Source organism: Botrimarina hoheduenensis (genome assembly GCF_007859815.1).
Lineage (GTDB): Bacteria > Planctomycetota > Planctomycetia > Pirellulales > Lacipirellulaceae > Botrimarina > Botrimarina hoheduenensis.
The window spans coordinates 1-57671 of the sequence record NZ_SJPH01000005.1; the positions used below are offsets into that span (position 1 = coordinate 1).

The 57671-nt window shown below is 62.2% G+C and carries 43 protein-coding genes, 1 tRNA gene, 2 rRNA genes and 1 pseudogene (1 of these 47 running past the window's edge); 24 read left to right on the forward strand and 23 right to left on the reverse strand.

The features are described 5' to 3' along the window. The first annotated feature begins 283 nt into the window (after nucleotides 1–283). On the forward strand, nucleotides 284–646 hold the full coding sequence (locus Pla111_RS12055; protein ID WP_146574704.1) for a hypothetical protein: 363 nt from the start codon (nucleotides 284–286) through the stop codon (nucleotides 644–646). Between the two features lie 84 nt (nucleotides 647–730). Here Pla111_RS12055 and Pla111_RS12060 read toward each other — a convergent pair whose 3' ends face one another. Further along, a complete protein-coding gene (locus tag Pla111_RS12060; RefSeq protein WP_146574705.1) occupies nucleotides 731–1024 on the reverse strand; it encodes a transposase in 294 nt (97 codons plus the stop codon). A gap of 161 nt (nucleotides 1025–1185) precedes the next feature. On the opposite strand from Pla111_RS12060, the pseudogene Pla111_RS17280 reads away from it, so the two are divergent. Beyond that, nucleotides 1186–1660 (forward strand): annotated as a pseudogene (locus Pla111_RS17280) (IS5 family transposase); the annotation flags it as partial. 231 nt (nucleotides 1661–1891) lie between these two features. Here Pla111_RS17280 and Pla111_RS12070 read toward each other — a convergent pair. Together Pla111_RS12070 and Pla111_RS17580 are read right to left on the reverse strand one after the other, a co-directional pair. Beyond that, nucleotides 1892–1964 (reverse strand) — tRNA-Phe (locus Pla111_RS12070). Further along, entirely contained in the window at nucleotides 1955–2077 is a 123-nt protein-coding gene (locus Pla111_RS17580; RefSeq protein WP_261342121.1) for a hypothetical protein, read from the reverse strand. The genes Pla111_RS12070 and Pla111_RS17580 overlap by 10 nt, the downstream gene beginning before the upstream one ends. Nucleotides 2078–2397: 320 nt before the next feature. Between Pla111_RS17580 and Pla111_RS12075 the strand changes: the two genes are divergently transcribed. Together Pla111_RS12075 and Pla111_RS12080 are read left to right on the forward strand one after the other, a co-directional pair. Continuing rightward, the gene (locus Pla111_RS12075) at nucleotides 2398–3720 is read left to right on the forward strand and encodes a purple acid phosphatase family protein (protein WP_197524990.1); all 1323 of its coding nucleotides are present in this window, start codon (nucleotides 2398–2400) and stop codon (nucleotides 3718–3720) included. A 158-nt stretch (nucleotides 3721–3878) separates the two neighbouring features. After that, entirely contained in the window at nucleotides 3879–4823 is a 945-nt protein-coding gene (locus Pla111_RS12080; RefSeq protein WP_146574707.1) for a LysR family transcriptional regulator, read from the forward strand. A gap of 152 nt (nucleotides 4824–4975) precedes the next feature. Here the strand turns inward: Pla111_RS12080 and Pla111_RS12085 are convergent, their stop codons facing one another. Further along, entirely contained in the window at nucleotides 4976–5866 is an 891-nt protein-coding gene (locus Pla111_RS12085) for a response regulator (protein WP_146574708.1), read from the reverse strand. 5 nt (nucleotides 5867–5871) lie between these two features. Next, complete coding sequence (locus Pla111_RS12090) at nucleotides 5872–6813, reverse strand: hypothetical protein (RefSeq protein WP_197524991.1); 942 nt, start codon at nucleotides 6811–6813, stop codon at nucleotides 5872–5874. Between the two features lie 611 nt (nucleotides 6814–7424). On the opposite strand from Pla111_RS12090, the gene Pla111_RS12095 reads away from it, so the two are divergent. The 5 genes from Pla111_RS12095 (at nucleotide 7425) to Pla111_RS12115 (ending at nucleotide 15135) form a co-directional block, all read left to right on the forward strand. After that, on the forward strand, nucleotides 7425–8906 hold the full coding sequence (locus Pla111_RS12095; RefSeq protein WP_146574710.1) for a GGDEF domain-containing protein: 1482 nt from the start codon (nucleotides 7425–7427) through the stop codon (nucleotides 8904–8906). A 974-nt stretch (nucleotides 8907–9880) separates the two neighbouring features. Continuing rightward, nucleotides 9881–12699 (forward strand): 23S ribosomal RNA (locus tag Pla111_RS12100). A gap of 149 nt (nucleotides 12700–12848) precedes the next feature. Continuing rightward, nucleotides 12849–12957, forward strand: a 5S ribosomal RNA gene (gene rrf, locus Pla111_RS12105). 185 nt (nucleotides 12958–13142) lie between these two features. Next, complete coding sequence (locus Pla111_RS12110; RefSeq protein WP_146574711.1) at nucleotides 13143–13991, forward strand: hypothetical protein; 849 nt, start codon at nucleotides 13143–13145, stop codon at nucleotides 13989–13991. A 148-nt stretch (nucleotides 13992–14139) separates the two neighbouring features. Next, nucleotides 14140–15135 carry a hypothetical protein gene (locus tag Pla111_RS12115; protein ID WP_146574712.1) on the forward strand — a complete coding sequence of 332 codons (996 nt, stop codon included), beginning with the start codon at nucleotides 14140–14142 and terminating at the stop codon, nucleotides 15133–15135. Nucleotides 15136–15189: 54 nt separating this feature from the next. Here Pla111_RS12115 and Pla111_RS12120 read toward each other — a convergent pair whose 3' ends face one another. From Pla111_RS12120 to Pla111_RS12130, 3 genes are all read right to left on the reverse strand, one after another. Further along, nucleotides 15190–15726 (reverse strand): hypothetical protein, encoded by a 537-nt coding sequence (locus Pla111_RS12120; RefSeq protein WP_231930997.1) that lies wholly within the window; start codon nucleotides 15724–15726, stop codon nucleotides 15190–15192. A gap of 317 nt (nucleotides 15727–16043) precedes the next feature. Then, complete coding sequence (locus Pla111_RS12125; protein ID WP_146574714.1) at nucleotides 16044–17027, reverse strand: alpha-L-glutamate ligase-like protein; 984 nt, start codon at nucleotides 17025–17027, stop codon at nucleotides 16044–16046. A gap of 21 nt (nucleotides 17028–17048) precedes the next feature. Next, the gene (locus Pla111_RS12130; protein WP_146574715.1) at nucleotides 17049–18506 is read right to left on the reverse strand and encodes a 7TM domain-containing protein; all 1458 of its coding nucleotides are present in this window, start codon (nucleotides 18504–18506) and stop codon (nucleotides 17049–17051) included. A gap of 357 nt (nucleotides 18507–18863) precedes the next feature. On the opposite strand from Pla111_RS12130, the gene Pla111_RS12135 reads away from it, so the two are divergent. Then, nucleotides 18864–19358 carry a putative ATP-dependent zinc protease gene (locus Pla111_RS12135; RefSeq protein WP_197524993.1) on the forward strand — a complete coding sequence of 165 codons (495 nt, stop codon included), beginning with the start codon at nucleotides 18864–18866 and terminating at the stop codon, nucleotides 19356–19358. A gap of 17 nt (nucleotides 19359–19375) precedes the next feature. Here the strand turns inward: Pla111_RS12135 and Pla111_RS12140 are convergent, their stop codons facing one another. The 5 genes from Pla111_RS12140 to Pla111_RS12160 form a co-directional block, all read right to left on the reverse strand. Next, on the reverse strand, nucleotides 19376–20728 hold the full coding sequence (locus tag Pla111_RS12140; RefSeq protein ID WP_146574717.1) for an alkaline phosphatase family protein: 1353 nt from the start codon (nucleotides 20726–20728) through the stop codon (nucleotides 19376–19378). After that, nucleotides 20725–21591, reverse strand: a complete 867-nt coding sequence (locus Pla111_RS12145) for a sugar phosphate isomerase/epimerase family protein (RefSeq protein ID WP_146574718.1) — start codon at nucleotides 21589–21591, stop codon at nucleotides 20725–20727. Before Pla111_RS12145 ends, Pla111_RS12140 begins: the two co-directional genes overlap by 4 nt. Nucleotides 21592–21623: 32 nt before the next feature. Continuing rightward, a complete protein-coding gene (locus Pla111_RS12150; RefSeq protein ID WP_146574719.1) occupies nucleotides 21624–22532 on the reverse strand; it encodes a UbiA family prenyltransferase in 909 nt (302 codons plus the stop codon). Next, entirely contained in the window at nucleotides 22529–23371 is an 843-nt protein-coding gene (locus tag Pla111_RS12155) for a sugar phosphate isomerase/epimerase family protein (RefSeq protein WP_146574720.1), read from the reverse strand. Before Pla111_RS12155 ends, Pla111_RS12150 begins: the two co-directional genes overlap by 4 nt. A gap of 96 nt (nucleotides 23372–23467) precedes the next feature. After that, nucleotides 23468–24709, reverse strand: a complete 1242-nt coding sequence (locus Pla111_RS12160) for a class I SAM-dependent methyltransferase (RefSeq protein ID WP_146574721.1) — start codon at nucleotides 24707–24709, stop codon at nucleotides 23468–23470. 208 nt (nucleotides 24710–24917) lie between these two features. Between Pla111_RS12160 and Pla111_RS12165 the strand changes: the two genes are divergently transcribed. The 4 genes from Pla111_RS12165 to Pla111_RS12180 all read left to right on the forward strand — a co-directional run bounded on the left by Pla111_RS12165 (nucleotide 24918) and on the right by Pla111_RS12180 (nucleotide 30684). Beyond that, complete coding sequence (locus Pla111_RS12165; RefSeq protein WP_146574722.1) at nucleotides 24918–25874, forward strand: DUF6690 family protein; 957 nt, start codon at nucleotides 24918–24920, stop codon at nucleotides 25872–25874. Between the two features lie 53 nt (nucleotides 25875–25927). Beyond that, nucleotides 25928–26854 carry a GNAT family N-acetyltransferase gene (locus Pla111_RS12170; RefSeq protein ID WP_146574723.1) on the forward strand — a complete coding sequence of 309 codons (927 nt, stop codon included), beginning with the start codon at nucleotides 25928–25930 and terminating at the stop codon, nucleotides 26852–26854. A gap of 357 nt (nucleotides 26855–27211) precedes the next feature. Then, nucleotides 27212–28579 (forward strand): DnaA ATPase domain-containing protein, encoded by a 1368-nt coding sequence (locus Pla111_RS12175; protein WP_146574724.1) that lies wholly within the window; start codon nucleotides 27212–27214, stop codon nucleotides 28577–28579. A gap of 293 nt (nucleotides 28580–28872) precedes the next feature. After that, nucleotides 28873–30684, forward strand: a complete 1812-nt coding sequence (locus Pla111_RS12180; protein WP_146574725.1) for a trypsin-like peptidase domain-containing protein — start codon at nucleotides 28873–28875, stop codon at nucleotides 30682–30684. On the opposite strand, the gene Pla111_RS12185 is transcribed toward Pla111_RS12180, so the two are convergent. The 3 genes from Pla111_RS12185 to Pla111_RS12195 all read right to left on the reverse strand — a co-directional run bounded on the left by Pla111_RS12185 (nucleotide 30623) and on the right by Pla111_RS12195 (nucleotide 33525). Next, nucleotides 30623–31519: a zinc-dependent metalloprotease family protein gene (locus Pla111_RS12185; protein ID WP_197524994.1), complete on the reverse strand. Its 897-nt coding sequence runs from the start codon at nucleotides 31517–31519 to the stop codon at nucleotides 30623–30625. The two genes, Pla111_RS12180 and Pla111_RS12185, sit on opposite strands and share 62 nt — an antisense overlap. A gap of 246 nt (nucleotides 31520–31765) precedes the next feature. Then, the gene (locus Pla111_RS12190; protein ID WP_197524995.1) at nucleotides 31766–32923 is read right to left on the reverse strand and encodes a S1C family serine protease; all 1158 of its coding nucleotides are present in this window, start codon (nucleotides 32921–32923) and stop codon (nucleotides 31766–31768) included. Nucleotides 32924–33081: 158 nt separating this feature from the next. Beyond that, on the reverse strand, nucleotides 33082–33525 hold the full coding sequence (locus Pla111_RS12195) for a TraR/DksA family transcriptional regulator (RefSeq protein WP_146574728.1): 444 nt from the start codon (nucleotides 33523–33525) through the stop codon (nucleotides 33082–33084). A 538-nt stretch (nucleotides 33526–34063) separates the two neighbouring features. Between Pla111_RS12195 and Pla111_RS12200 the strand changes: the two genes are divergently transcribed. Beyond that, nucleotides 34064–36721 (forward strand): FHA domain-containing protein, encoded by a 2658-nt coding sequence (locus tag Pla111_RS12200; protein ID WP_146574729.1) that lies wholly within the window; start codon nucleotides 34064–34066, stop codon nucleotides 36719–36721. 107 nt (nucleotides 36722–36828) lie between these two features. Here the strand turns inward: Pla111_RS12200 and queF are convergent, their stop codons facing one another. Then, the gene (queF, locus tag Pla111_RS12205) at nucleotides 36829–37194 is read right to left on the reverse strand and encodes a preQ(1) synthase (protein WP_391581025.1); all 366 of its coding nucleotides are present in this window, start codon (nucleotides 37192–37194) and stop codon (nucleotides 36829–36831) included. A 179-nt stretch (nucleotides 37195–37373) separates the two neighbouring features. On the opposite strand from queF, the gene queC reads away from it, so the two are divergent. Then, nucleotides 37374–38102 carry a 7-cyano-7-deazaguanine synthase QueC gene (queC, locus tag Pla111_RS12210; protein ID WP_146574731.1) on the forward strand — a complete coding sequence of 243 codons (729 nt, stop codon included), beginning with the start codon at nucleotides 37374–37376 and terminating at the stop codon, nucleotides 38100–38102. 36 nt (nucleotides 38103–38138) lie between these two features. Next, nucleotides 38139–38825 (forward strand): 7-carboxy-7-deazaguanine synthase QueE, encoded by a 687-nt coding sequence (locus tag Pla111_RS12215; protein ID WP_146574732.1) that lies wholly within the window; start codon nucleotides 38139–38141, stop codon nucleotides 38823–38825. 124 nt (nucleotides 38826–38949) lie between these two features. Here the strand turns inward: Pla111_RS12215 and Pla111_RS12220 are convergent, their stop codons facing one another. From Pla111_RS12220 to Pla111_RS12240, 5 genes are all read right to left on the reverse strand, one after another. Beyond that, a complete protein-coding gene (locus tag Pla111_RS12220) occupies nucleotides 38950–39258 on the reverse strand; it encodes a hypothetical protein (RefSeq protein ID WP_146574733.1) in 309 nt (102 codons plus the stop codon). Nucleotides 39259–39414: 156 nt separating this feature from the next. After that, nucleotides 39415–40401 carry an SUMF1/EgtB/PvdO family nonheme iron enzyme gene (locus Pla111_RS12225; protein WP_146574845.1) on the reverse strand — a complete coding sequence of 329 codons (987 nt, stop codon included), beginning with the start codon at nucleotides 40399–40401 and terminating at the stop codon, nucleotides 39415–39417. Nucleotides 40402–40741: 340 nt separating this feature from the next. Further along, a complete protein-coding gene (locus Pla111_RS12230; protein ID WP_146574734.1) occupies nucleotides 40742–41896 on the reverse strand; it encodes a hypothetical protein in 1155 nt (384 codons plus the stop codon). Between the two features lie 180 nt (nucleotides 41897–42076). Continuing rightward, nucleotides 42077–45403: an FtsX-like permease family protein gene (locus Pla111_RS12235; protein WP_146574735.1), complete on the reverse strand. Its 3327-nt coding sequence runs from the start codon at nucleotides 45401–45403 to the stop codon at nucleotides 42077–42079. 1255 nt (nucleotides 45404–46658) lie between these two features. After that, nucleotides 46659–48461, reverse strand: a complete 1803-nt coding sequence (locus Pla111_RS12240; protein WP_146574736.1) for an ATP-binding cassette domain-containing protein — start codon at nucleotides 48459–48461, stop codon at nucleotides 46659–46661. 334 nt (nucleotides 48462–48795) lie between these two features. On the opposite strand from Pla111_RS12240, the gene Pla111_RS12245 reads away from it, so the two are divergent. Continuing rightward, a complete protein-coding gene (locus Pla111_RS12245; protein ID WP_146574737.1) occupies nucleotides 48796–50310 on the forward strand; it encodes a hypothetical protein in 1515 nt (504 codons plus the stop codon). Nucleotides 50311–50448: 138 nt separating this feature from the next. On the opposite strand, the gene purD is transcribed toward Pla111_RS12245, so the two are convergent. Then, complete coding sequence (gene purD / locus Pla111_RS12250; RefSeq protein ID WP_146574738.1) at nucleotides 50449–51756, reverse strand: phosphoribosylamine--glycine ligase; 1308 nt, start codon at nucleotides 51754–51756, stop codon at nucleotides 50449–50451. A gap of 148 nt (nucleotides 51757–51904) precedes the next feature. On the opposite strand from purD, the gene Pla111_RS12255 reads away from it, so the two are divergent. The 6 genes from Pla111_RS12255 to Pla111_RS12280 all read left to right on the forward strand — a co-directional run. Next, nucleotides 51905–52714, forward strand: a complete 810-nt coding sequence (locus tag Pla111_RS12255) for a hypothetical protein (protein WP_146574739.1) — start codon at nucleotides 51905–51907, stop codon at nucleotides 52712–52714. A 209-nt stretch (nucleotides 52715–52923) separates the two neighbouring features. Further along, nucleotides 52924–54114: a cytochrome c gene (locus Pla111_RS12260; protein ID WP_146574740.1), complete on the forward strand. Its 1191-nt coding sequence runs from the start codon at nucleotides 52924–52926 to the stop codon at nucleotides 54112–54114. Continuing rightward, nucleotides 54111–55250, forward strand: coding sequence for a COX15/CtaA family protein (locus tag Pla111_RS12265; protein ID WP_146574741.1), 1140 nt, complete (start codon nucleotides 54111–54113; stop codon nucleotides 55248–55250). Before Pla111_RS12260 ends, Pla111_RS12265 begins: the two co-directional genes overlap by 4 nt. After that, nucleotides 55247–56176, forward strand: a complete 930-nt coding sequence (locus Pla111_RS12270) for a protoheme IX farnesyltransferase (RefSeq protein ID WP_146574742.1) — start codon at nucleotides 55247–55249, stop codon at nucleotides 56174–56176. The genes Pla111_RS12265 and Pla111_RS12270 overlap by 4 nt, the downstream gene beginning before the upstream one ends. A 118-nt stretch (nucleotides 56177–56294) precedes the next feature. Then, entirely contained in the window at nucleotides 56295–57218 is a 924-nt protein-coding gene (locus tag Pla111_RS12275) for an ABC transporter ATP-binding protein (protein ID WP_146574743.1), read from the forward strand. A 45-nt stretch (nucleotides 57219–57263) separates the two neighbouring features. Further along, nucleotides 57264–57671, forward strand: partial view of an ABC transporter permease gene (locus Pla111_RS12280; RefSeq protein WP_231931000.1) — the 5' portion only. It continues 354 nt past the right edge of the window; 408 of the gene's 762 nt are visible here — the first part of the coding sequence; its start codon is at nucleotides 57264–57266; its stop codon lies off the right edge, out of view.

Genomic DNA, 57671 nt, shown 5'->3' on the forward strand with positions numbered 1-57671 from the left:
GCTCCGGGCCCTGCTCAGCCTACGGCTTCGCAGGCCCCTCCGCTCCAGCTGCCCAACGGACTACCATCTAATCATCCCGATTCTCTCATAGCGACTGGCACATAGATCGGGGGAAGACCACTTGCTGGTTCTATCTCTGGAGCTGCTGGTGGATTAGCTGATGAGACATGTGATGCAGCGTTTTCTAACTTTGGTGGTTCAGATGATGGGTTTGATTGGGAAGGGGTTGCAGGTGGAGCAGTAGGCGGAGCTGTGGTCGGCGGAGCAGCTGGACAAGCCGGCGGTGCAATGGACGACGCAGTTGATTTCAGTTTCGGATTTAATGTTGGTATCTGGGGTGGACTTGGCAACAGTGCTGGTGGCGATGAGTGATAAGCACGATGTACCTCGGCTGTCTTCCCGACTCGTTGCTATTACCTGGATGGCTAGCTGTGGTTTCTTATTGGTTCTCGGTGCAGCGACGACTTTTCATTTGATCGTTGTTGGGGTTGAAGAGGTCACCGGCGTGGCATGGATTAATCGGTGGCGGCGTGTATTCCAGCTTCTTGCTTCAGGTCTAGCACTGCATTGGTTTATCTACGGATTGCTAAACGTTGCCGGGAAGAGTCTCCAAGACGAAGGCAACGGCAAGTCCAATTCTGCATGACCTGAGATAAGCCTCAGTCGTCGTTGGAGTACGTTTCAGGCTTTCCGGCCGGGTGCCAGTAGGAAGCCACGCGATAAGGTCAGCTTAGGGTGTATAATCACACGGATGTGGGCGGTACCCTTCCTTCAAGATCTCCATGTCGAGCGCCTGATTGGCCACCAGCCGCTTCAGCCTCGCGTTCTCCTTCTCCAGCGAACGCATCTGCTTCGCCAGGTCGGGGGCCATGCCCCCGTACTTCTGACGCCAGCGGTAGTAGGTCTGCTCGGTGATCCCGAGCGTCTTGCAGATCTCGGGGACCTTCGCCCCTTTACCAAGAGCCACGTCCGCCTGACGCAGCTTCTCGATGATCTGCTCCGTCGTGTGCCTTGTCCGCTTCATCGAAAGAATCCTCCAAAAACCGGGGACCGCCCGGCACGAGATTCTCTCACTCAGAGTGGCTCTGTTTCAGGGGGGAAGACCAGCAGGCCGACGGCACGTGGGAGCGGCTGCACGACAAGCTCCGCGACCGGGTGCGGAAGAAGGCGGGGCGGAAGCCCAAGCCGTCGGCCGCCGTGCTCGACAGCCAGACCGTCAAGACGACCGAACAGGGCGGGCCGCGAGGCTACGACCCCGGGAAAAAAAGCCGTCGGCCGCAAGCGGCACTTGGTCGTTGACACGCTGGGGCTGGTCTGGTCCCTGGTGGTCACGCCGGCCGACGTGCAGGACCGCGACGGGGCGAAGCTGGCCCTCACCGAGTTCCGCTCCGCGGTGAAGTTCCCGGACCTGATCTGGGCGGACACGGCGTACCGGTCGGTGGTCGGCTGGGCGTTGGTGAAGTGGCTGTGGGCGGTAGAGATCGTCACGCGGCCCCGCGGGCGGTTCGTGCTGCAGAAGAAGCGTTGGATCGTCGAGCGGACCTTCGGCTGGCTCAACCGCTCACGGCGACTGTCCAAGAGCTTCGAGCGAACGGTCGACTGCGACGAAGCCTTCCTCCGCGTCGCCATGATCCACCTGATGGTCAAACGACTCGCTTAAACGGGTTATTGAACAGGCTCTAAGCCGTTAGCCGGGTGATTCCCCCTTTAAAGCCTCTCTCGTCACAACTCGCCAAGACGTGGCTTCACGGACCGATGATCGGGGCACCAGATGCTGTGCCGGAGCAAGATACTGACGGCGAAGTCTGCCCGATTATCCGACCGACCCCACCAAACCAGACAGCGTAAATCTCTTGCTTAAAGCAACTTACGGATTCAACGCCAGAAGAAGTGGACAGGGGGGGGATCGAACCCCCGACACCAGGATTTTCAGTCCTGTGCTCTACCAACTGAGCTACCTGTCCGCCGAGTCCACGCCTTGGGCACCGCGGACCACCACCGCAATGACGACCGCCAGCGACTGAAGCGTAGGTAAGTGATCATAACCACCCCGGCGGTGCTGTAAACGGGCCGTCATCGGCGGATAGCCTTTCGGCGGTTTCGGCACCGTCGGTCGTGGCGAGGGAGACGATCGCAACGATTGAAGAGAACGAGACCGGCACATCGTTGACCGATGGGCCGAAGGCGGTTCGACTCCTGGAGCAGGGCGTTCGCTAGGCGCACGCCCCAATCAGCCCCATCAGCAATTTTCCGCCCCGTTTTTACGCCACCAGATCGAGGCTCCCGAGCGTGTTTCGCCCCCTGAATCTTACCGTTACGACGCGCCGCACAGCTCCTTCTTGTGCCCGCGGAATCGAATTGGTCCTCAAGTGCCTCATCCTGGTAGCTAGTCTTTGCGTGGTGCCTTCCGTGTCGGCTCACCAGGACCACGGCCAGGCCAGCCTCCGCGGACCGTACCCCGCCGCCAAGCAGTACGCCCCTACGCCCGTGCCGGACCGGTTGTGCCTGTCCTGGAGCAGCGATCCGGCGACCACCATGGACGTCTGCTATCGAACCGATGCCGGGGTGACCCAAACGCTGTGCGAGTGGGCGATCGGACGGGACTTGGTCGGCAACGCAAGCACCGGCGGAATCCAAGACGCAGCCCGCACGCAGGGCATTAACGAACCGTTTGTGACCAACGCGGGGCCTTGCCGGATGCACACGGTCCGGCTGCAAGGACTGACGCCTAAGACGCGTTACGCCTACCGGGTCGGCGATGGGGTCAATTGGTCCCCGTGGAACCATTTCAGCACCGCGAGCGATTCGGCCGAACCCTTTGAGTTCCTCTATTTCGGCGACGCGCAGAACGCGGTTCGCTCGCTCTGGGCACGGGTGCGGCGTGAGGCGCACAACGACGCCCCCCGAGCGGCCTTTGCCCTGCACGCCGGAGACCTGATCAATAACGCTAACGCCGATGGCGAGTGGGGCGAATGGCACGAAGCGGCCGGTTGGCTGAACGCGACCATTCCGACCGTCGCCACCCCCGGTAACCATGAATACGCCCTGGCGATCGGCCGCCGCAAGCTTTCCAAGCACTGGCGGCCATCATTCTCCCTGCCAACGAACGGTCCTGAGGGGCTCGAAGAAACCTGTTATTGGTTTGACTACCAGGGAACTCGTATCGTCTCGCTCAACACGAATGAACGGCTGAAAGAGCAGGCTGCTTGGCTGGACAACACTCTGACGGAGCTGCCCCCCGCCCGATGGACGATCGTCACGTTCCATCACCCGGTGTATTCGGCCGCCAAGGACCGCGACAACCCCGAGGTCCGAGCGCTGCTCAAGCCGCTTTTCGACAAGCATCGGATCGATATGGCGCTGCAGGGGCACGACCACGCGTATGCCCGCAGCGGGCTAGGCGGACCGGAAGCGGCCGCAACGGTCGGAACGCATAACGTCGCCCAGGGAGTCCGCGGCCAAAACGGGCGCACCGTCTACGTCGTAAGTGTTAGCGGTCCGAAAATGTACCCGCTTACGGAGACCTGGGACGCCAGTCGAGTGGCTTCGGGCACGCAGCTGTACCAAACGATCCGTATCGAACGGGACCAACTCCGCTATCGGGCCTATGAAGCCAGCGGCGAGCTTTACGACGCCTTCACGCTGCAAAAGTCGTCTCCCGGCGAGGTCCTCTTGAAGGAGGAAATCCCGGCAACTCCCGAGCGCCGCCGCAATCTATAGCATAAGGCTATAACACACGATAGCTATAATGCGACGCTCGCAGGAATTACTCTCCCGTACTGAAGAAACTAGGTTTTTTATCCGACTAAAGGTGTCCCGCCCTGTCATTCGATTGATATAAACTAATCGAAAGCATAACCAACGCGCGAGATACCTATATGCTGCGGCGACACCAAACCAAACTTGAGCGGCTCAACTTCCACCACCTGTTCTACTTCTGGGTGGTGGCCGAAGAGGGGAGCGTGACCGCTGCCAGCAAGCGACTCAACCTGGCTCAACCGAGCGTCAGCTCACAAGTGCGCAAGCTCGAAGAAGAGCTGGGCGGCGAGCTCTTCGAAAAAGCGGGCCGCGGCCGCGTTCTCTCGCAGCTGGGCCGCGAAGTGCATCTGCATGCGGAGCGGATTTTTGGCGAGGGCCAGCACCTTGTCGATTTCCTCAACGGAAAAGCGAGCAAGAAGCCGACACGGCTGGTGGTGGGCGTGCCGAACTCCATGCCGAAGCTGCTTGCTTATCGGCTGCTCAGGCCCGCTTACCAACTTGACCGGAGCGTCGAGCTGGTCTGCTTGGCGAGCCAATACGAAGACTTGCTCTCGGATCTCGCGCTCAACCGCTTCGACCTGGTTCTAGCGAGCGTGCCTATCGCTCCGCATGTAAAAGTGCGGGCCTTCAATCATCTTCTAGGCGATTCAGGGCTGGCCTTGTTCGGCACCAAGGCGCTAGCGGACCGGTACCGCGCGGGCTTCCCTCACTCTCTGAACGAAGCCCCCATGCTCTTGCCTGCCGCGGGGACTGAGTTGCGCAGAACCCTGGACTACTGGTTCCAGCAGCTCGGAATAGCGCCGTCGTGCGTTGGCGAGTTTAACGACAGCGGCCTGCTCAAAGAGTTTGGCGGTGCTGGCCAAGGGCTCTTCGCCATCCCCGCGGTGATCCAGGCCGAGGTTTGCCAACAGTACGGAGTTGAGGTCATTGGCGAGGCGTCCGAACTACGCGAGTCAGTTTACGCCATCACTCAACAGAAGCGGATCGTCCACCCGGGTGTACAAGCCATTGTGAAAGCCGCACGGGACACGTTCCTCGTGCAGACAACCGGGGAACTCTCTTAAGTGCCTGATCGGGTTGCATCGGCAACGACCCTTTGGCATGGGGCGGCAAGGCTCCATCACGCCGCCAAGAGCCGACCAAGCTGCCAAGAGCCGACCGACGCCCCCTCGGCCATGATCGATCAGCAACCATCGCGATCAGGCTCTACGCCCGATCAGTCGGCCATCACAAACATGCCACCGATGTCGTAGAAAGGGCTACACGCAGAGCAGCGCATAACTTTCGCGACCACGCGAAGCTGTTGCCGGGGCAGCAGCGTGGCGTTCCAGGTTAGCGCCAAGAAGGGAGAGTTTGTCGCCCGAGTGTGCAGCATTCGCAGACCACTCTCGGAGATGTCACGCATCGCGAGCTTGAAGGGCTCACAGATCGGCCGCCACAGCCTATCAACCGGCGTCGCCACCACGGTTGTGAAACAGGTCGCACGCGCCTTGCGGCGTTCGTTGTGCTGCGGCACAAAACCCGCCGATTCCTCACCCGCGGCCTCGCTCTCGGCGAGTCGGCGGATGAACTGCTGGATCGCTGGCGGAGGATCCGGGAGTTCGTCAAAGTCGCCGAACACGGTATCGAGTCGCTCGCCGTACAGTTCGGTCAATTCCTTGAGCGTCAGCTCAACCTGCTTCAAGAAGCTGACCTTCGTCGGTGCCGGCATCGCTTTGGCGGCCGAGCGGGTACGCGTGTTGTCGATCATTGCCACAACTTTTGCGGCGAGCACGTCGTAGCTAATGGGCTTCTGCAAGACGTCGTAGACGCCGCGGCCCATCAAGTCGCGGACAAGGCGGGCATCGGTTAAAGCGGTCAGCACCATAACCTGTGGCGGCCGGTGCAATGCCAGCACATCGCTGCACAGCGCATAGCCGTGCCGCTGTGGCATCCGCAGGTCGGTCAGTATCGCGTCGTATTCTCGCTGATCGATCAGCTCCATGGCGGTCACCCCATCGCCCGCCTGATCGCAGGCCAAACCGGCGGCCGACAGAGCACGAACCGTAAGACGACGAACTTCGGGCTCGTCATCGACCACCAAGACACTGTGAGGATGATTAACCATTGCGTTTAAACCTCCTCTGCCATGCTGAAGGGCAGGGCAGTTGTCGGTACCGCAACGCCGATGGAATTACGCTTGAGCGCCACTTTACTAAGGGGGAGCCAAACCCGATACGCGGTGCCCCCCTCTCGTTTCGCTAAGCGTTCTAAGGAGCCGCCGACGCGGTTCACAATGTTCTGGGCGATTGCCAAGGGCAATGCCGCCTTGGCAGACTCAATTTCAACCTGGCTGATACGCTCGTAGAGGGCGGATTCGTTCCTGATCGCCGCTTCCCCGGCGTGATCTTCAACCGCAAGCAAGATTCGCGCGTAGGCACCCATCGAGGGCGGGTTGCCCGCTGAACCGACTAAGTCACTGGCATTCGGCATCCGGTCGCACCGCAGAACGAACCGTCGGCCCTCGCCAAGGCTCTCGCGAAGGTGAACACACAGGTTCAGCAGCGCCATCCGGGCGGTAGCGTTCATGCCGATGATCGGCAGCGGCTGGGCGGCAATGGCCACCGACATCTCAATCTCTGGCTCAAAGATCGGCCGAACAAGCGCGCTCAGGTCGCTGACGATCTCGTTGAGATCCAGCAGTTCGTTCGGGTCATCTTCGGCTCGCGAGAAGCGCAGCAAACGTGTGGCGATATCGGCAGCGCGGTCGGTAGCGGCGAGCGCCTGGAACAGGTCGTCACCGAGCGGTGTGTCCGGGTCGACCCCTTGATAAGCAAACGATGTATAGCCGCGAACCACGTGCAAAACATTCTTTAGTTCATGGGCGATGCTGTCGGAGAGGCTGCCGATGGCTCGGCGGCAGTGCGTGTCATTCTTGCCACCGAGAGGGGGGCCCCCCTCGCCGAGCCGTACCCGCAGCACTCCCGAAACATGCGTGACCCGGCCCTGCGAGTCACCCGTCGCTTGAAAGTCGGCCTCGAGCGCGTCGCCGGTTGGTCCGTTATCCGTTAGCAAGGTGTTCGTTATTCCAACACCACCGCGAGCGACCAAAGCCCTGAGACTTTTCGAAGCGTTAGCTCCGAGTACGGCGAGAAATTCGCCTTCTGGGCGCGTCTTGGCCCCGGCAGCTCTCCCGAGCAATCGCCAAGTGGCATCTTCCGCCCAAACGGTTTGCTCAAGGGGCTGCCACTCAAACAGCGCGGCACCCGCCCCCTGCGATGCTCGACAGCGAGCCGCTGCTTCGCCGGCAGTTTTCTGCAATGAGGAGGTCATGGCAGGCCAGGGGTATCGCGAGGGGAATTATTAGGCGCGAGCCTTAGCGTCAGACAACCGGTGCTTGGCCGTCGTAATGAAACTAGTTTCCCAAAAGCGGCACGCGGGCGGCCGTACGGCAATCCGTCTAAGAACGGCCTTTATTAGCAGAGCCCGAGCAATCGGCTTCATCGGCCTCATTCGCACAACCTGCAGGCAGTCAACATCCGGAAGGATGCAGCACCGCGCTTATCCGCAGTACTTCTTTGACAGGCAGTAGGAGAAACCTACGTTTCGGGGCTCCAAGTATTGATTGACCGACTTCTGCCCCGGGGTCGGGTCCGCACCTGCTCCAAACGAACGCGATCGCAGCCATGGAACTCCTCGCCAACTCACACACTTCCCTCGCCCTTGTAAACCTGGTGTTCGCGGTGGTGGCGCTTGGAGTCGGCTTCGCAGCCGGCGCATGGGTTTTCGGCAAGCAAGGCAACCTGGCTAAGCCGGACGCCCCCACGGCAGAACCCGAGAATGACGCGGCCGAGAAGCAGCTCGAGCTCGAACGCACGATGCTCGCCAGCGATCGCCTGCGCGATCTGGCTCAAGGGGTCGCCAGCGACGTTGACGCCCACAGCATCAGCATCGGCAAGATCGAGGCGGCGATGAGTGCGGCACGCGACAGCGGCTCCGCTAGCGAGGCCGACGTGCTGCAAGCCATCGAGTCAATCTCCTTAGCCAACGGGGCTCTGCAACAAAAGCTTGCGGCTGCCGAGGCCCAGATCAAGACTCAGGCCGAACAGATCCGCACCCACGAATCGGAAGCCCGCACCGACTCGCTGACCAATCTGGCTAACCGACGGGCGTTCGACGACGAGCTAACACGGCGATTCTCCGAATGGCGTCGCAAGGGAACGTCGTTCTCGCTGCTAATCATGGACGTCGATCACTTCAAGAAGTTCAACGACACCCACGGGCATCAAGCGGGCGACGAAGTGCTCCGCAAGGTGGGTGCCGCGCTCCGCGAATGCTGCCGAGACATGGATATCCCTTGCCGCTACGGGGGCGAGGAATTTGCTGTCGTCATGCCCTCGACCACGGCGGCCGATGGAACCGTGTTGGCCGAACGCGTCCGAAACTACGTCGAGGCCATGCAAGTGCCGTTCGAGGGGAAGATGCTGCGCGTGACGATGAGCCTTGGACTGGCTCAGGCCAACGCAGCCGATGACCCAACCGGATTGATCCGCCGGGCCGACGCCGCGCTATATGCCGCCAAAGCCGCAGGCCGAAACAATACCCACCTACACGATGGTCAGGTCAGCGTGCCGCTCCAAGCGCTGCCGAAAAAGGCGGAGAATCCAGCCGAATTTGATCAAGATGCCACACCGACCGTGGTGCTCGACGCCCTGCCAAACCGTACGAAATTCCTGGAAGATCTGCGTCTGGAAGTGAAGAATGCTTGTGAAAACCGAGCGCCGCTGACGCTGCTGACCGCCGAACTTGAGGGATACTCGACGCTGGTCGAAGAGTTTGGACCGGCTGTCGCCAAGCTCACGCTCGACTCGGTCGCCCAGTTCCTTGACAGCGCGCTCCGCGAACGCGATCGACTCAGTCGGCTCAGCGAAGCTCAATTCGTTGTCCTCATGCCGCTCACAACGACTGAAGAGGCCCGCGCAATGGGAGACCGTATCGCCGCCGCGTTGGCAGAGTGCAGCGTGCCGCTGGGTGACCGATCGCTCCGCCTGATGACACGCACCGGCGTCACGAGCAAAACCCCCCACGATACGGCCGTTACGTTGATGCAACGCGCCGAAGAAAGTCTCGGCGTTGCTCTTAAGAAAAGATCGCTGGCTGAGGTTTGACCGGCCGCCGGATCGGCGTTTGGCAGGCCGCCCAGTAGTCGGCACAGCTGCCGCACAGCGCAGAACTTACCGATCTGGCAATCAGCAGATCGTTGCCGACCGGCTTACGCTCCCGATGTTTGCAAGGCAAAGGCCTCCAACAGTCGGCTGGGCCGTGACTTTCTCGTCGCGTGACCGAGGCTTCCGGTGTTAGCGAGCGAGGGATTTGGCTGCGAAAGGGCGCTACAAAATCAACTTCAGGGCGAGCACTTCGAACTGATTCTGAGAAATCGTTTGCTACCCCCTTGCCTCGATCTCAAGATCGCGTATCTTCCTGCCGAAGGTTGATGATCCCGGCTGCACTTGGGGCTTTGGCCTACTGAGTCCTCCACGGCTGAGTTCTTGACGGCAAGCTCCCTGAGAGCGGCGGCAAGTACTGAGCGTGGTGTTCGTCTCGCGTGGTGCCAACGAAGGCCAGCCGCGAGTAAAAAAAGATAAGAATTCCAGCCAGGAGGGTTTGACAGTCACTAGCAGCTCGGATAACCTTCTGAGCTCGACTGAGTTTGAGCGGTCGCACGAGGCGGCCACCATGCCGCTGGCTCTCTAAAGCCAGCCGCCAGCATGGCCCCCTCGTGTGTTCGCTCGGGCAACCGAGGCGGGCATCCAGCAGATTGAGGCTGGGTGCGATCTGCAAGGCAACTTGCAGATCGTGATCTTTGACAATTTGGTAAGAGCAAGAGTGGCATCTTTAGCAAGAGAGCGGCTCGCCGATGGTGTCTAGCCATCGAACGACCGCTCTACTGCAAAAACTCCAATTTTGCGTCTCCAGCAATCCAAGGTGGCAACACCGCGGATTAGGGGGACGCGACGAGTAGAAACGTTACTCGCCATCGGTCTTCGCCGGCCGATGGCAGTGTAGCTTGAAACACTCGGCCGCTTGCTGCTGATCGACCCCTTTCACGATGGGTCGTTGGGTAGGAGCGTTCGATTAATGTGGCCAAGCTATTAAGGGCGTATGGGGGATGTCTTGGCATTAGGTGGCAATGATGGGCGTGGAAGTCTGCGAAATGCCTGGGGGAGCTGACAAACGAGCGATGATCCCGGGATGCCCTAGCGAACGCGGTGAACTGAAACATCTAAGTAACCGCAGGAAGAGAAAGAAAAATCGATTTCCTCAGTAGCGGCGAGCGAACGGGAAATAGCCCAAACCGTCGAGGTTTCCTCGGCGGGGTTGTAGGGCCTCTCACATGGGAGTCACAAAGTCGACAGGAAGCTGAACCTTCTGGAAAGAAGGGCCATAGCGGGTGACAGCCCCGTAAGCGAATCCTGGCGGCCTCCCGAGGGGTACCTGAGTAGGTCGGGTCACGTGGAACCCCGACTGAATCTACGGGGACCATCCCGTAAGGCTAAACACAACCTAATGACCGATAGTGAACTCAGTATGGCGACTGAAAGATGAGAAGAACCCCTGTTAGGGGAGGTATGTGAACCTGAAACCATACGCCTACAAGCGGTCGGAGCACTATTTTAATGTGTGACGGCGTGCCTTTTGCATAATGATCCGGCGAGTTGCGGTTAGCGGCTTGGTTAAGGCCTTACGGGCCGAAGCCTTAGGGAAACCGAGTCTTAATAGGGCGATTTGTCGCTGGCTGCAGACGCGAACCTGGGTGAACTACCCATGAGCAGGTTGAAGCGCGGGTTGTACCGCGTGGAGGACCGAACCCACTTGGGTTGAAAACCGAGGGGATGACTTGTGGGGAGGAGTGAAAGTCTAATCAAACCCAGAGATAGCTCGTTCTCTCCGAAATAGCTTTAGGGCTAGCGTCGGGTAACTATTTAACGGGGGTAGAGATACTGATTTGGTTTGGGGCCCTTCGCGGGGTACCCTGCTGAACCAAACTCCGAATACCGTTAAAACTATCCCGGCAGTCAGTCCGCGGGGGATAAGCTCCGCGGTCAAGAGGGAAACAACCCAGACTATCTGCTAAGGTCCCCAAGTCGTGCTCAGTCACTAAGGAAGTTGAACTGCTGTGACAACCAGGATGTTGGCTTAGAAGCAGCCATCATTTAAAAAGTGCGTAACAGCTTACTGGTCGAGCAGTTCTGCGCCGATAATGAACGGGAGTAAGCACGACACCGAAGCAATAGAATTGCCGATTTTGTCGGCATTTGGTAGGAGAGCGCCGTTGGTCAGATACAAGCCGTACCGTAAGGAGCGGTGTCGGGGCCAACGGGTGATTATGCCGGAATGAGTAACGATAAAGCAGGTGAGAATCCTGCTCGCCGAAAGCCTAAGGTTTCCTGGGGTAGGTAATTCCGCCCAGGGTGAGCCGGTGCCTAAGTCGAGGCCGAAAGGCGTAGACGATGGACAGCAGGTTAATATTCCTGCGCCGGTTGTGTGGACCGAAAGAGGGACGGCGTCCGAATGATGAGGGCACAGGTAGAAACGTGCCTTGCCGCAAGGCTAACCCCGCTTACGTTGGGTATGTCTTCTGAAGGACGTCCAAGAAAAGCTCCGTAGGGTTGAAGCAGACCGACCGTACTAAAACTGACACAGGTAGGCGAGACGAGTAGTCTAAGGCGCTCGGGAGAACACTGGTTAAGGAACTCTGCAAAATGGCCCCGTAAGTTCGCGATAAGGGGCGCCCGTTTCGGCGGGCCACAGCAAATCGGTTCCACCGACTGTTTATCAAAAACACAGGTCTCTGCTAACACGTAAGTGGATGTATAGAGACTGACGCCTGCCCGGTGCTGGTAGGTTAAGGTAAGAGGTTAGTTCGTTAGAGCGAAGCTTTTGACCGAAGCCCCAGTAAACGGCGGCCGTAACTATGACGGTCCTAAGGTAGCGAAATTCCTTGTCGGGTAAGTTCCGACCTGCATGAAAGGCGTAACGAGTGGAACACTGTCTCAACCAGTGACCCGGTGAAATTGTAGTCGTGGTGAAGATGCCACGTTCCCGCAGCTAGACGGAAAGACCCCGTGAACCTTTACTGTAGGCTGATATTGGGCTGTGGTATGTACTGTGTAGGATAGGTGGGAGGCTTTGAGCCCCCGGCGCCAGCCGGGGGGGAGCCGTTGGTGAAATACCACCCTTTGCATGCTTTAGTTCTAACGTCGATTCTCGTGAAACCGAGCGACGGACAGTGTCAGTTGGGCAGTTTGACTGGGGCGGTCTCCTCCTAAAGAGTAACGGAGGAGCCCAATAGGTACCCTCAGCCTGGTTGGCAATCAGGCATCGAGCGTAAAGGTAGAAGGGTGCTAAACTGCGAGACTTATCAGTCGAGCAGGTACGAAAGTAGGGCTTAGTGATCCGGTGGTCCCGTATGGAAGGGCCATCGCTCAACAGATAAAAGGTACTCCGGGGATAACAGGCTTATCGCTCCCGAGCGTCCATAGCGGCGGAGCGGTTTGGCACCTCGATGTCGGCTCATCACATCCTGGGGGTGAAGAAGCTCCCAAGGGTTTGGCTGTTCGCCAATGAAAGTGGTACGTGAGCTGGGTTCAGACCGTCGTGAGACAGGTCGGTCCCTATCTACTGTGGGCGTACGAAACTTGCGGAGGTTCTTCTTTAGTACGAGAGGATTTAGAAGGACGTCCCTCTGGTGTTCCTGTTGTCGCGCTAGCGGCACGGCAGGATAGCTAAGGACGGAACGGATAAACGCTGAAGGCATCTAAGCGTGAAGCCCGCTCCAAGATGAGGTTTCGTAGGTCAAAGACCGAAAGTCCCCTGGAAGACGACCAGGTTGATAGGCCGGATGTGTAAGCACGGTAACGTGTTCAGCTAACCGGTACTAACGGACGAATGTTTGGCCACATTAATCAAACGCTTCTGCTTCGCTTCTCAACAAGCGAACGAAGTTGGAGGGCATGCCTCAGGGCATCGCCTGTCACTCTTGCTCAAGCCAAATTATCGGTGAGTTCTCTCACCGCAGGCGTGGACAGCTTTACCGCTGCCCACGGCTTTCTGGCGACCATATCCGATTGGAAACACCTGTTCCCATTCCGAACACAGTAGTTAAGCGATCGGAGCCGATGATAGTGCCTACCAGTGCGAAAGTAGGTATCGCCAGTTTTTTAACCCCGTTGCGACGCAAGTCGCAGCGGGGTTTTTTTGTTGACCCGCGTGCTTTTTGTCGCTAAAACTTGAGCGGGGGCGTGTGCTGCGATAAGGATGCCAAAATGCAAACCTACTCATCTTTCGCCAAGTTAGCCACCGTAGTGTGCTGCCTGTCTGCGGCATCGCAATCTACGGCTGCCATGGTCTTTTTTTATGACCCAGCAACCGGCAACGTTTCGTTAGATACCTCAAACACACGCAGCGGATACGCTTACAGTTGGCACCTCGATTTGCCTCCCAACTCACCGTACGGACTGCTTGAGGAAAACGTGGTTTGGCTGACTTCAAGTCAGTTAAAAACTCAATTGCAAAGACAGGTGGGAGAAGCGTCGCTTACCAGCCCTTTTTCCGGCTACTTTACCGTAGGCAATTTGCTCGTACCCGGTATCGATGAGGCCATCTGGAATACCCTCTTTACTTCGATTGGCTCTAGTGGATACGTCGATCTAATTGGCCAGGGGGCGTCTGCGCCTGCGGAGTTTGTTTACGGTCAGCCCGATCGCCCCTTCGACAACCGCTGGGACATCATCGATCCGGACACGCTTGCCTGGGCGACACAAGCAACACTCCGCTATCACGCCGCCACCGGTGAACTCGTCATCGACACCACCGGGCCCCAGAGCGGCCACATTGCCACCTTTACCCTCGAATCGGACGGAGCTTTTTTGGCAGAGGCGTTCAATCGCTTCATCGAGGTCCCGCTGACGATCGCGAACGACAGCACGCTGTTCATCGCCGCCGATGCGATCGAACCCGGCCTGCACAGCCTCGGTCGCGTGATCGAGGCCGGTCTCTCACTGGCTGAGGTCGAAGCTCTCTTAACCGAGGCCAGCTTTATCGGCCGCGCGGGATTCGGTGGCGGCTCATTCGACCTGGAGACCGACGGCGTGGCGTTCGCTATCTCCTACATCGCCATCCCCGAGCCCGCCACGGCGATACTCTGTCTCGCCAGTGCAGGTTGCCTCGCCGGTAGACGATGGGTCGCCTGAGCGTTTTTCTTGCCCGCGAAGCTCGGTCGCGGTGATTAATCTGGACAGCGTGTGCCCTACAAGGCACGCTAGCCGCATCTTGGCGACCCGCCCGAAGAGGGGGAACGCTTCATGCGGCTCTTTCCAGGCGATCCTGTAGCATCTTGCGATGTCGATCCAGCTGACGTGCCCCAACTGCGAAGCGATCCTGCGACTCGCCGATGCCATGGCGGGCCGCATGGGAGCCTGCCGTGAGTGCGGTGGTGAGATCAGCGTACCGCAGGATCTCGAGTCGTTCCGACCACTTCAGGAACGGCCCCTTGGGAAAGCAACGCTCGACGATATCGTGAAAGAACTTGCCCGGCGGGGCGAGACCGCGGTGCTCACGGTACTGGGGGATCGAAAAAAAACGCGAGATCAACGGACAGATTCGACGATTTTGAGCCAGTCAGAGTCCGACACGCAGATCGGTCTTGGTCCCGGCGTGCGGCAATACACCACCGAAGAGATACCGCCGACACGTCTTGAGCAGCTCTTTACCGGCCTCGCTCGCTTGGCCCAGATGCGCATCGAGGCCGAGCGGCTAGCCCAATCAAAGGATGCAATCGATCCCGCTGAGGGGGCCGGTTCCTTCGACTCAAAGTCGAACTTTGAGTTCAAAGGGGATCCGCTCGGAATGTCGCTGGCCGATTTCCGTTTGCGACACGAGCGGCAGGTCGAGGGGAGGCGGCGCAGGATGCCGTGGTGCTCTGACGAATCGCCGGGGGTGAACAACCCCGAGCTGCATAGCGAGGCATGGCACGCGGCGGCCGGTATCGTCCATGCGCGCATCGAGCTGCCCTTCGAGAACAACTCGCCAACCGTCGGCGGCGTGCGCACAAGTCTCGTGCTCTATCAATTTGTTGATGAGCGATTATTCCAGGTCACCGCTTTCTTGCCGCCTGAAGGGCTTAATCAAGTGGTGCAGGCTTTGAACATCAAATACGGCGAGCCGCAGAGCGTGAACCACGAACCCCGACAGATGCTCTGGTGGAAGCTGAACTCGTCGATCGAGGTCTCAGCCGGACGCCTCCACCCGCGTGAAGACGCCATCGTTCGCTACTTCCACGACGAACTACTTGCCGAAGCAAGCCGTCGTCGGCCGAGCGGATCCGCCGATCTCTGAAAGCGTCGGGTTCGTTACGCCTAGGCTGACCGAGTGCTGCCGCTGGGGTAAGCGTTACGGGGCAAACTCGCCCACGAAACCCGCTTTGTGGAAGGTTGCCTCGGTTAGTGGGTCAATGAACTTGACGATCGCGATTTCAGCGAACGGGATGATCAAGAAACGGGCACCAAGCGTGTCTGGATTCGAGCGTTGTAAAAGCACCGTTTCGCCACGGGTCATAAACCCTTTAAACGGTGTCTGCTCGTCGAGGCTGTTGACCAGCACGCCTCGCCGTGGGATCTCCTTTGGCCAAGCGGTAAACACAGTTTTCCAGGTCTCGGCAGCTCCGTTCGCCGGCGATGAAATGGCAGGGACGGTCGCGGGCGCTGGCGAAGTCTTCGCCAAGTTTCCGGCCGGGGGGGCCGGGCTCATCTGACGCACCGGAGGGGCCCCCGGCGGGATCGCCGCAGGAGATAACGCGGCGGCAGCCGGCCGCTGCGCAACCGGTGTGGCAGTGGGGAAAGGCTTAGTTGCCGGGACTGGCTGCCGGATTGCGGCGGCGGCAGCCGGTGAGTTGGCAATCGCTGGAGCCGTGATGGGAGCCGTCGGCACCGTAGCCGGGGGAAGGGCAGGGGGAGCGGAGGGTTCGGGCACGATTTCCGTTCCAAATTAAGGGGCTAAACGCTTGGCAATCTGCCGATCGAGCGTCCCACAGGTACTAGCTCGTCGATGGATGCGCGAGGCGTGCGGTAGGAGCAACAACGGGCAGCCCGATTCGGCTTCACTTGGTCCGGGCTTCCGCTGGTTGCCCTCGGGCCATGGCGGCGGAAGGGGCAATGTGACCGGCACACTGTGAGAATAGCTTGCAGAACGGGGGCGGAGATCGCCTGTCCGTTCAAATAATGCGAGCTCCCAGGGCCTGATTAGCCCTACAGCCCTTCACGACGGCGCGCGTGACGGCGTGCCTCATCGGTGATCTCAGCGATCAGGGCGAGGCGGCCCTTGCCGTGGAGCTCGTCCGGTGTCGCGGCGGCGACACGCTCGAGTGCCGGACGGATACCGCGTCGATGAGCAACCTGGATCGCCAGTCCGGGGCGTGCGTTCGCTTCGAGAACGACGGGCCCCTTCTCGGCGTCAACAACGAAGTCGACGCCGATGTAGCCCAGTTCGAGGGCCTCAGCTAAGCGCATCGATGCGTCAAGCAGTTGGTCCCAACTGGGGATTTCGATGCCCGAGATCGAGACTTCGGTATCCGGATGGACATCGACCATGCGTCCTTTGCTGACGCCACCAAAGGTTCGTCCGGTGGTCATATCAACGGCGGCGGCGATCGCGCCTTGGTGGAGATTCGCGCGTCCGCCCGATGCCGTTGTCGGGAGCCTTACCATCGCCATCACGGGAACGCAGCGGTACAAGATGACACGGATGTCGGGCGTTCCTTCGATGGCAACGCTCTGCAAGACCGGGTGCGTAACGATCCGGTGTTCGACAATGGCTGCGTCCATGCCGCCGCCCAACGAGTACAGGCCCGATAGTACGGCTGACAGGTGATAGCGCAGATCGGAGACCGTCACACGACGTCCGCCGGGCGTGATGTAGAGGTTACCCACGCTCTCGCCGATTACCAGTACCCCGCGTCCTGCGGCACCGCGAGCCGGCTTAACGACAAAGTCATTACGCCCCCGAATGGCCTCGGGGAACCGTTTGACGTCGCCGTGCGAGGTGAGAACGTTATACGTTTCGGGAACGGGAATGCCGTTCGCCTCGCAGATGGTTTTGGTAATGAGTTTGTTGTCAACGCGCGGGTACAACCCGCGCGGGTTGCTGTCGATGATATACGACAGATTGCGTCGGTTGATTCCCAGGATGCCGCTGGCGCGGAGGTCGCTGGGGCTGGCAAAAAAGCGTTGCATGGGCTTTGGTCGGTGATCGGACTAGTTCGTACTCGGATCTACCAGATCCCGGAATCGCCAGAGCTCGACAAGGCGATAGCCGGTGTAGCGACCGATCGCGATAAAAGCGGCGATGGTCAGCAGATGGATCTCGGGATAGACCAGCAGCGTGCGTCCAACCGCCTCCCAGCCCAACAGCAAGAAGCAACAAGTCGCCACGACGACGGTCCCCAGCGCCAGCTTACCGGCATTCGTGACACCGTCTTCCTCGATGGTCACATAGATGCGTTCAATCAAGGTCGTCACGATCACGAGCGGCAGTAGCACCGCGTTTGCGCTAGGCGTTAGCTCCAGATAATCGAGCGCTGAAACGCCAAAGACCACGCACAGGATGATGGTGGTCAGGATAATGCTCAGCCGAGGAACCATCAGCAAGCGCAACCGCTCGATCAACGTGCGACCGATGAATCCCGCAGATAGGACGACTGCTAGAACGACGAGGCCGCTTATCCAATCGGCGTAAACGAAGCTGGCGGCGAACAGCGCGGGAGCGAACGTACCAAAGGTCGGCACACCAATCACGTTGCGGAATAGCGCCGTAACGAGCGCGCCCATCGGCAGAAGCAGAAGAAGCTTTAGGACCTCATGCATCTCGACAGGCATCCGCGTCAGATCGAACACCTGCAGGGGGTTCTTCATGTCCGCCCGCAGCGCGTCGGCGGCCGGTGCACGCCGCACAATTGCGTACCGCGTTTTCAGATTCGTTACCGCGTTTGGCAAGCTCGTGCGAACGATCCGACGACCGTCCCGCCGCGTGACGACGTGATCGACAGGCATCACACGAGAGTAACCGTACTCGGGATCAAACGGAGTCCAGGTGTTTTGGCGAAACACTTCAACCCAAACGCGTTGCTCGACTTCCTCTGAGTTGCGCAATTCGAATCCGGCAACCAGCCGTGCGGGCATTCCTGCGGCCCGGCACAGCGTCGCGAAGGTCTGTGCGCGATCGGTTGGAGACGCCACCATGCTGTCGAGCACGCCCAAGACGCCATCGCTCTGCGAACCGGGAGCAGGTTGCTTGATCTGCACCGCGCAGTACTCAAAGAGCCATTCGAGCAGCTCTTCTTGGGTGGTCCACTTGCCCTCCGCTTCGGCCAGCACACGTGAGACGCTCCGGTTGTTGACCGGCAACGAATCGGGTTCGTGGCGTAGGTAGCGGGCGCGCTCGTTCGCGCTGAGGTGTGTCGGTTTTCCGTCGGCGCTCGGGCTTCCCGAGCGCACACGGAGGTCGAATTCGGCCATGACCCGATAGTCGCCCTCACGCTTGACGGTAATGACCCGCTCGCGTGTCCCGCTAGGAGTAAGCTTGACCATCCGGCTGGCGATCGCCGGATCGCCATCGTCGAAAAAGTCGGGCTCGCCATCCAACGAGATATTGTCATCCACGTTTGGCAGAGCGAGCCTCAGCTCCGAGCCAGGAGTTGGGGCGGTAAAGGACACACGATAAGTGAGCCTCCAGAGTCCGTCCTCCAAAGAGCGTCGCGCAGCATCCCGCTGGGCGCTGCGCACCCAGAGGCTAAGGAGACCCACCACCAAAAAGGCGATGATAGTAATACGGCTAAGAGAACGGGCTTTCACCTGGGGTGCGTCTTTTCGCTTAAAGTATTATTCGGGTTGCACTTACGACGCTGCCGAATTCCAACGTAACGAAATCCTCCGAACGCTGCTCATCTTATTCTGAGATACTATAGTGCATGATTCGGGGCCTGAACTCCCGATTCTTCCCAATCCGCCTCACCATCACTTCCCGACATGCTTTGCCCCCCTTTCCGCTGGACCCAACCCCTCTTGGGATTGGTGCTGATCGTCACCTGCCTCGGTGTTCAGGCCTCTACAGAACCCGTTAAAACCAGCGCAGAGCTCGCCACCGAAAATCGCCATTTAATCGGCGCGACGGCTTGGGTCACCATCGGCCCCGTCCAGGCCAAGCTCCTGGCCCGGGTGGATACGGGTGCCGAGTCGTGCTCGCTGCATGCCGAAGAGATCGTCGTTCCCAAAGGCAAAGAGAAAATGACGGCCAACGTCGGCAAGGCGATTCGCTTTCGGGTGATCGACAACGACGGCGAAACGCACTGGATTGAATCCACGATCCACTCGACCGTTGTTGTAAAAACCTCGGAAGAGCGCGAACGACGCTACAAGGTGTGGGTCGACATGGCTTGCGTGGGCATCGACAAACGTGTCTGCGTCACGCTCAATGACCGGTCGCATATGGAGTTTCCCGTGCTGGTCGGGCGTAATTACCTGAAAGACGATTTCCTGGTGGACGTCAATCAAGCGGCCAAAGAGTAGGTGTCCGACAGCGGTTTTCACACACCGAACTGACGCAGCACGGTCTCACAGACGTCGATGTCTGCCATCGGCTGTTCGACCAAAACACCTCGTGCGCTCGAAAGCAACACACCGCGCTGGGACGGGCTCCGCACCGGTGCCCCGTGCGACCCACGCACTCGTGAAGCATCGAGCGGCGTACCACCGATGCCCGCTGCGTGGGCGGCCGGATCGAGGAACATCTCAGCCGGGTCGTAGCCCGGCTTGCGATGGATATCAACCGTGCGGGCAAACTTTGGTGCGAGATCGTCCTCTTGCCACCAGTAGTAGGCGAACCAAGCCTCGGCGTCGCTGACCGCCAGCAGGTCGGCAGAGCGGCCTTCATACCACAGCCCGTGTCGCTGCTGGATATCGGCGTCCCAGACCTCTGCCACGCCGGGGGCTTTCGCCAGCACATCGGCAACGCGGCCGATAACGGCGGGATCGTGATCCCGAACAAAAGCGTGTGCCGTCTGGTGGTCCGCCAGCACCCAGGCGCGGCTCTCGGCGAAATCAATCAGCTCTCTTCCGTCCGCGTCGCGCGTAACGTCAAGCAGCCCGGCCTGACGCAGCAGACGGTTCGGATAGACCACCCGATCGACGGCAGTAATGGCGTATTCCGATGCCACGAGCCAGAGTGCCGCGTCACCCCGATAGTCCGGAAGTTCGCCCAGACTCCCAATGAGGCGACCAAGCTGCGCGTCTAACTCGCGACAGGCTTCAACTGCTTCTGGAGAATCGGGACCGTGTTTCTGGGCCCGGTAATCCAGATGAGGCAGATAGATGTAGAGCAGGTGGGGTGCCTCACGGCGTGCGATCTCAATTGCCGAGGTGATAATCCAGGCCGTTCCCTCCACGCCAGCCAGCGGTCCCCAGAACCGGTGCAGGGGAAAGTGCCCCAGGTTGTTGACCAGTTCGCCATAGAGCCGCTCGGGACGCGTGTAGCACCACAGCGACTCGGCACCGTCCGGGTGGTGGATCGGAGCCGGTGTGCAAATGTAGTCGGCTCCGGCACCTTTGATCAGCAGCGGAAACCACGCGGCCGAGGTGAGGGTGGGATCGTGTTCGTGCAACCGATCCCACAGCTGAGGTGCCATCACCTTATCGTTCCCTGCGGTCCACATCTCGACACGCTGCTCTTCACGCCAATAGAAACCGTTGCCGATCACACCGTGCACACCCGCGAGCTCGCCGGTGGTCATATTGGCCTGGACGGCACAGGTAACGCCCGGAGCACTTGCGGAAAGCGGGGCCAAATCGCCGGCAGAAGTGAGCCCGCGCAGGCAGGGCATCACGACTAGGTCGCTCTCACGAAGCCCGGGGATCGACAACAAGACAACACGATCGTTCATCGAGAAAGGCTTTCCGGGGAGCTAACGAGCGGCAGGAGAAAATCGATCGAGGCTTTTGCGGCTTCCGGCGCGCGATGGCTATCGCGGCTGAGCTCAACCAGTAGCGGACCGCGGTAGCCCCCTTGGTTCAACGCCCCGATGACGGGCAGAAAATCGATCTCGCCACGGCCGAACATCAAGTGCTCATGCGCCGCCGAACACATGTCTTCAATGTGTACGTTCACGAGCTGGTCACTCACCTCAAGAATGCGATCCGCGAGGGGGAGTTCGCCGTTGCAGTGCAGATGGCCCACATCAAGGGTTAGCCCGAACGCTTCGATCGGTGCGCCCGCGGCCTGGAGTCGCTCGAAAAGCTGTTCGTAGTCGGCGATTGTCGCGATCACCATCCCGGGTTCGGGTTCGAAACCAACCCTAACGCCAGCGTCTGCAGCAGCAGCGAGCGTAGCGGGCAGGGTCTGCACGATCCGCTCGAACGCCTCTTCTCGCGAGGCATCGTCATGCAGCACTCCCGACCAGATCGAGACCACTCGCGCACCGATAAGTGATGCCATCTTGATGGCGTGATGATAAAAGGCGGTTCGCCGTCGTCGCTGCGCGGGGTCGGCCGTCACCAGCGTCGGCTCATGCTTGGCGCGGGGGTCGAGCAAAAACCTCGCCCCGGTTTCGACCACGAGCGCGAGGTCGTGCCGCACTCTCAGTTCAGAGATGTGCTCCACTTGCGCGGCAAGCCCACTCATGTTCGGTGCCAAGCAGCCGTGGTCGATGGTCAGCCCCACGGCACGGTATCGTAGCGACGCGAGCAACTCGATCGCGTCCTCGACGCGGTGGTGAGCAAATCCGTTGGTGTTGTATCCCAAGAGCATGGCATCATCAGAGCCGCATCGGCGGCGGGGGATCAAGTCGGGGGGATCCCGCGGGCCATCAACTGTGCGACGGGCAACAGTGCCAAAATGGCCAGCGCCGCCATTGGACCGGCATAAAACAGAGTGATTGTGGCGTCGATAACGACCAGCCCCTGGATCGCGATTCCTACGGCTCGACCAATTCGCGACGGAGTCGGCTGGAGCAGCGCCGCCGCCATTCCCCGCAACGCAAACAACAGCGCGACGATCCAAAACAACGCCTGGGAATCGGCACCGGACACGAACGAGTCGGTGCCGCGACGGTTACACACGGCGAGCCACAACACGCCTGCCGCGGAGAGCAGTGCGCCCAGCGTTAGCTGCGTACGGCGTCCTCCGATCGCTTCATCCCTGGCAAAAACCGTTAGCCCAACGATATAAGCAAAGATGCCCGGCAGTAGGTTGAGGGCGACCGCTAACGAGACGCCGCCGGCCATTCCCAGCATCGCGTTGAGAACGCGGCACCCCCCCATCAGAAGCGGCCCTACCACGGTTCGCTTGAGCGAAGTGTTGTAGCCGCAGATCATCAGGGCCAGAGCCCCAGCGGTGACAAGCACTGCCGGGCTGCCGAGGTCCAGGGCGGCCAGAGCCGTGAAAAGAAAGCCGCCCAGGCCGAGCGCTGCCGCTAGCCGATAGGCCGTTTGGCGTGTGAGCCTTCCTTCTGCGATCGGGCGGACGCGTTCGAGGCGTGTGTCTTGCTCTGCATCGACCGCGTCGTTGAGCGCCATCCCGGCGTGGTAGAAACACAGAGACGCGAGCGCAAGAAACGTCAGCAGCCATGAGGGCGCTAGAGAACCGGTCGCCACGGCATAGCCCATCCCTACATCGGCTAGTGCGGTGGGGGCGTTGGAGAGCCTTAGCAATCGAGCGTAGTCTCGCCCTGTGGGGTGCGCGGCCGTCATACCAACACGAGCGGTGCAAGGAACTCGTATGCCTCACGTGCTGCCTGCTCAGGATCATCGGCATAAGGGTACAGTTCTACGGTCAACCAGCCGTCGTAGCCGGTCTGGCGGATCACACCGAGCGTGGCATGCCAGTCGATCGCGCCACGGCCTGGAACCAGGTGCTGATGCACGCGGGTGACCGCGATATCTTCTAAGTGATAGTGGGCCGTATGGCCGGCCATCCGCGCGACATGGGCTTGGGGGTCTTCTCCGACGCAGTAGGCGTGCCCAATATCGAAGTTGAGACGGACCACGGGAGAGTCGAGCCTGTCGATCACTTCCAGGTACTGATCGAAGCGTTCAACCAGCAACTCCGGCTCGGGCTCAATCAGTAAACCGACCCCCACTTCTTCGGCAATCTCCAGGCAGGGCGTCAGTTCTTGGACAAACAGCTCCAGAGCCTCGTCGCGTGACTGCCCCGCAAAGTGGGGTCCGCCGGGCTCGGTGGTGATGTGAGGGGCCCCGATCTCTGCCGCGAGCCGCAAGGCACGTTTGGTGTGCTCACGGCGAATCGCCCGGTAGTGCGGATCGGGATCGGTCCAGCTCGGATGCCAGTACGGCTGCCGCGGATCCGCCACGGCGTTCATCATAAAGGCGTTGATGTTCGAGATCGCCAAGTCGGTTTCCGCCAGCGCGTCGCGAATCGCCTGCTTTTGCTCATCGAGCAGACCGGCCGGCCAAGCGTGAGGCACGTCGGCCATCAGCTCCACGCCTGTGTATCCCAATGAGGCGATGCTCTTGAGCGCGCGATCCAAAGGCCACTTCAGATAGGCATTCGTGCTGAAGGCGAGTCGCATGGCGAAACACGTAAGGGGCTATAACTTCGGCCAGGGGCCGGGATACCGCAGCGGAGTACTACCGTAGCAACTCCTGCGAGTCTGGCGACAGCCGCCCTATGAAGCTACCCGCTCCGCGGCGATCACCAAGGGTTTACCCTGTCGGCGGCTGGCTTGCCCCTGGCCCGGAGCGATCAGCAACGTGAGCGCGGCATCTCCACGTGGTTTAAGCTCTTTGCGGAGCGCTGCCGGATCGATCGGCACCCCACGGCATTTAATCTCTAGCCGCCCGACGTCTCGCTGCTTGAGCCACTGAGCTAGCCGGCTGCGCTGTAACGGCAGAATCTCCAGCACACGAAACGCGCTCAGCAGAGGATCGGCGACTCGTGCCGGCCCGGTCAGATAGGCTACCTGCGCGAAGGCCGCCAAACCGTGCTTCGCGGCGAGCGCTCCGGTAAGTCCGGCGGCGAGTATCGCGGGATCGGGCTCGTACACCCATTCGGCCACCCGTTTGACCTGTTCCAGAGGAACCCGCGGATTGCCCACAAAGGTCGGTACGAGACCCCCGCTAGTCGTCCCCACCGCCGAAACGTCTGGCAATGATTGGCTCGGTACGCATGTCGCGCGGCGTTGTCCAGGCGTCTGCGCGAGCCTCCCGCCCCAAACCACCAGCTGCCGGCACTCTCCGCCGCGGCTGATCCATTCCAGCTCGGCCTCGGCTTCCCAAGCCTCGGGGGTTTCAGCGGCCGGAGCAAGCTTCAGGGCAAAGTCGCCGCGTGCCTTGATCCAGGTCTCGAGTTCCTCAAGCGCGGGCTGGCTCTGGCTGAGCTGAACCGTACGGCGGCCGGCAAGACGGCGATCGGGGTCCGCATGCCAAGCGTCGCAGGCAGCAACATCGGCTCGGTCGGCGCTACGGGTTCTTAATTCGGCTACCCCGCCCGAGACGAGAACATTGTGGGCTGCAAAGACGGCGAGTGTCTGGTCACGCTCGATGGCCAGGGGAGGCACCCCGGCGCGACGCGCCAACGCCATTAGGTCGCCGCCCACTCCGCAGCCGATATCCAGCACGGGGCCAAACTTCGCGAAGCGCGCCGCTTTGTACGCGGCAATCCACTGATCTGTTGCTTGCTCAAGCCCACGCCTGGTGAGCAACAAACGCTCTCCGCGGGCGAATTTCGCGCGTGACCTGGAGCGTGCCTCAGCGATTTCAAGCAGCAGTGCCACACGCGAAGGGGGAAGGGCACCACGCAGCTTCGCTACCAACCGAGGCGTCGGCGGCGCGCCGCCCACCTCTTCCAACCAAGACGCGGCTTCGGGTCCTGCCAACCATTCGGCCTCGCACGGATCGGTCCCTGACATAAGCGTTGCGGGTTGTTGCGCGAACCGATTCTAACGGTTACAGCGGTCCGAGCCGCCTGGTCTGACATCGTTCCGAGCCGAGGGGGGGTCGAACCGCGTTCGGCACGCCAGTCACCCCCCCAAGCCGTCCGATCTTATCCGAAGGCGGGGTGTTGTTCCGCCCCACACGTACCACGAAATCCGTTTCACGGCCCTCAGCGACTTAGCCATGGCACGCCCGTATGCTCTTGCCGGACTGCTCGGAGCAGCTGTGGGTGGTCCCTATCTGATTTCGAACGCTCCCGAGGGATGGCCCACGGCCACTACCAACGCCTCTCAGGTCGCCGTTGAGGCTCCCCCGACAATCGACCCCCGCCTGCTGGCTCGCCCCGAGATCGAAGGCCCCCACGGGCCCGGCTCGCAGATTTACCGCCGGCCAGCACCGCTAGAAGGGCGTGTTCACCGCTCGCTCGATGAGATTCTCCGCTGGGAAATCAACAAGGATTGGGTCTTCGCCACCTGGGACCGAAAATCGACCGGACTAGCCGATCCTGAGCTGTTCGGCGTGCGGGTGCCGGTTGTCACGGGGCACGCGATGACCGACGTCGCGGGAGCGCTGTCCTACTATTTCGATGCCGCAGGGCAACTCCAACGGATCCGGCTTGTCGGCACAACGGCCGACACAACGCAACTCGCACAGATTGTTTCGAGCCGCTTCGCAATGCAGCGGCGCGTTAGCCTGTCGCCGGGCGAGCAGCTCTTCCAAGCGAACGAAGAAAACCGGGTACGCAGCGAGCTCCGCACCCGGCCCGAGGCCGTGATGTGGGGCACCTCACCGCACAACAGCTTCCGCGTCGAGCTGGAGGTGAATCGCCCCGGTTCTCGCCACTGGATCAAGCCGCCCGCCTTGTCCTTGGCTTCTCGGGGAGGGGCCACGACGGGAGCCGAAAACATCAGTACGAAGCCCAGCGCAACAGAACCGACCCCCGTTTTCCCTGCCCGTTCTGTGGTACCCGACGAAGAGAAAGTGGCTGCGGTGACCACGGCGCAGGGAACGCCCCCGCCCCCAAGCAGCCCGTCCGCTTCGCCGGACACGGCCCCCAAGACCGCGGCATCAGCCCCTCCGCCGGACTCGGATACGGCTCCGCTGGACAGCTATCGGCGACGTTTTCGCTGGCCTGACTGACCCCCTCCCGCACCGCGCTTCGCGACGAGGAGCGGGTTGGTTAGCTTAGCACCATGGCGTCTCCCGATTTTGACTTCGACACCGCCACACATGCCGAGCGGCATGCGGCGCTCGCGCTGGTGCTGTGCGAGGTAGCACCGGCAGCGCGAGGCTCGCTGGTCGAAGCGGTCGCTGCGCAGCCGATCGAAAAATTGGGGGCGCTCGAAGGTCTCATCGTCGCGCGACGCCAAGGAAAAGTCGTAGCCGCCGCTTGGGCGCAGCCCCAGGTTGGCAACGCCGTGACCATGTGGCTGCCTGAAGCGATTGATCAGCACGCCGAGAATGCGGGCCCCGGGCTGTTACAGGCGGCCGTAGCAAGAGCAGATTCGGCTGGAGTCGCGACCTGCCAAGCGGTTGTTGAGAACGCAAACGACCCACGCATCGCCGCACTAGAGAGCGCCGGCTTTGAAGCAATCGCGGAGCTGACTTATCTGAGTCGCACCATCACCACGCCGCCGGCACGGAACGTGGCACCCGGCATGAGCTTCGCCGTGGTCGATAAAAGCGGCCTTCTCAACCTAGTGCCCCTCATTCGCGCAACCTACCAAGGCAGCCTTGATTGTCCGGAGCTCGGCGAACGCCGCAGTATCGCTGACACGCTCCAGGGTTATGCGGCGATCGGCACATCCGGGACGAAGGGCTGGCGGACCGTGGCGCTGGACTCCCTGGTTGAAGGCGTGCTGTTCGTCGCGCTGCATCATGACAACGAGCAGGCGGAGCTTGTCTATATGGGACTGACGCCCAAGGCCCGGAGAAGGGGATGGGGACGGCCGATCGTTGAAGAAGCCCTACATATCGCGGCCGGATGGGGCGCTGAACGCCTCATCACCGCGGCCGACGTACGGAACACTCCGGCTTTGCGCGTTTACGAGCAAGCGGGCTTCGAGCCCTGGTGTCAGCGGCACGCGTACCTGCGTTTTCGACCCCAGCCAGCTGTTTGAAAGCAGCCCCCCGTGCGTTGGTCGATGTGTTGATAACTGTTGAATCGCGCTTTTATGTCGGGCTTTGCAGGTCGTCCGGCGCGACACCTAGGCGGATTTCCCCGCCGACCAAAAAGAGCCGTTTGACACCCGTGCTAGCACTCGTAGAATCGGCCTCCCACGGCAACAGCAGGCACCGCGATCTCCTCGGGGTACCACTTTGACTCATTGCCGAGCACGATAGGATGCGTCGTGGCGTTCCGCAGGGAACAGCCACTCGATCGCCACCGCAGGCACGCCCATGACGGGCCGACGCGTGGTTTTGTTGGTCGATAACGCCTCTGAATCACGTGCGTTCGACCGACACAGGACGTGAGCATGGAAGCAACCCCTCCCGCCGGCGTATTTCGGCAGCAACTCTGTCAAGCGGTGGGTGAAGAGCGCTACAGCGTGTGGTTCGACGACGCGGTCGAGGTCCACGCTGAAGGCACGCAACTCCGTTTAACCGCTCCCACAGTTTTCCATCGCGAGCGCTTACGAACTCAGTTTCGCGAAGCCATCTCCGCAGCGGCCGCAAAGGCCTGTGGCACGGCTTGCAAGGTTGAGTATCTGGTCGCGGCGGAAGTGGAGGGGGCGCAGGTCGTTGACAAGCCACGCTCACGATCCAAGCGGACGATACGCGAAGCCTCGGCTAAGCCGCGTGTGACACCGGTGGCGGTCGATCCCTTGGCCGGTTGGGTCGAGACCCCCTCCGCCGCCGAAGCCGTTACGGCCTGTCGGGGGGTCGTCAGCGGCCGTCTGACGGCGAGCCCGCTGCTGCTGTGGGGTGCCCCCGGAGTTGGCAAGACGCACTTGCTCCGCGCAGTGGCCGACGGTGTTCGGCAGCGAGATCGTTCGCGGCGTGTCTTGATCGTGACGGCCGAACAATTTGTGGTGGGATTTGTCGCCGCGCTACGCGGGAGCGGACTGCCCAACTTCCGCGCGAAGCACCGCGAGATTGACTTGCTGCTGCTGGACAATGCACACCAACTCGTTGGCAAAGAACGGACGACCGAAGAATTTCTGCACACGATCGATGCCTTGGTCGCCCGTGGCGGCCAAGTCGTGATGACCAGCGACCGCAGCCCGTCTGAGCTGGCTCAGCTGGGACCGGAACTCGCCTCACGCCTCGCCGGGGGCGTCACCGCCCCGCTGCGTATGCCCGACTCCGCCGGACGTGTCGGCCTCGTCCAGCAAGCGGCAGCAGAGCGCGGGATCGAACTCTCGCCGCTCGCCTGCCAGACTCTAGCGGCAACGCTCCAGGGAGGCGCCCGCGAGGTTGCCGGTGCCATGAACCGCATTGCGTTATTGCATGAAACCTTTCAGTCACCGCTCGACGACGATCTGATGCGGCGCGTCGCCCGCGAGATCAATCAACTCTCGGCTCCACGAGTCGGCATTGATCAGATTGAGATGGCGGTGTGCGAGGTATTCGGCGTGGGCACCAAAGAACTCCGCTCTGACAAGCGGACCAAAGCGGTCTCAGAACCCCGTATGCTGGCCATGTGGCTGGCCCGAAAGCTCACCGGCAGCGCCTGGAGCGAGATCGGCGATCACTTCGGCCGGCGCAGCCACTCAACGGTCATCGCCGCTCATCATCGTGTCGAGCGTCTGCTGGCTTCCGATAATCCGCCCCGTCTGGCCGGCCAAGCGGGAGATCTGCACGAAGCCATCCGCCGCGTGGAATCGACGCTCCGGCTAGCCTGAGCCATCCCACATCCAGCTGCTCAGCGAGCGGCCTCGTCTGACGGAGGGGCAGCGCTTCGTTACCTTCGTAGCGATCATCCGCCAAAAAATTACTGTATCTACCGCATCTTTGGGCTGAACTGGCCGGGGTAATTTGACCCCGCGCGGGACCGCTGGCTAAGCTAGCCGCAGCAAGCTGCCGAAGGAATTTGCGCCCTTGTCACCTCGATCCCCCGTGGGCATCGGCTCCGACAAGTCAGACCTCGGCGTAACCCTCGACGGAACACCGCCTGTCAGCTCGGAACGTGATTTCGATGCGAAGTATTCTGTGCGCTACCTCGCAGTGCCTAGCTTCTCGGGCGATCGGCTCAAACAAGCGGTGCAGCTTACTTGCTCCTGCGGTCCGAACAGCATTCGCTGCGGTCATCAGTTTCTTACTGTTACTCAGCACACTTGCCGGGGAGGCAGCGGAGCTCAGATTCTGGACCTCGCACGATCGCAAGCACACGACCGTTGCCGAGTTTGTGAAACTCGAGCAAGACGTTGTGATCCTCAAGAAGGCGTCGGGCAAAACAATCCGGGTACCGCTCAGCAGCCTGTGCAACGAAGACCAGCGCTACGTTCGTGCAGCAGCGACGGGCGATCCCCCGCTCGTGCGGCCGTTCGACGCCGATCCCGCTGAAGACCTCCCCGAGGATGGCAAGAAAATCGCCTTGGTCGCAACAGCGCGCGAGGTCGAAGCCCAGGCTCAGGCAACGTCAACCGCGTCAGAGGGTTTGCTGGTCTACCAGTTTCATCTCTCGGGAAACAAACTCCCCCCCAGCGAGCGAGTCCAGGTCCGCGCGCGGCTGCCCGAATGGCAACGCATGGCCTCAAAGAAACTGGTACGCATTGGTAACAAATGGATGACCGAAGCCGAGGCCGAAGCGACCCGTGAGTTAGCCGTCGATAAGATCAAAGAAGGCGTCGAGATGCTTCGCCTGGGCAACGGCCCCCTAGCGGAGCGCGCTCTGAACGAAGCCAGCCGGATCGACCCCGATAGCGGCGCTGCCGAATTCTTGAAGGGTTTGGTGTATGGACTTATCGTCGATGACGATTTGCAAGCATCCCGCTGCTTTGCCGAGTGCGTCAAACGCGAGCCCGGCAACGTTGCTGCCCTTAACAACTTGGCGATCAGCCAAGTCTTTTCCCGCAAGTTCGACGACGCGGTCGATAACTGGGTTCTGGCGGCAGACCTCTCACCGGATACCGAAGAGATCGCTCACAATCTCGGCTGCTTGATCGCGGTCTCAGGTCGTCGGGGGGTGAGAGTTTCGTCTCGGCAGATAAACAAAGCCACTTCGACCTACCGGTACCTGATCACCGAGCACGAACACGATCGCCCGACAGCGTTCGAAATGCACTATCTGCCCCCCAGCGGGCGGAACTATCTGGGCTTTCGCCGCGCAGACGGCGAGCAAAACGGCGATCTGATCGCGGTAGCATCGGGCAGCGGCTTTGTGATCGCCCCTGGCCTGATCGTAACGAACGATCACGTGGTCAAGGATTCGGACAGCCTGTTGGTGCTCGATCCGCTGAACAGCAAGAACCGTCTGATGGCGACCACCCTCGCCAGAGACACGGCACTGGACCTCGCGCTAGTGCGTTGTGAGGATCTGAACGCGCCGGCCGCACCGATTTCAACCCTGCTGCCTCGCCGCGGGTCGGACGTGATGGTGCTTGGGTTCCCTTTGGGCTTGCAGTTGGGATCGGCCCTCAAAGCGACGCGGGGCAGCATGGTGGCGCTGCCCGACGCCTCAAACGACGGACTCTGCCTGTACGACGCCCTGACCAACCCCGGCAACAGCGGCGGGCCCCTGTGCGACCAATCTGGGCGCGTCGTTGGTGTGGTGCGAATCATCACGGGCGACGCCGGTGGCGTTTATGGCGGAGCCATCCCGATGGCCGCGGCGTGGTCGTTCCTCCGGCAGCACGCCCCCGACCTCGACACCAATCCCGAGCCCGGCGAGATACTCAGTTGGCCCGATGTCGATGCGCGGATGGCCCCCTCGACGGTCTTGATCCTCAACCGACAGCGTCAGCAGCGGCGGGGTGCCGGCGAATTCCAGCGCGGCTTTGGCGGCTAATGCCTACCAAGGCCATCACACAAGCGAGTGCACACGCTGCGGGCTCCGGCACCGCGGTAGAACGCACGTCACCATAGTTGGAAGCCCATTCGTCGTACGAACCGATCTCCGCCGGCGTGCCTAGCCCATCTCGCCAGACCGTGTAGTCGGCGACGCCCACCAAGTTGTCGCCGTTGTAATCCCCCGGCAGCGGCGGGGGCAGGTTGAAGACGAACCGGCTCGACAGCGCCGTCGCGATTTGCGAACTCGACAGTTGTTCCGTCGAGCCACCGGGGCTCATCAGGTTGGCCAAACTGTTAGCGGTATGCTGGAGGCCCAAGTTGTGGCCAATCTCGTGCGCCATCACCGATGCGATGACGTCACGGCCGTTGTTGTAAGTGAGCAGTGTGTCTCCTGCGTAGCCCGTGATGCCATTGCCACCGAGGCTCGCGAGCCCGGCCGAACTTAGGTTCCCGAGCGGTGCAAAACCGGGCACAACATCGACCATGATCATGTTGAGGGTGTTCGCGTTGGTAGAAGTCAGTCCCGCGGCTGCGGCACCATTGCGGATCAGATTGAAGTCCGACTGCGGACGCGTTCCTGAACCGTTATTGCCACGCAGCGCGAACGCGCTGTTGTAGATCGGAGTTTCGGTATCGAACTCGATATCGATACCCGCCTGGGCCCAGATCCTGTCGATCTGATCTTCGATGTAGGCCTTCGTGGAGCCGCTACCAAAAGCGTTCGCCACATTCGTCCCGTTGTCTTCCGCTGCGCGGATCAACCGGACCCGAACGACCTTGGTGATTGGCAGAGCCGAATTCACAATCACCGCCGCCGTAGCGCATGAAGTCATTGCTACGGCTAAAAAACAAAACGCTGTGCACCGCGACATGAAGAGCATTGCTGACCTCTTCCGGGGGAAGAATGAAACCCGGTCGGACGGGGTTCCGGACCCGTCCGCGATCAACTTTGGTAACACACTCGCCCGATCACGATCAAGCGAAAGTCAGCAAGCCGAACCGATTCTTTTTGGCGAATGACGGTTAGCCGCGTGAAAAAGCGTGGGGAGCACAGGCTCTGCTATCGACCTGCGAACGATTCAGCGCTCGCCATCGACGGCTTGACGTCCGACATCAACATAGGTCCTTAGCACGTCGCCCCCGCGAAACAGTTCGAGTTCAACGCGACGACCGGCGCTCGTCAGCTTTACGAGCGTAATGAGATGGTCGCTGTTCTCGATGGGAACGCCGTCAAAACGCAGAATGACGTCGTTGGGAAGCAACGCAGCGGTCGCCGCCGGCGAGCCCGGCTCAACCCCCTTAACCTTCGCACCAGAGAAACGCGCCAGACCGATCTCGCGGGCTATGGCTTCATTAAATTGCCCATCGAGCTGAACGCCCAGGAACCCCCGGGAGACCTCGCCACCGGTGATCAGTTGTCGTGCAACACTCACGGCGATATTGATCGGGATCGAGAAGCCGATGCCCTCGTTGCCACCGCTGCTGCTCGCGATGGCAGTGTTCAGACCGATCACCTGCCCGCGCAAGTTTACAAGCGGCCCCCCCGAGTTGCCGGGGTTGATCGCCGCGTCGGTCTGGAGGAAGTTCTGCCACGGAACCTCGCTGCGACCCAGATCCAGGTTGTGACGGCCCTTCGCGCTGAGGATGCCGCGTGTGACGCTCTGACTCAAGCCAAAGGGGCTGCCAAATGCGAGAACATGCTCACCGATCTCGAGCGTATCGCTATCGCCCAACAGAGCAGGGGGGGCATCGGGTGAGTTGATCGCCATGACCGCGATATCGGTCTCACGGTCCGACCAGATACGCGTCGGATTGATTGTCTGCCCACCGTCGAACTGGATCCGGATCCGCGGTGCCGAGGAGTTACGGATCACATGGTGGTTGGTCAGCACAAAGGCCTCGCCACCGAAGCGGACCACAATGCCCGACCCAGCCTCCTGCTCTTGGCGAAAAGGCTGATCTTGTGCGGGGCTAGCTTCAATATGGACGACGCTCGGCGCTACAAGCCTTGCGACACGCTTAATGACGCCGAGTTGCGGCTCGAGCGCCTCAACATCGCGGGCCAGCTCTTGAAACTCGACTGCTCGTTCGGCGTCGCGACGCCGTGCGGCTTCGTCGGCCGACTCGGTCGGCACCTGCCGCAGCGTCGTATAGGGCACCTTCGTGCCGTTACTGAACAGACTTTGCGAGCTCGCAATCGTCCCCCCCAACAGCGCGCACTGTAAACAGACGAGCAACGTCAGGCGTTCAAATCGAGGGACAAACCTGCGCATCGCAAGACAGATAGCGTGTGGAGCGGGATTGGTGCCACGGTTGCCTAACGGTAGCCGCGGGGCGTCATGTCGACGCCAATAGTCTAGCCGCTTCCCGGTGCCCGGCAGACTTTATCCCCCGGTTACTGAAGCTCCAAGTCGGAAACACGGATCTCGGTTTCGGAATAACCGGTATCGACCACCCGGCCCCAATCTTCTCCGCCCGACTCTTCGATCGTGCCGTTCTCAACACCTTGCTGGCACTCGATGCACATGGTGGCATACGGCAGGGCTTTGATCCGCAGCAGCGGAATCTTGCCCTCGCAAAGCTCGCAATGGCCGTAAACGCCATCACGAATGCGCTCGATCGCTTTTTCGATGCTGGCCAGCTCGCGTGACTCAACCTCGGCCAAACGCGAGCTGATTTCGCCGTGAGCGGAGTCAAGTGCGCAGTCGAGAATGTCGCTGCCCCCTTGCTCACGCAGCTGTTCGAGCAAACTGAGGTCTCCCGCCAGCGCTCGCCTGAGGGCGTCACGACGACGAACAAGCAGTTCTTTGATCTGAATAATCGAGTCTTTGCGTGCCATGAGAAGAGTGCCTCGATAGGGCCGGCTCGTAGGGTCGTCGCACGCCGTGCAAACCCCCTTATCGAAACCGACCGGTGTCTGTTCCTGGTGAGCGGGCCGAACCTCGGCGACGAAATTCGTCGGTCCGAACTCGGGCCTCCCCGCTTGGCACCCCCCCCGTCTGTGGGGCAGGGGATAGCGCCTTATCGCAAACATAGTACGCGGGAGGCGGTCAGGAGGTCGGTGAATTCCTGTCAGGTTTGCTACAGAACGCCCATCCGCCCGCCGAGGAGCCGGGGACAAGCCCGCAAATCGTTTTACAACAACGGTTTACGCCGCACGGCGACGGGCCTTAACCGCCTAATCGGCGCATCCGGAACCGAACTTCCGACCACCCGAACAGAGTCACGCGTTGCTTTTTGCCCCCCTGCTGTCCGCAAGCTACATGACGGTGGACCGTTTTTCGTTGGGTGGGCGTCTTCCGCGAGGATGCCCTACCGAACACCTAGAGCGGCCCCCATCACATCACGCGGCCCCTGCTACCTAACGACGCGACCGAATGAGCATTGCCCTGACCGATCTCGCCGACCCGCTGACTGCTCTCGAGCCGATCGGTTACGTCCTGCGCGACGCCAACCAACTCGGCTTGGCTGAGGGTGCGACCATTGGCGCAACGCCGCTCACGATCGGTGCCGGACCGCGTTGTACGCTGCGTTTGCCTGGTGCGGGACTGCGGCCGTTGCATTGCGTGGTTTCGCTCGAGTCGGGCCGGCTGATGGCACGCCGCTGGGCCAGCAACACCTGGCTCAACGACGAAGAATTCAACGAAGCGGAACTGACCAGCGGCGACCGTCTCCGAATCGGCTCGAACGTCTTCGAGATCGCACGGATCGACGCGCCGGCGAGCGACTTTGCCGCGCGGATCGAAACGCCACCCAGCAGCAGCGACGTGGCCGAACCGAGCCAGATAAATCTTTCTTCCGCTGCGGAGGCTATCCGGACAAAGAGCCCCGAACCAAAAACAGTAGAAGAAAGCGCCTTCGGAAAAGCGCCGGATTCACCGGCTGGCCCCGTCGAGCCGGCCGCGGACGAAGCCGACTCGGCTTGGGATCTAGCTAGCGGCATACCCTCGGCGACTTCTCCGGAGAACAATGAAGACACCGAACAGGATCCGGCCATTCCGGCTCGGCTGCTGCAGCCCTGGTCTCCTAAGCCAAAAGCAATAACGCCCCCCGCTGAAGAGCCCCAGATCGATGCCGATCCGGCTGCCGACTCGTCCGACTCATGGGGCGATCCGCTCGCCGATGCCTCGAGCTGGCTTGCGACCGACAGTCCCGTAGCCGATGACACGACAGACAGCGAAACGGCGGACAACGACACCGATCTGGTTGCCGTAACCGCCGACGCCCCTGAAAGGGACCCGTGGGCCGTGGTTGAGCGCGTGGCTCCGATCAGCTCCGCCATCGAAGCCGCTGAAGTCCTCGCCGAGAATAATTCATCGGACGAAATCGATGTTTTCTCGGCAAAGGCAACGGAAGAATCCGAGACCGAGGAGTTCAACGCCGCTCCTTCCGCCGAAGCAGCGAACGATGCTGAACCACCGAGCGACGAGCCCGTTAACCGTCTGGCCGATCCCGCGACAGACCTCGAAGCGCGCTCCTCTGAATTGCTCGCACGGCGATTAGAGACAACGCGGGGCCGTGCGCGCACTTTACTGGCAACCTTGCGGCGTGAACGCATCACCCTTCTCGACCATGAGAACCAGCGGGCAGCGCTCGCGACCGAACTCGAGCGTCTTGAGCTAGCGCTCACGGCGGCGGATACCCGCGCTGAAGAGGAAGCCGCAGGTCGTTGGGCCGCTGAAACGCACGCCAACGAGTTGGCGGAGCGTGTCACTGAGCTTGAAGCCGCAATCCTTCAGCTTGAACAAACGACGGCGGTTTGCGAACCGCCGTCAGAGCAAGCGGTTAGCGAGGCACCCGCAGAAGCGCCCTGGCTGACAGGTCTTCCCGCAGCTGACGAACGGGTTGATGCCCAAGTGGATACCGCGGAGGAACCGGTATCCCCGGCCGATCCGTGCGTCGCTCAAGAGGAGGAACCTGCCCAAGCCGCCCCCGATTTCGATCCGGATTACACCTCCGACGAGAGCTCCGATTCGCAGGAGCTATGGGCGGTTGAAAAACTCTCCGGCGATGAACCGGGGGAGTCCGTTCGATCCGAGCAACTCTCGGCAAACCACGAAGCGGTTGAGGATCGGCACGAGTTGCCGACAGCTGAGCCCGCTTACGACGAGTCGATGAGCACCGATGACAACGAGGGAGAGAGTTCGGAATCCCTTCGTTCGTCTGCCAGCACTTCGCTTTGGGCCGATGACGAACAGCCGACCCCCGCGAGCGAGGGCCTTTGGTCAGACGTGTCGCCCCAGGAAGAGAACGCTGCTGTAGAGCAGCAAATCGAACCGCCGCTGAGCGACTTGAGGGAAGAATTCAACCAGACCGACGAGCGAGCAGAAGCGGCCCTAAAGCTAGCGGCCGAAGCTCTGAGCGCGGATCCGTTTGCCGCACGTGTGTCCGAAGACGAGTCATCCGAGGCGGTTCGGCAGGAGTCGTTCTACGAGAAGTACTCCCACCTGCTGCCCGCTGACGATAGTGCCTCGCCTGAGGTAGCGGCACCGGTGGCGGCACCGGCTCGGATTGCCCCCCCCTCTGAGCCGACTCCGGTCAACGCGTCAGCGAACTCTGCCGATGACGAGTCGGTCGAAGATTACATGCAGCGCATGATGCAGCGCTTGCGTGGATCCGACGACGCTCCTGTCGCCAAGCCCAAACCCACCTTTTCGACCTCGCAGCAAGCCGAAGAGGAAACTGTCGCGCCGGCGACACCCAAAGAAGACATCAAGCCGATTGCTAACCTCGAAGAGTTGCGCGGGGGTTTAGCCCCGGAGCATGCGACCGACATGGGTGCCCTTCGTCAGCTGGCGAATCAGTCGGCCCGTCAGGCAATCGATGTCGCGAAGACGAACAAGAACAAAGAAAACGCCACCGTCAGACTGATGATCGCCACGGTCTGCCTGGGTGGCGGCGCGATGGCCTGTTTGGCAGCCCCCGATGCTCTGGATTTGCTCTCGCTGACCGGGTACAGCGCAATCCTTGCCGGCGCGTTCTTCGGATACCGAACCCTTAGCGGGATCAAGTCACCCAAATCGTCGCGTTCGTAAGGATTCGCTCCGCGCCGAGAACCAGTACCGAGCCGCCGCGGCGCTTTGGCATCCGATGCGCCGTTCGTTAGAAGTGGCTGGATTGGCTGCCCGGGGCAGCCGATTCGTCACATCGCGGCGTTGTACATCGCGGTCACCGTCTCGGTGATCCCTCCGCGCGCGTTGAAGGAGATCTCGACACGCATCCACTGGGGAGAGACGACCGCCGCAAGGTCGTCGAGGATCGTGTTGGTCACGTGCTCGTAAAAAATCCCCTCGGTGCGGTAAGCCTGGAGATAATACTTCAGGCTCTTCAGCTCGACGCACTTGCCCTTGGGCGTGTAGGTGATTTTCACCACGCCGAAGTCCGGCTGCCCCGTTTTTGGGCACAGCGAGGTGAACTCGGGTTGGACGATCTCGATCTTGTATTCCCGCTGCGGGAACTCGTTCGGAAAGGTTTCAAGCAGGTCGCGTGAGACAGCCATCGGAGCCAAGAGTCTTGCGGGGAAATGTCAGGGGGGTGGTTGAGCAGAGGGGAATGAGTTTGGCATGATGCGGCTCCGCCCGGTAGGGCGTCGCCTCCGCCGCCACATTTGCCGCCGCCGTCCTCCGCGTCGATCGGCACCGGCCCCCCCCTTCGGCCCCCCCCTTCGGCCCCAGCCCCCAGCGCTCGATGCCTCCGCTGCCAGATTCTGCCCGCCGCGCCGTCGTCCTGCTTTCGGGGGGGCTCGATTCGGCGACAACCGCCGCGATCGCGCGTGCCGACGGGTTTGAGGTTTACGCCCTCAGCATCGACTACGGCCAGCGACATCGCTTCGAGCTCGATTCCGCTCAGCGGGTTGCCCAGGCAATCGGGGTCGCTGAGCATCGGATTGTGAAAATCGATCTGGGGCAGTTCGGTGGCAGCGCCCTGACGGCCGACATCGCCGTGCCGCGGGGCCGCTCCGAGGGTCAGATGTCTGCCGAGATCCCTGTCACCTACGTCCCGGCCCGCAATACCGTGATGCTCTCGCTGGCCTTGGGCTACGCCGAGGTGCTGGGCTCGACGGACCTGTTCATTGGGGTCAACGCGGTGGACTACAGCGGGTATCCCGATTGCCGCCCCGAATTTATCGCAGCGTTCACGCGGCTGGCGAATCTGGCGACCAAAGCGGGGGTCGAGGCGGCCGCCGCCGATCCGTCGGGCAATCTCGCCCTGCGGGTGCACGCTCCGCTGATTACCATGACCAAGGCTCAGATCATCCGCCAAGGCGTTCAGTTGGGCGTGGATTATGGGCTCACGCACACCTGCTATGCCCCCAGCGAAACGGGGATTGCTTGCGGCGCGTGCGATGCCTGCCTGCTTCGCCAGAAGGGCTTTGAAGCCGCCGGCCTGGTCGATCCGATTCCTTACCAACAATGATGGTTAGCCGCTCTTTGCGGCGGCGAGTCACTCACGATGAAGATCGCGGAAGTCTACAAGTCGGTTCAAGGCGAAGGGCTGCTCACCGGGGCCGTTAGCGTCTTTGTTCGCGTCAGCGGGTGCAATCTGCGTTGCTGGTTCTGCGACACCCCTTACGCCTCGTGGCACCCCGAGGGGGTCGATCTGACCGTCGATGAGATTATCGCCCAGGTCGAGGAATGGGACTGCCGTCACGTGGTGCTCACCGGTGGCGAGCCGATGCTCTTCGCCGAGCTGATCCCGCTGTGCGAACGGCTCCGCCAAGCGGGTCGGCACGTGACAATCGAGACGGCCGGCACGCTCTATCTGCCGGTGTCGTGCCAGTTGATGTCACTCAGCCCCAAGCTGTCGGGGTCGACCCCCTCGATCGAAGAACACCCGCACTGGTCACGCCGTCACGAGCGCAGCCGGCTACAGACCGATGTGCTCACACGGCTGATTGCCGAACACCCCTACCAGCTCAAATTTGTGATCGACCAGCCGCAAGAGCTGGCCGAAGTCGAGGCGCTGCTGGCGAAGCTCGAGCGGATCGATCCCGAGCGCGTGCTGCTGATGCCGCAGGGGGTGACCCCCGAGCAGCTCGAACAGCGCAGCGCCTGGCTGCGGCCGTACTGCCAGGAGCACGGCTACACCTTCTGCCCCCGGAAGCAGATCGAGTGGTTCGGCGCAACCCGCGGCACTTGAAGCGAGCGCAGCACGCAGCGTTCGGATCGACCTAACAACCGTGCCTGCGATGACTCATCGCGTGATTCGGTGTGGTGACAGGCCTTGCGTTGCTTGCCGCATAAATGCGCTTTTCTATCACCGATCAAACACCAGCTGATTCGGTTTGGGCAGCCTGCACCTCAGGCTTGCGGAGCGTCTCGACCTTGCGGTTGGCGTCGGCCAACAGAGCCGCCTTCGTGGTGCTGTACGACGCCTCGACGAGGATATCCAGCACGCCGATTGCGTGGTCGGCCAGCCGCGTTCCGAAGACGAACCGCTGGCTCTTGGGGAAGCTGTCGACCTTCTCCCATTCACATTTGTGATGCTGATCCAGCGAGTCAGGTCGTACCCCCGAGTCAGCCCGATAGGGACGCGAAACAGAGACAGAGCACCAGCAGGACCGGGGGCTCACGCCCCGGTCCTGCCAGGTCCTTGCGTCTCATCGAGAGACTCCGTCCTCCGAAAAATCTCGCGCGCCCCGATCTCCAGAAACACTGGCGGCGGCAAGAGAAAAGAAGAAAGGGTAAAAGGGTCAAAGCACCAAGGGCCCTTTGCTCGGAAACGCAGCCTAAGCTCTCCTCCGCCCCAACACTCCGGCCGCTGCCAAAGCCCCCATTAGCACCGAACTTGGCTCAGGGACGGTTGCCACGCGAAAACCTACGTCGCTGAACTCGTTCGTGGGGAGGCTGAGGTTCTGGTTGACGGCTCGCAGGATGTCCGAGCTGGTGAACCACGAACCACCCCGCAAGCCGCGGAAAGAAGAACTAAAGACCGCCTCGTTCCACTCAACCACGTTGCCGTTCTGGTCGAACGTGCCGTAGGGACTCGCGCTGGCGAGGCCCGCCGAACCAACCGTCGTCACGTTGCCGTCCTGGCCGTTCCAGTCAGCGCCGCGATTGTAGTTCACCACTCCCGCACCGGGGTTGCTGATGTCGCCCACGCTGTCGGCCGTGGCGATCGTCGGCACGCTGTCGCTGCCGGTCGCGTAGTCGAAGTAAACGCCCGCCGTGCCGGCCGAGGCGTCGTGGTAAGCGGCCTTATACCACTCGTCTTCGCTGGGGATCCAAAACTTGGCGCTCGTCGAGCGGACCTCGTCCGAGCCGCTACCGATGGTGTACGCCCCCGTCTCCGTGTCGCCGCTGCCCTGCCCGTTGTTGAGCCAGTTGGTGAACCGCATTGCGTCGAAGAACGACACGTAGTTCACCGGCTTGTCGGCCATATTGGGCTTCGTGGCGTAGGTGTAGCTCCCTGGCACGCCGCTGCGGCTGATTCCGCCGCGGGAGCTACCGCCCATGCTCGTGTTGTAGAGCGTGGGGTCGGCGCCGCCGAAGCTGTCGGTCGCGGCGACCGCGTTGAGGAACTCTGTGTACTGGGTATTGGTGACTTCGGTCGTGCTGATCGCGTAGTTGTAAGAGACCGCGCCGAAGCCAGTCTGAGGGTCGGCCGCGTTGCCAGCGTTGCCGACCGGCGCAAAGTCGAACGAGACCGTGCCGGCCGCAGCGGGCAGGGCCGCTACGGCGGACAGCAACAGCGTGGGGATCAAGGTGCGGATCATAATCAGCGATTCCTAGTTGTCGTGAAGGGCATGGGGACTCACAAAGCACGCCGTGATAAGCGATATACGAAAAAAGCCGCCACGAATCATGCACGACCGCAACCGGGGGGCTGCGAGGTGCTTTGATTCGTGGCGGCTTGGACGTTAGCTCTGACTCGGGGATTTTTTCGTTCCGGATAAGCGCCCAGTATAACCACGCCCCCCCCCCCCCGTGGCTAGCGCCCGAAGAAAAACGGCGTGAAAAATGCGTAAAGGCGGGGCGGAAGCCGCGNCGGGTGTCTCATTCGCAGCGGCTTTGCACTGCGTCGAATCCGCCGAGGTCTTTTCCACCGCAGTAGCTTCAGCTCGGTTGCGCCGGCTCGGCTTTCAGCGCTTTAGCGGGTTGAGTCGCGGCGGGGGTCGGTCCGCCTTTGGGCGCGAACACGAGCACCATCGCGGCTCCGGCAATCACCAGGATCAGCCCGGCGAGGAACATCGGGTGCACCTCGTTGAGCTGCCCCTGCAGGATGATGGTCGCAAAGGTGTTCACCACCGGTGCCCCGCCAAAAACGAGCGGCATCACATAGATCGGACGCCCGCCGAAGTTGAACGCCATGATGATGCCCAAGGCACCGATCGCCCCCGCGGCACCCGCCGCAAGGCTCCAGGCCGTGCCGACGAAGTTCCACTCGCTGGCCTCGGGGAGCGTGGTCCGCAGCAACGCCCACGGCACCACGACGGCGATCGCGAAGTAGGCCAGCCCGACGCACAGCAGCGGCCTCAAGCGGCTCTGCTGCATGGCGGCTTGGCCCTGGTGGAGCACGGGGCCGTAGGCTCCCCAGCAGCCGATCACCGTCGCGATCGAGAGCAATTGCAACAAGAACCGACCGCCGAAGAGGCTTGCCTGTTGAACTTCCTGTACCACTTCGGCTTCGATCGTGGGGGTCGCGAGCGCCGCCTGGGCGGGGGCTTGGTCGTTGGCGACCGATTGGTCGTTAGCGACCGAGCTGACCGTCGCCTCGGCGAGGGACTTCTTCGGCGGGGCCGGCTTAAAGAGCAGCACCGTCACGGCACCGAGCACCACCATGACAAGCCCCGCCAAGAAAAGGGGTCCCACCTCTTTGACTTTCTTGGACCAATAGATCGTCAAGAACGAATTCACGACGGGAGCACCACCAAAGACCAGCGGCATGACGAACGAGGGTCGGCCCCCGAAAGTGAATGCCATGATGATGCCCAGCGCACCGATCGCCCCAAACGCACCGGCCAACAGGCTCATGCCGATGCCGCGGAAGGTCCAGGTGCCCTTTTCGCCGCGCGTGGCCAGCAGCACCGCGGGGGCGATCACGCCGATCGCAAAGTAAGCGAGCCCGACGCACACAAAAGGCCTTAGCCGGGCGTAAACGCCGGGCTCGGTGGACATGATCCGCTGGCCTTCGTGCAGCGTTACGCCGTACAGCCCCCACGCTAGAATGGTGACTCCAAACGAGGCGATAATGAGCAGCAGTCCACGCATGAGAGAGCAGGCCGGGCGGGGGAGAGGTTCGATACAACGGGCGACGGATGCCGCCCCACAACTGCAATCAGCTCTGGCTACTGTAAGGAAGACGCCGGGCCGCAACCATGGCGCGACGCGGCAACGCTGCTCGCGAGCCGGTTCGCAGGGGAGGTTAGTGGCCCCCACTTACTTCGCCCTTTAGTCGCCCCTTAGGGCCGCTGCTGCGGGAGTGGTCAGAACGCCCTGCGCGGCGATCTGACCAGCCACCAGCGCGGCGACCAGCATGGCGGCGATCAGCCCGAGTGTGGCCCCCCAGGGGAGCTGGCCCGCAGTTTGGCTGGCAATCGGCCCCAACGCGATCACGGTCGCGAGGGCACCGGCCGCCAGCCCGCCGCCGACGAGCAGCAGCGTCTCGGCCAATATCAATCGGCGGAGCCGTCGCCGAGCAAAGCCGGCCGCTCTGAGCAGCGCAAGCTCGCCCCGGCGCTCGCTCAGGTTGCGATACTGGGCGATCGCCAGCCCGACGACTCCCAGCAGCAGCCCCAACGCCCCCAGCGTCTGGAAGGTGGCCAGGTAGGTGTTCTGCACCGCCAGGAAGCGTTCGAGCCGCAACGCGGTCGGCTCGGCGTCCAGCCCGTAATCGCTCAAGCGGTCCTCGAGCAACTCGATCACGGGCTCGGTGACTTGTTGCGAGACGAGTTCCGAACCAGGGCCGTCGGTCGGTGCCCGAAACAGAAAAAATCGCTGGCCGCTGGTGTTGGGGAACAACCGCAAGAAGTCGGCCTCGCCCATCAGCAAGTCGCCTTGGAGGACGCTGTTCTTGAGCAACCCGGCGATCCGTAGGGTTTGTGGCGCGCCGGCGGGGGTGGTGAACGTGAATGTCGAGCCGACCCCACCGTAAAGCTTCAGGCTGTAAACCGCGGTGTTGAAGTCCAGCACAACGGGCATCGGTTCCTCGACAGGCGTTGGCTGCGTGGGCAAGACCGACCAGGGACCGGTGCCCGAGTCGGCTCGGTTTTCTGCCCACGAGAAGCGCTCGGCGAGGGTCTTAAAGGCGTCGGTCACCCCGAGCACACGGGGCTGCGTGGACTGGTACAGATTCCGGCAACTTGCGTCTTCACCCGGTTGGACACGCAGTCCGGCACCGCTCCATCCGGCCAACGTTTGTTCATCGCGCTCCGAGAACCCCAGCTCGAATCGGCCCGCGGCTGTGTTCAGATCGAACAGCACGGGCTGATCGGTCTGGGCAACCACCGCGAAGCCGCCGGTGCCTGCTGAAGTTGGTCCTAAGCGGAACGCCGAAGTGGCCAGGATCAGGAACGAGGCCGCCGCGACCAACCCTACGATCAACAGCGAGCGACCTCGATTGCGGGCGATCGCGCTGCCGGCCATCCACCAGAACCCGAACGCTGATCGACCCGTCGTGCGGCGCGGCCGCAGCCCCCACCAACCGCCACACAGCAGAGCCGCAAGAGTAGAACCGCCCGCGGCAAAGAAGGCCCCGGCGGCGGCCTCGCCACGCAATCGGCCGCCGATGAACGCGGCGAAGACAGCAGCCAGCAACAACAGCACCGCGGCCAGCAGGGCCCGTCGGTCTTGGCTGCCGCTCGCAAACGATGCTGGTTCGGAACGTCCCAGCAACAGCGCGCGCGGCGGTTGCTTCAAGAACCCTCGAATCACGCGCCACGCGCTTAGGGCGGCGACCGCCGTACCGGCCAGTGCGCCACCGACGATTGCCACCGTACCCGTGTGGAGGTGAAGAAACGGGCTCGTAATGGCGCTCACCCACACGGTTCGGAGCAAGGCAAGCAGCCCGGCCGCGTACGCCACGCCACCCACTGCGCCCACCACAACGCCAACGGCAACGGCGACAAGGGTCTCGGCAAGCATCCAGCGGGTGGTCCACCGCTTCGAGAAGCCGATCGATCCAAGCAAGCCGATCTGGTTCGCACGGCCCTCGACCGCCAACCGCACAAGCAACACTATCAGCGCGAGCGCCGAGCCGATTAGGAACAGGCTAAAGAGCAGGAACAGCACATCGAACGGTGTGCTTCCGCTCGACGCGGCGATCGCCTGGGCACGCAGTGCGAGCGGTTCGAAACCAAAATCGGCCGGATCCAAGGTGGCCAAGAGTCGCTGCTCGACCTGGCGGGCATCTCCGTCGGCGGAAAAGCGGATCAAGCTAGTGCCCCCCCATCGCGTTGACCATAGCCGGCTGGCAAGCGGCTCGGCGAGGAACGCTTTGGGGGTGGTCGTGTGATTGTCCCAGTACGCCTCATCCTGCGGGCGAATCGTCTCGACCAACTCGAAGGGAAGATCCCAATCGTTGATCGAAGCGGCGTCGGTCACCCCTGCCAGTTCGGGAGTCCAGGCCGGGTCCGCCGCCGAGGTCGGCAGACCCTGTTGGTCCGCCAGCGGCACGATCGCCGCCAGTCGTAGCGACACCGGCGGTGCTTCCTTCAACACGCCATGCGTGCTCTCTGGTTCGTAGTACCGCAGCGTGATGCGCGCCCCCACTTCAACGCCCAGGTCGGCGGCGGCCCAATCGCTCAGGGCGATCTCTTCATCGGTCAGTGTCAGCGGAGCCTGTTGATCGTCGAGCAATCGCACGACGCCAGCGCTAGCACCTGCAACCGTCGAGTAGGGAATCGACGCGTCGCCCGCTTCGATGCGGTTGGCCAGATAGGTGGTGACGGTCTGGACCGCCTCGCTGCCCAGCGCCTTCTGTGCCGCTTTCACGGCCACCGGAGGGAGCACCAGATTGTCAGAATCAAGCTGCCACACGCCCGAGTCGATCCGGCTCAGCCGGAGGCCGTAGTCCGCAAGCCGCGGCGCAATCGGCGGAGCCGCCACCGCTGCTGTGCGGTCGGTGGTGGATTCGATTGTCATGGCTGTGCAAGTGTCGCCCAGCTCTAACAATTTTTGGGCCTCGGCGAGCGCCACAAACACGCTGCGCGGCGCGACCTGAGTCGGGGCAATCGAGAAGCGTGCTAGGCCCTCTGCCCGAACGATTGCCACCCGCGGCAATCGCAGCGAGCGGGTCGTATCGGCCCGCTCGCCCAGAGCGCTATCGCCGGGCAATGCCGTCGAGACCGAAACGCGGACCACGAGCGGGTCTCCCTCGCGCAACCCAAGCTCCGCTGCAAGCGGTGCCGTTATTGAGGCAACAGAATCACCGGGGGGTTCGATCAAGCCCCCGACGAGCGTAACTCCGCTTGCCCGACGATTCTTACCGTCGAGGCGGGTCGAAACGCTCGCGGCGGCAATCACCAGCGGCCGGCACCGCCGGTTGGATGTTTCCGATTCCGCAGCGAGCGCCGCCCGGAACGGACGCCCCGGCGCAACGAGCGCATCGATCGACCCCAATCGATCTAGCGCCAGCGTGCGTAAGCTGCCGCGAACCGAGTCGCCCACGACCAACGCTCCCACCAGCACGGCCGTCGCCACCGCGGCACCAGCCGCAACCGCCGCGTGCGAACGGCGATGGGTAACAAGGCTGCGGGAAAATAGACGCCAGAAGTTCATAGGTCGGGGGGCAATCAGCAGCGGGCGGGGGAAAGTGCGAGCCTCGGCGATCGCCTCATCTAAAACGAAAGCGGGCCGCGTCGCTAGCGACGCGGCCCGCCGTCAAGATCATGAACATCGCTCCGCACGGTGGCGGAGTCTTGCTACAGGGTTACCGAGGGCAGCTGCCACAGCAGTTCGGGGCAGACGCTTGGCAAGCCCCCGCCGCGCAGGCACCGTTGGCACAGTCGCAATCCTCGCACGTGCAGTCGCCACACGAGCAACCTTCTTCACCGCTGCAGCAGGTGCAGTTTTCGCACGCACACTCAACCCCGCAGCAGCAAGGGCCATCGGGTGTGCCAGCGCCAACGACCAGCGAGCTTCCACCAAAGGCGAGCGCTAAACCAAGCCCCGCCAGTCCAAGTAACTTAATCATGATTGGGTTTCCTTTTGTGATCAGCCCCTCGGGTTGGACACACGTCCGAACCAATACGAAGAGCTTTGAGGATCTTCAAAGCACAGCGGGGGCTTCGCAGTTGCTTTGCCGGCAGATGCCATGACGGCTCCGACAAAGACGAACGTGCGAGGCCGTGCTTCAAATGATCCACACGCACAACATGGCCCGTCTTTCGGGCGGAAGAAAAACCCACGGCAAGCCGCTGGGGGCTCGCACCCTTGGCAACTCGCCACCGTACAGGTCGAGCGAGCTGAGAGTAAAAGTAAACGCCGCCAAATCGATCGGCCGGGATTCGGGCTCAACCAACGGGGCGTAAGGCGCAGGTGTACTATCGCGACTCGGGCAATCGGCACAGCGGCAGTCCGTAGAACACGCCGAGTTATGGGTGTCGCTGCAAGATTTAGTGGCAAAGGGGTCCGCGATGCCGCAGCAAGGCGGTTTTTCGATCGCCACCTTGGCTGTGTCGCGGGCGCAACAGCAAGAAGTCCGGCAGCAGGCGGGCGATTCTAGGGCAGAGGCCGCAGGGGAACTCTTCTGCGCACAACAGCACTCAGCCCGCAGAGGCGGAGCAGCAAGCACCAGCGTCAGCACCGCCGCCAACAGCCGACCAGACGACCTAGAGGTCGGACTGAGGAGGGCGGCAAGCTGGCGAAGGTAGACCATAGTACCTGGATATTACGCGTCCGCCGGGAGATCGGTTCTCACGCTGTAAATTACCGTAGCGAATCAATGACACCAACAGCAAGCGCTTCTGACCCTTTTTGCCGCAATCAGGGTGCCGCACGGCGGAAGCTAGCAAGCGGGGCACGGCTGGCTGGCCTAGCCTTCGAGTTCCTCCCAGCGGGCGTAGCCGGTGTCGAGGCGTGCTTGCAGGTCGGCTGCTTCGGCGCTCGCCGTGGCAATCGCTGAGGGCGCTCCCTGATAGAACTCGGGGGCGGCCATCTTGGCGTGCAACGCGGCGATTTTCGCTTCGAGTTCCTCGATCTGCGCTGGCAGGGTCTCCAGCTCGCGCTTCTCTTTATAGGAAAGCTTACGAACCGGTTCCGCCGGGGCGGTCGCAGGGGTGGCCATTGTCGACCTGCTGGCTGGTTCTTGTTCCGGTGACGCGGGCGACAGATTTCGTTGTCGCACCCAGTCGTCATAACCGCCGAAGTATTCCCGGACGCCGCCCGGTTCAAAAACAAGCGTGCTGGTGACCACGTTGTTCAGGAAGGCCCGGTCGTGGCTCACAATGAGAAGCGTTCCCTGATAATCGATCAGCCGCTCTTCGAGCAGCTCGAGCGTCTCGGCGTCGAGGTCGTTGGTGGGTTCGTCGAGCACAATAATGTTGGCCGGCTTCGCGAAGAGCTTGGCCAACAGCAGCCGATTACGCTCCCCGCCCGAGAGCGATCCGATCGGGGTGCGTGAGCGGTCGGGCGTAAACAAGAAATCGCCCAGGTAGCCGATGATGTGTCGCGAGACGCCTCCGATCTTCACGGTGTCGTAACCGTCTGCCACTTCCTGCTCGGCCGTTAGCGAGTCGTCGAGCTGATCGCGGAGCTGGTCGAAATACGCCAGCTGCAGGTTCGTTCCCAGACGGATCGAGCCGGCGGTGGGGGGTAACTCTCCGAGCAGCACACGCAAAAGCGTGGTCTTACCGGCCCCGTTGGGGCCGATGACGCCCACTTTGTCGCCCCGCATGAGCGTCGTCGTTAGGCCCGTAAAAACCGGCTCGGTACCCGGATACGCAAACGACACGTCTTCAGCGCGAGCGACCAGCGCACCGCTGCGTTCGGCCTCTTGGATCGCCAGCTTTGCTTTGCCCTCACGTTCGCGTCGGCCGGAACGTTCGACCCGCAAGGCCTTGAGCGCCCGCACGCGCCCCTCGTTGCGGGTCCGGCGGGCTTTGATGCCCTGCCGAATCCACTTTTCTTCTTCGGCCAGTCTTTTATCGAACAGCGCGTTCTGTTTCTCTTCCGCGGCGAGCGCCTGCTCTTTGCGTTCCAGGAAAGCGTCGTAGTCGCACGACCAATCGAACAACCTGCCCCGATCGATCTCAAGGATGCGGGTCGCAACCCGCCGGAGAAACTCGCGGTCGTGGGTCACAAACAGCAGCGCGGCGGGCCACGCAACCAGGAACGATTCGAGCCACTCGATCGCGGCCAGGTCCAGGTGGTTCGTCGGCTCGTCGAGCAGCAACAGGTCGGGCGCGCCGATCACCGCCCGCGCCAGCAGGGTGCGACGTTTGAGCCCCGCCGAGAGCTCGCTGAACGCCGCGTGCGGGTCGAGCCGGGTTGCGGTCAGCAGCCGCTCCAGTTCGCGGTCCTGACGCCATTCGTCGTGCTCTTCGTTGCTGCGCCAACCCGAACGGATGACCGCCTCGACAGTCCCTGTGCCGGCATCCGACAGCGCAACGGGCACTTCTTGCTCCAGCCGCGTGACGTGAACACCGGGCGCAAGCGTACAGCGACCCGAGTCGGGCGTCTGCTCGCCGGCCAAGATCCGCATAAGCGTGCTCTTGCCGGCACCGTTACGGCCCAGCAAGCCGATCTTCTGACCGGGTTCGATGACGCAGTCGACTCCGTCTAGCAGCGGGGGGCCACGAAAGCCAATCGACAGGTCATCAAGCGTCACGAGAGCCATCACAGCCGAGGGGTATCAGGAAACAAACGGGGAACGACGGCAAAAAACGGCTAGCCCCGCAACCCGACGTGTCAAAGCGGCGGGGAAAGCCTGCGGGCCAACGGCTGCGGGCATCGGGGCCGGCGTAGCGATTGTGGACGCTGCCGGCTGGGGCGCCACCGGGGGGGGAGACGGGCAGACGAAAAAATCCGTTATGCCGTGTCGGGTTCAGGACGCAACCGTGGATTAACCCCACATGAGCCATTCGGCAGCCTGCCAATCCCCCTTTCGCGCCCTTCCGGGCAGGCGATGTCGCTTTCACACCCTGGGAGGGTGGATCACAAGGGTTCTTGTCATGCGATGCTCCTTGAAACAATACGCCCTACCGCTCTTTGCCGCCGCGGCGTTGCTGGCACCCCGCAGTGCCGAGGCATTTGTCCCCTACACGCCGGTGCCGGTTCCGGGGCCGCCGGTTGTTGGCGGGGGGATCCTGCTCCCCACCGAGGTCTATGGCAAAGAGTACTCTCACGACTTTGACTTCTCGGTTGTCGGTCCCAGCCCCGATCCTGAGCAGGTGATCGCGTGGGACGGCATGGGGGGCAGCGCCGATACGGTTGATTTCAGCTTTTCGCGTCCCAACTGGGAGCTCGATCAAGAGGTCGATGCGCTGGCTAACAGCCGCGACGCTCTCTATCGGGAGCTGCGTCGTGATCAGGCACACCTGATCTTCACGCACGACAACCTCGTGACGGGGTACGGCGGCCCGGGCGGCGGGTTTGCTCTGCAACCGATTCCTAGCGAGGGTCCGGTCGTGCTCTCGAATGGCAACAGCATCGGCGGAGCGGGTGAGGTCAGCCTTGAGTTGGCCGGTGCCTTTGGCCCCTCGTCTACGCAATTCATTTGGGCGAAGCGACCCGAAGTGAACGCGATGCCCCGGCCGATTGATGTGGATGGCCTTGAAGTCTGGGGCGTCGAGCCGCGCGAATTCGTTGATGTCGATGTTCCGGTCCGCGGAGATTCGGACAAGTACTCGCTCGATGTGGACTGGCTGAGTGGTACCTCGGTGTGGAACGCAGCCGGAACGCCCTATATGGGCTGGCCGACGATTGTCAGTGCCGTCGAATCGCTGCTGGGCCCGATTCCCCCCAGCGCTTTCTCGCCGCGTGACGAAACCCAAGGCCGGCAGTCGGTCAATCTCGACGCGCTGATGGTTCTTGACGTGATGGGCCGGCCCGACATCTTCGACTTCGATCCGATCGGCAACCCGAACGGCGAAGAAATAAAGGATCAGAACGGTCAGCTGATTGAAATGGGCGATGAGAATAAAGGGGACTCGCTCATCTTCAGCATTCGGCAGATTATCGACCCGGCCGACGCGGATGGCTACTACGCCACGGGCAGCGAGCTGTTCGTGCTCGACGCGCTCGGTGGGGTGAGCTTTCTCGATCACGGCGGGCACCTGTGGGATCACAGCTACGCCCTGTCCGAGTTGCGAGCGGTTTCCTACGAAGGCCAACAGACACAGTATGCGGTGATCGATATCAATGGCATCGAGGCGATCGGCGAGAAGGTCGAGGCCCCGCCGGTCTTCTGCCCGGGCGATTTCAATGGCGACGGGATGGTCGACAACGGCGACCTCAACCTCTTGCTGGGCAACTGGGGTGCCGCCGTGCCGCCGGCTCCGGCGGGCTGGGGTGGCTATCAGCCCACCGGGCCCACCGTCGACAACGACGAGCTGAACGTGTTGCTGGCGAATTGGGGCATGGTGTGCGGCCCCGCTCCGGGAATGACCGGTGCTGCGATCCCCGAGCCGGCAACGCTGGTCTTGGCCCTGCTGGCCGTTGGCCCGCTGGCTGCACGGCGTCGCTAAGCGTTAAACCGCGTGGTGGCTGCCAGTGGAATGCCCAGGGCGACCCCGAGAGGTCGCCCTGGGTTTTTTTAAGGCCAGAGCAGGGGCGGGGCAGGGTGGGGAAGTGGACCCCAAGTCGTCCTTCACCCAAGTCCTCCCTCAGCCCGAGACGATCGCACGATCGGCGATATCCTTCCGACACCAAGCACCTCGCCAGCGGATTGCCTTGATCGCCGTATAAGCCGCGAGTTTTGCCGTGGGAACCGTCTCACCCAGGGCCGTTACTCCCAGAACGCGACCCCCGCTGTTGATGACGATTCGGTCGCCGTCGCGCCCTGCGAGCGACGTTCCGGCGTGAAACACCTTGACGCCCGGAGCGACCGCCGCGGCTGCCTCGAGCCCGGTGATCGGAAAGCCGGTTTCATAAGCTCCCGGATAGCCTTCGCTCGCCATCACCACGCACACCGCGGGGCGCGGGTCCCACTCGGGCGTTGGTGCCTCGTCCAACCGCCCCTCGGCAGCGGGTTCGAGCAGATCCAGCAGATCGCTCTTTAGCCGCATCAGCACCGGTTGGCACTCGGGATCGCCGAAGCGGACGTTGTACTCGAGCACTTTGGGACCTTGCTTGGTCAGCATCAGCCCTGCGTACAACACGCCACGAAACGGACGTCGCTTGCGCTTCATGTGGTGCACCGTGGGCACGAGCACTTGCTCTTCGATGCGTGCGATCAGGGCTTCATCTACTAAAGGCGTCGGGCTATAGGCACCCATGCCGCCCGTGTTGGGGCCCCGATCGTCGTCGTAGGCGGGCTTGTGGTCTTGCGCCGGCGGAAGGGTCAGGATCGAGCGGCCATCGGTGATCGCCAGCACGCTGACTTCTTGACCGTGCAGCCGCTCTTCGATCAGCAGGCGGGCACCGGCGGCACCAAACTCACGCTGAGCGGCAATGCGATCGACCGCCTCGAGCGCTTCGTCGCGCGTATCGCAAACCACCACCCCTTTGCCGGCCGCAAGACCATCGGCTTTGACAACACAGGGGACATCTTCACGCTCGTTGAGGAACTCAAGCGCCTCGGCCGCGTCGCGGAACGTGTGGAACTCGCCCGAGGGAACGTCCGCGTGTCGGAGCAGCTCTTTGCAGAAAGCCTTGGAGCCTTCCAACTCAGCCGCGGCTTTGCTCGGACCGAAGGCCAGCAGCCCCGCGGATTCGAGCGCATCCACCAAGCCGGCCACCAGCGGGGCCTCGGGACCCACGACGGTCAACCCGATCGCATTCGCCTTGGCAAAGCTCACAATCCCGGCCGTGTCGTCGTCGCGGAGAGCAACGTTGACGATCGGCAAACCGGCTTCGAGGGCGGTTCCGGCATTGCCGGGAGCCACAAACACGGTATCGATACGCGGACTCTGCGCGAGCTTCCAGGCGAGCGCGTGCTCGCGGCCACCGCCGCCGACAACCAAAACTTTCATAAACGAACAAACGCAGAGGGAGAGAGCCGGGCACCAGCGATCGGCCGACTAGCGTCGGTTTTCAGAGCGGCACCGCTAGCGACGCCGCGTAAGCGAGCAGTCTAGTGTCCGCTCGTGCCAACCGGGAGCGTCCGGCTAGAATGCGGCAATGAGCGTTCTCAAGAAATCCCTCCTGATCATGGCAGGTTTAGGGATACCGGCGTTTTTTGCCGGACTGGCGACATTTGCAGAGGGGGCTCCGCCCCACGCCGGGCCGATTACCGGCCGGATCGTGCTGGCGGGTCCTCGGCCGGAGCCGCGCGAGTTGGATCCCGGCCGCGATCGCTGCTGCCAGGAAGCTTTACCCTCGGATGAGAGCCTCCTCGTGAGCGACGAGGGAGGCTTGGCGAACGTCGTGATCTGGGCAAGCGGCCCGCCGATCGCGACGGTCACCGGGCCCCCGAATCTCCTCGAGCCGTCTGTCCACGAGCTGACCAACAAAGGGTGCGCTTTCCAGCCGCGGGTGACGCTTTTGCGAGCAGGCGAGCGGCTTGTGCTGACCAACGCCGACCCGACGACGCACAATCTTAACGCCACGTTTCGCAAGAACCCCTCGTTCAACGTGGTGCTGGCTCCTCAAGCACGGCGAGAACTCTCGCTCGACGCGGCAGAGCCCAAACCCGCCCCCGTGGCGTGCAACATCCATCCGTTCATGCGTGCTTGGGTTTTGGTGCGCGATGATCCGTACGCGGCCGTGAGCGATGCCAGCGGCCACTTTGAGCTGCCAGCCGGTCTGCCCGCCGGGCAAATCCGGCTAACCTTTTGGCACGAGGGGCGATACCTGGCAGGGGTGCCCACCCCGGCGGGGGTGACGGATCGGCGTGGCCGGATTGGTCTAACGCTCCCCCTGGCGGAGGCTTCAACGCCTTACGAGCTCGGCGAGTTGAGGATCGACCCACGCTGGTTCGCTGCGCAATAGCACGCTGGCTTCGGTTGGAAATGCCGGCCGTGTTTTGATCGAGACGGCTCACGCTGGCTGCGACAAAACGCCACCCCCCAATCGCTCCTGGTGACCGGCGACGGCAACACGGCGGTTGAGGTAAAAAGGCCCCGGGGCAGCCTACGCCGGTTTTCGAATGCGGTTGTCTGCCATTTTTCACCTTTCCCTTCGTGCCCCTCAGCTGGTCGATGCTTGGCATAAGCCGCTCTGCTGCGGGGTCGATCGCCTGGGTGGCGGCTTGCCTCGTCGGCTGCGGTCCGGCGACGTTTCAACCGAATGAGTTGCTGCACAGCAGCCAAGGGCTAACCGCAGCGCAGTCGGAAGCAATCGAGACGGTCCTGCTGGAAATCTTTGGTACGCCCGCCGAGCCTCGGCTGCCCGAGTTGCTGCACGCCACGATCGATCACAACAACCTGATCCGGTGCGCCGGTGAAGTAATCAGTCACGAGCCGGGAGTCACCCAGGGTCTGTACGGACGTCACTGCGCCCGCTGCCACGGCGTGACAGGAGACGGCCAGGGTCCGACGGCCCTCTATCAGCACCCCTATCCGCGTGATTTCCGGCGGGGGGTGTTCAAATGGAAGAGCACCTACCGCGATGCCCTTCCCACGATTTCAGACCTGCACACCGTACTGGAACGGGGCGTCCCCGGCGCGGCGATGCCCTCGTTCCGCCTGCTGAGCACGGACGAACGCAACGCTTTGGTCGATTACGTCGTTTACCTAACGTTGCGGGGCCAGTTGGAACGCGAGCTTGTGCTGCTCAGTGTCGAAGAGCTTGCCGAAGAGGAGCTCGTGACGGTCGCAACGGCCGAGCCGCTGCTCGCTTCTCTCAGCACGGCTTGGACCGACACCGATCGCCTCGTGGTCAATTCGTCCCAACCGATTCAAAATCTTGTCGATGCCAATCTGATCGCCCAAGGCAAAGAGTTGTTCCACAGCGAGCTCACCGGTTGCGCAAAATGCCATGGCACAAACGGGGCCGGATTAACGCCCAACGTGACGGCGTCCGATCGCGACTACGACCTCTGGGATACCGAACGGCGTGAGATCCTTACGGCAAGCCAAACCACCGACAATCCGCGGCTGATTGCGGCGGCGAAGCGGGCTTTCCCGCCCCGTCCTTCATGGGGACGCGAGCTGACCACCGTGAAAAGGCGCGGCGGCGACGAGCCAGAGACGCTCTTTCGTCGTCTCCACCAGGGGATCGCCGGAACCACCATGCCCGCGCTGGGGCCGTTGCGTCCCGGCCAGCCCGCCGCTCTCAGCGATCCGCAGATTTGGGCGCTGGTCGCGTATGTTGAATCGCTGGGGATCTCTGACGAGCCGAGCGACGAAGGTTCGCCGCACTACGCAGCTTCGGCCCAGGAGGTGCCATGAAACAAGCCGCCGCTGAATCGCCTTGGCCGTATCGCGGGGCATGGTTGCTGTGTGGTCTGACTTTCCCGCTGATCTGGGTGGGGGGCCTGATCACAACGACCGACGCCGGGATGGCCGTTCCCGACTGGCCGGGAACCTACGGCTACAACTTATTGCTGTACCCCTGGCAAACCTGGTTCTTCGGGCCATGGGACTTGTTCATCGAGCACGGGCATCGGTTGCTTGCCTCGTTGGTTGGTCTGCTGACGATCGCGCTGCTGGTGATCGTGCGGCGCTCCGGCGAACCCCGACAAGTGGTGCGGCTCGCCTGGATCGCGCTCGGACTGGTTTGCCTCCAGGGCGCGCTCGGGGGGTTTCGTGTTTTGCTGAACGCCCGCTATTTGGCGCTGGTTCATGGGGCGACCGGGCCCCTCTTTTTCGCGGTGACCGTGCTGCTTGTGGCCGCAACCAGGCCTACTCCGGCTCGCCTCTTACCTGCTACTCGCTCACAACGGGCCCCAACTCTCTCACAAAGGGGCTGGTTGATCGCGATTTTGCCCGCACTGGTCTACACGCAACTGATTCTCGGAGCCACGCTCCGACACACTCCCGAGTCGAGCGGTGCCTGGGCGTTTGCGTTGCATGTTCAGGCGCATCTTGCCATGGCGGCGGTCGTCGCCGTCGTCGCGCTCGTGGTGGCGTTCTCCGAAGCCCGTGCGGGCCGGGGCCGCGTTGCGGCGCTGCTCGCCGCGGTGTTAGTGGGCCAGATCTCCTTGGGGCTAGCGACCTGGGTGGCCAAATACCGTTATCCGCACTGGGCCGATCCAACCACCACTCTGACAGCGGCAGCGGAAAATGCCCCGCTTGAGCTGCCCCGGCTTCGCGGCTGGGCGGAGCGGATGGCACCCGGTACGATACAGCCACCAACTGCCGGCGGATTTACAGAGACCACGATCGTTACCGCTCATAGCGCGATCGGCTCGCTACTGTTAGCCCTGGCGGTAGGGCGTGCCGCCGGACTGGGCGTCTCGACCGGTCGCGCTGGGAAGTCCCCACCGGACGGTCAAGATGCCCTGGCAGAGGCTGTCCGGGCGTCGGAGACCCAGGCCTCTGGTCCCCCCCAGCCCCCCCGACGCGAATCGAGCCTCCTCGCATGAGCACAGGCATCAGCACTTTGCCCGCCCCTACCGAGCGAACGAGCCTGCTGCCGCAGATCGCCGACTTTATCGCGCTCTCAAAGCCGAAGATCGTCATCCTCGAGCTGGTGGCGGTGCTCGCAACGCTTCACATCGCGACCCGCTACGGAGCCGCCGGCACACCGTGGACCGCGGCCCTCGTCGCCTCGGTTATGTTTGGCACAGCGCTCGTGGCAGCGAGCGCCAACACGATGAACATGTGGCTCGAACGCGAACTCGACGCCCAGATGCCACGCACCGCAGAACGCCCCCTACCGGCGGGACGGATCACGCCGGCCGAAGCGCTCGCGTTTGGTCTGCTGACGCTCACTGCGGGCGTGACGATGCTCGCAATGCACGCCGGATTGCTCCCCTCGCTCATCGCGTTGGGGACCTGGGGGATCTATGTCGGCTGCTACACGCCGCTCAAACCTCGCTCGTGGATCAATACGGCGGTGGGGGCCGTCAGCGGGGCGACTCCCCTCTGGATCGGTTGGACAGCCGGCGGCGGGTCGCTGCTGGACCCGCTCGGGATCGCTATCGTAGCGGTGATGTACGTCTGGCAGTTTCCCCACTTCATGGCGATCGCTTGGCTCAGCCGGGCTGGATACGCTGCGGCGGGGCACCAGATGTCGACCGTGCTCGATCCCTCCGGTCGCTGGGCCGGCTTTCAAGCGGTCGTGTGGTCGGCCGTTCTGTTGCCGATGAGTCTCGCGCCGATCGTGCTGTCAACAACGATCGCCCCGCTCTGGTACGGCATTCCGGTAACCCTGGCGGGCTTAGTGATGTTTGCTAGTTCGCAACGTTTTTTGACGGACTGTTCCGACATCACGGCGCGTCGCTTGCTGAGAGTGACGCTGCTCTATGTGCCGGTGTGGTTGCTTGCCCTGTGGGTGGCAGGCGCTTAACCACCTCGCTTGCTGAAGGGCTGCCGACCGCGTTAGCCGTCCGGAAGGCGCACTCTTGGCCGCCGCTCGGCCCTTCGCCCCCCACCTACTGAATCCTACAGCGAGCGACTGGCTCCCCATGAACACCACGGCTGCGATCCGGATCAACGAAATAAGGCACCACTACGGACAACGCGAAGCCTTGGGCGGTGTTTCCTTGGAAGTCCGCGAAGGAGAAATCCTCGGCCTGCTGGGCCCTAACGGCAGCGGCAAGACGACGCTCTTCAAGTTGCTCGCAACGCTCATGCCGATCCAAGCGGGCAGCATCACGGTGGGCGAAGCCGACGCGGCCCGGCAACCCGCCGCCGTGCGGGCACAATTGGGAGTCGTCTTCCAGTCGCCCAGCTTGGACAAAAAACTGCGCGTCGAAGAGAACCTGCGTCACCACGGACGGCTTTACGGGCTGAGCGGCGGAACGCTGCGAACCAGGATCGATCAAGAGCTGGAACGTTTCGGCGTGGCAGATCGACGGCGCGATATTGTTGAGACTCTTTCGGGCGGCTTGCAGCGTCGTGCGGAGCTGGCACAAGCCATGCTGCACCGTCCGCGAGTGCTCGTGCTGGATGAACCCTCGGCGGGGCTCGATCCGGCCGCGCGCAGCGACCTCTGGCGGCGACTCGCCGCCGCGCGAGCCGAGGGGCTCACGGTGATCGTGACCACTCACCTGCTCGAAGAGGCCGAACGGGCCGACCGACTCGCGATCCTCGATGGCGGGCGAGTGGTGGCGGACGACACCCCCGCGGCGCTGCGGAACTCGATCGGAGGCGACACCTTGACGCTTCGCACGGACGAGCCCGAGGCGCTGGCCCAAGCGGTCCGTGAGCGTTTACAACGCGAAGTGAGCGTGATTGACCGGCTCGTTCGGCTCGAGAGCGATAACGCAGCGGCCGACGCGGCACAGCTTCTGGCGGCTTTCCCCGACCGCATCAGCGAGCTGACAATCGGTCGGCCCTCGCTGGAAGACGTCTTTTTTTCCCGAACCGGAAAACTCTTCCACGATTGAGTTCGCCGCTTAACGCCCCCTCTAACCTGCAGACAATCCCCTTTGGTGAGCCCCACAACGACTTACTCGCCGTCCCTACCGGTGGTGCTCACGCTCGCCGAGCGGGAGCTGGTGCGTTTCTTTCGACAACGCAATCGCGTGATCGGCGGTTTGGTCCAGCCGGTGCTGTTCTGGCTGCTGTTCAGCGAAGGGCTACGGTCCAACGATCTGGGCTACACACACTTCTTTCCGGGCACGCTGGTGATGATCCTGCTGTTTACAGCGATCTTTGCCACGATCAGCATTATCGAAGATCGCAACGAGGGCTTCTTGCAGGGGGTCTTGGTCGCTCCGGTCACGCGGTGGGCCATGGTCCTCGGCAAAGTGCTCGGCGGAGCAGCGATCGCTCTCATCCAGGCGCTGCTGTTCCTGGCCCTGGGCTGGGCAACGGTTGCCGAAATCCAACCTACGCCG

What these genes read in the sequence shown, in the direction of transcription:
- Pla111_RS12060 (WP_146574705.1), bottom strand. Translation starts at nt 1,024, where the DNA reads ATGAAGCGGACAAGGCACACGACGGAGCAGATCATCGAGAAGCTGCGT.
- Pla111_RS17580 (WP_261342121.1), bottom strand. Translation starts at nt 2,077, where the DNA reads ATGACGGCCCGTTTACAGCACCGCCGGGGTGGTTATGATCACTTACCT.
- Pla111_RS12080 (WP_146574707.1), top strand. Translation starts at nt 3,879, where the DNA reads ATGCTGCGGCGACACCAAACCAAACTTGAGCGGCTCAACTTCCACCAC.
- Pla111_RS12085 (WP_146574708.1), bottom strand. Translation starts at nt 5,866, where the DNA reads ATGGTTAATCATCCTCACAGTGTCTTGGTGGTCGATGACGAGCCCGAA.
- Pla111_RS12095 (WP_146574710.1), top strand. Translation starts at nt 7,425, where the DNA reads ATGGAACTCCTCGCCAACTCACACACTTCCCTCGCCCTTGTAAACCTG.
- Pla111_RS12110 (WP_146574711.1), top strand. Translation starts at nt 13,143, where the DNA reads ATGGTCTTTTTTTATGACCCAGCAACCGGCAACGTTTCGTTAGATACC.
- Pla111_RS12115 (WP_146574712.1), top strand. Translation starts at nt 14,140, where the DNA reads ATGTCGATCCAGCTGACGTGCCCCAACTGCGAAGCGATCCTGCGACTC.
- Pla111_RS12125 (WP_146574714.1), bottom strand. Translation starts at nt 17,027, where the DNA reads ATGCAACGCTTTTTTGCCAGCCCCAGCGACCTCCGCGCCAGCGGCATC.
- Pla111_RS12140 (WP_146574717.1), bottom strand. Translation starts at nt 20,728, where the DNA reads ATGAACGATCGTGTTGTCTTGTTGTCGATCCCCGGGCTTCGTGAGAGC.
- Pla111_RS12145 (WP_146574718.1), bottom strand. Translation starts at nt 21,591, where the DNA reads ATGCTCTTGGGATACAACACCAACGGATTTGCTCACCACCGCGTCGAG.
- Pla111_RS12150 (WP_146574719.1), bottom strand. Translation starts at nt 22,532, where the DNA reads ATGACGGCCGCGCACCCCACAGGGCGAGACTACGCTCGATTGCTAAGG.
- Pla111_RS12155 (WP_146574720.1), bottom strand. Translation starts at nt 23,371, where the DNA reads ATGCGACTCGCCTTCAGCACGAATGCCTATCTGAAGTGGCCTTTGGAT.
- Pla111_RS12160 (WP_146574721.1), bottom strand. Translation starts at nt 24,709, where the DNA reads ATGTCAGGGACCGATCCGTGCGAGGCCGAATGGTTGGCAGGACCCGAA.
- Pla111_RS12165 (WP_146574722.1), top strand. Translation starts at nt 24,918, where the DNA reads ATGGCACGCCCGTATGCTCTTGCCGGACTGCTCGGAGCAGCTGTGGGT.
- Pla111_RS12170 (WP_146574723.1), top strand. Translation starts at nt 25,928, where the DNA reads ATGGCGTCTCCCGATTTTGACTTCGACACCGCCACACATGCCGAGCGG.
- Pla111_RS12175 (WP_146574724.1), top strand. Translation starts at nt 27,212, where the DNA reads ATGGAAGCAACCCCTCCCGCCGGCGTATTTCGGCAGCAACTCTGTCAA.
- Pla111_RS12180 (WP_146574725.1), top strand. Translation starts at nt 28,873, where the DNA reads ATGCGAAGTATTCTGTGCGCTACCTCGCAGTGCCTAGCTTCTCGGGCG.
- Pla111_RS12185 (WP_197524994.1), bottom strand. Translation starts at nt 31,519, where the DNA reads ATGACTTCATGCGCTACGGCGGCGGTGATTGTGAATTCGGCTCTGCCA.
- Pla111_RS12195 (WP_146574728.1), bottom strand. Translation starts at nt 33,525, where the DNA reads ATGGCACGCAAAGACTCGATTATTCAGATCAAAGAACTGCTTGTTCGT.
- Pla111_RS12200 (WP_146574729.1), top strand. Translation starts at nt 34,064, where the DNA reads ATGAGCATTGCCCTGACCGATCTCGCCGACCCGCTGACTGCTCTCGAG.
- queC (WP_146574731.1), top strand. Translation starts at nt 37,374, where the DNA reads ATGCCTCCGCTGCCAGATTCTGCCCGCCGCGCCGTCGTCCTGCTTTCG.
- Pla111_RS12215 (WP_146574732.1), top strand. Translation starts at nt 38,139, where the DNA reads ATGAAGATCGCGGAAGTCTACAAGTCGGTTCAAGGCGAAGGGCTGCTC.
- Pla111_RS12225 (WP_146574845.1), bottom strand. Translation starts at nt 40,401, where the DNA reads ATGATCCGCACCTTGATCCCCACGCTGTTGCTGTCCGCCGTAGCGGCC.
- Pla111_RS12230 (WP_146574734.1), bottom strand. Translation starts at nt 41,896, where the DNA reads ATGCGTGGACTGCTGCTCATTATCGCCTCGTTTGGAGTCACCATTCTA.
- Pla111_RS12235 (WP_146574735.1), bottom strand. Translation starts at nt 45,403, where the DNA reads ATGAACTTCTGGCGTCTATTTTCCCGCAGCCTTGTTACCCATCGCCGT.
- Pla111_RS12240 (WP_146574736.1), bottom strand. Translation starts at nt 48,461, where the DNA reads ATGGCTCTCGTGACGCTTGATGACCTGTCGATTGGCTTTCGTGGCCCC.
- Pla111_RS12245 (WP_146574737.1), top strand. Translation starts at nt 48,796, where the DNA reads ATGCGATGCTCCTTGAAACAATACGCCCTACCGCTCTTTGCCGCCGCG.
- purD (WP_146574738.1), bottom strand. Translation starts at nt 51,756, where the DNA reads ATGAAAGTTTTGGTTGTCGGCGGCGGTGGCCGCGAGCACGCGCTCGCC.
- Pla111_RS12255 (WP_146574739.1), top strand. Translation starts at nt 51,905, where the DNA reads ATGAGCGTTCTCAAGAAATCCCTCCTGATCATGGCAGGTTTAGGGATA.
- Pla111_RS12260 (WP_146574740.1), top strand. Translation starts at nt 52,924, where the DNA reads ATGCTTGGCATAAGCCGCTCTGCTGCGGGGTCGATCGCCTGGGTGGCG.
- Pla111_RS12265 (WP_146574741.1), top strand. Translation starts at nt 54,111, where the DNA reads ATGAAACAAGCCGCCGCTGAATCGCCTTGGCCGTATCGCGGGGCATGG.
- Pla111_RS12270 (WP_146574742.1), top strand. Translation starts at nt 55,247, where the DNA reads ATGAGCACAGGCATCAGCACTTTGCCCGCCCCTACCGAGCGAACGAGC.
- Pla111_RS12275 (WP_146574743.1), top strand. Translation starts at nt 56,295, where the DNA reads ATGAACACCACGGCTGCGATCCGGATCAACGAAATAAGGCACCACTAC.